This is a genomic window from Lentzea kentuckyensis (assembly GCF_002150765.1).
Classification (GTDB): Bacteria; Actinomycetota; Actinomycetes; order Mycobacteriales; family Pseudonocardiaceae; genus Lentzea; species Lentzea kentuckyensis.
The window spans coordinates 55248-112553 of sequence record NZ_MUYM01000036.1 but is presented as its reverse complement, the minus strand read 5'-3'; the positions used below and the strand labels follow the sequence as shown (position 1 = coordinate 112553).

General features: G+C 67.9%; 49 protein-coding genes and 3 pseudogenes (1 of these 52 cut by a window edge). 26 read left to right on the top strand and 26 right to left on the bottom strand.

Annotated elements, in window-relative coordinates; all coding sequences use genetic code 11:
• Positions 1-408: 408 nt before the first annotated feature.
• Complete coding sequence (locus B0F77_RS50560) at positions 409-954, bottom strand: transposase (protein WP_143466812.1); 546 nt, start codon at positions 952-954, stop codon at positions 409-411.
• On the opposite strand from B0F77_RS50560, the gene B0F77_RS49855 reads away from it, so the two are divergent.
• The 3 genes from B0F77_RS49855 (at position 835) to B0F77_RS18915 (ending at position 9577) form a co-directional block, all read left to right on the top strand.
• A complete protein-coding gene (locus B0F77_RS49855) occupies positions 835-1917 on the top strand; it encodes an integrase core domain-containing protein (RefSeq protein WP_245848389.1) in 1083 nt (360 codons plus the stop codon). The two genes, B0F77_RS50560 and B0F77_RS49855, sit on opposite strands and share 120 nt — an antisense overlap.
• A 104-nt stretch (positions 1918-2021) precedes the next feature.
• Positions 2022-2273, top strand: coding sequence for a hypothetical protein (locus B0F77_RS18920; RefSeq protein ID WP_143466811.1), 252 nt, complete (start codon positions 2022-2024; stop codon positions 2271-2273).
• 1034 nt (positions 2274-3307) lie between these two features.
• A complete protein-coding gene (locus tag B0F77_RS18915; RefSeq protein ID WP_158102751.1) occupies positions 3308-9577 on the top strand; it encodes a PKD domain-containing protein in 6270 nt (2089 codons plus the stop codon).
• 311 nt (positions 9578-9888) lie between these two features.
• Here B0F77_RS18915 and B0F77_RS18910 read toward each other — a convergent pair whose 3' ends face one another.
• From B0F77_RS18910 to B0F77_RS18880, 8 genes are all read right to left on the bottom strand, one after another.
• Positions 9889-11118 carry a wax ester/triacylglycerol synthase domain-containing protein gene (locus B0F77_RS18910; protein WP_086664235.1) on the bottom strand — a complete coding sequence of 410 codons (1230 nt, stop codon included), beginning with the start codon at positions 11116-11118 and terminating at the stop codon, positions 9889-9891.
• Between the two features lie 55 nt (positions 11119-11173).
• The gene (locus tag B0F77_RS18905; RefSeq protein WP_086664234.1) at positions 11174-11779 is read right to left on the bottom strand and encodes a hypothetical protein; all 606 of its coding nucleotides are present in this window, start codon (positions 11777-11779) and stop codon (positions 11174-11176) included.
• A gap of 71 nt (positions 11780-11850) precedes the next feature.
• Positions 11851-12597 (bottom strand): hypothetical protein, encoded by a 747-nt coding sequence (locus B0F77_RS18900; protein WP_143466810.1) that lies wholly within the window; start codon positions 12595-12597, stop codon positions 11851-11853.
• 160 nt (positions 12598-12757) lie between these two features.
• Positions 12758-13654: a universal stress protein gene (locus B0F77_RS18895; protein ID WP_086664232.1), complete on the bottom strand. Its 897-nt coding sequence runs from the start codon at positions 13652-13654 to the stop codon at positions 12758-12760.
• A complete protein-coding gene (locus B0F77_RS18890) occupies positions 13651-14775 on the bottom strand; it encodes an acetate/propionate family kinase (RefSeq protein ID WP_342746806.1) in 1125 nt (374 codons plus the stop codon). The genes B0F77_RS18895 and B0F77_RS18890 overlap by 4 nt, the downstream gene beginning before the upstream one ends.
• The gene (locus B0F77_RS18885; protein WP_086664230.1) at positions 14772-17102 is read right to left on the bottom strand and encodes a phosphoketolase family protein; all 2331 of its coding nucleotides are present in this window, start codon (positions 17100-17102) and stop codon (positions 14772-14774) included. Before B0F77_RS18885 ends, B0F77_RS18890 begins: the two co-directional genes overlap by 4 nt.
• Before the next feature lie 113 nt (positions 17103-17215).
• Positions 17216-17356 carry a hypothetical protein gene (locus B0F77_RS47940; protein ID WP_158102750.1) on the bottom strand — a complete coding sequence of 47 codons (141 nt, stop codon included), beginning with the start codon at positions 17354-17356 and terminating at the stop codon, positions 17216-17218.
• Positions 17353-18390, bottom strand: coding sequence for a zinc-dependent alcohol dehydrogenase family protein (locus tag B0F77_RS18880; protein ID WP_086664229.1), 1038 nt, complete (start codon positions 18388-18390; stop codon positions 17353-17355). The genes B0F77_RS47940 and B0F77_RS18880 overlap by 4 nt, the downstream gene beginning before the upstream one ends.
• Before the next feature lie 135 nt (positions 18391-18525).
• On the opposite strand from B0F77_RS18880, the gene B0F77_RS18875 reads away from it, so the two are divergent.
• Both B0F77_RS18875 and B0F77_RS18870 read left to right on the top strand, forming a co-directional pair.
• Positions 18526-19038, top strand: a complete 513-nt coding sequence (locus B0F77_RS18875) for a flavodoxin family protein (protein ID WP_086664228.1) — start codon at positions 18526-18528, stop codon at positions 19036-19038.
• Positions 19035-20147: a lycopene cyclase family protein gene (locus B0F77_RS18870; RefSeq protein WP_086664227.1), complete on the top strand. Its 1113-nt coding sequence runs from the start codon at positions 19035-19037 to the stop codon at positions 20145-20147. Before B0F77_RS18875 ends, B0F77_RS18870 begins: the two co-directional genes overlap by 4 nt.
• On the opposite strand, the gene B0F77_RS18865 is transcribed toward B0F77_RS18870, so the two are convergent.
• The gene (locus B0F77_RS18865) at positions 20137-20739 is read right to left on the bottom strand and encodes a hypothetical protein (RefSeq protein ID WP_086664226.1); all 603 of its coding nucleotides are present in this window, start codon (positions 20737-20739) and stop codon (positions 20137-20139) included. The genes B0F77_RS18870 and B0F77_RS18865 overlap by 11 nt on opposite strands.
• Positions 20687-21367, bottom strand: a complete 681-nt coding sequence (locus B0F77_RS18860; protein ID WP_158102749.1) for a universal stress protein — start codon at positions 21365-21367, stop codon at positions 20687-20689. The genes B0F77_RS18865 and B0F77_RS18860 overlap by 53 nt, the downstream gene beginning before the upstream one ends.
• A gap of 144 nt (positions 21368-21511) precedes the next feature.
• Here B0F77_RS18860 and B0F77_RS18855 point away from each other — a divergent pair, with 144 nt between their 5' ends.
• Positions 21512-22888: an MBL fold metallo-hydrolase RNA specificity domain-containing protein gene (locus B0F77_RS18855; RefSeq protein ID WP_086664280.1), complete on the top strand. Its 1377-nt coding sequence runs from the start codon at positions 21512-21514 to the stop codon at positions 22886-22888.
• Between the two features lie 32 nt (positions 22889-22920).
• On the opposite strand, the gene B0F77_RS18850 is transcribed toward B0F77_RS18855, so the two are convergent.
• On the bottom strand, positions 22921-23919 hold the full coding sequence (locus tag B0F77_RS18850; RefSeq protein ID WP_086664224.1) for an Acg family FMN-binding oxidoreductase: 999 nt from the start codon (positions 23917-23919) through the stop codon (positions 22921-22923).
• Between the two features lie 137 nt (positions 23920-24056).
• Here B0F77_RS18850 and B0F77_RS18845 point away from each other — a divergent pair, with 137 nt between their 5' ends.
• Complete coding sequence (locus tag B0F77_RS18845; RefSeq protein ID WP_086664223.1) at positions 24057-25730, top strand: sensor histidine kinase; 1674 nt, start codon at positions 24057-24059, stop codon at positions 25728-25730.
• A 6-nt stretch (positions 25731-25736) separates the two neighbouring features.
• Here B0F77_RS18845 and B0F77_RS18840 read toward each other — a convergent pair whose 3' ends face one another.
• Both B0F77_RS18840 and B0F77_RS18835 read right to left on the bottom strand, forming a co-directional pair.
• Positions 25737-26393 carry a response regulator gene (locus B0F77_RS18840; protein WP_086664222.1) on the bottom strand — a complete coding sequence of 219 codons (657 nt, stop codon included), beginning with the start codon at positions 26391-26393 and terminating at the stop codon, positions 25737-25739.
• A 77-nt stretch (positions 26394-26470) separates the two neighbouring features.
• Positions 26471-26692, bottom strand: coding sequence for an SHOCT domain-containing protein (locus tag B0F77_RS18835; protein ID WP_143466809.1), 222 nt, complete (start codon positions 26690-26692; stop codon positions 26471-26473).
• 123 nt (positions 26693-26815) lie between these two features.
• Here B0F77_RS18835 and B0F77_RS18830 point away from each other — a divergent pair, with 123 nt between their 5' ends.
• The 3 genes from B0F77_RS18830 to B0F77_RS18820 are packed head-to-tail and all read left to right on the top strand — an operon-like array spanning position 26816 to position 28973.
• Entirely contained in the window at positions 26816-27508 is a 693-nt protein-coding gene (locus B0F77_RS18830; protein ID WP_143466808.1) for a hypothetical protein, read from the top strand.
• Positions 27509-27534: 26 nt separating this feature from the next.
• The gene (locus B0F77_RS18825) at positions 27535-28101 is read left to right on the top strand and encodes a CBS domain-containing protein (protein WP_086664219.1); all 567 of its coding nucleotides are present in this window, start codon (positions 27535-27537) and stop codon (positions 28099-28101) included.
• The gene (locus B0F77_RS18820) at positions 28098-28973 is read left to right on the top strand and encodes a universal stress protein (protein WP_086664218.1); all 876 of its coding nucleotides are present in this window, start codon (positions 28098-28100) and stop codon (positions 28971-28973) included. Before B0F77_RS18825 ends, B0F77_RS18820 begins: the two co-directional genes overlap by 4 nt.
• On the opposite strand, the gene B0F77_RS18815 is transcribed toward B0F77_RS18820, so the two are convergent.
• Both B0F77_RS18815 and B0F77_RS18810 read right to left on the bottom strand, forming a co-directional pair.
• Positions 28970-30649, bottom strand: a complete 1680-nt coding sequence (locus B0F77_RS18815; protein WP_158102748.1) for a TIGR04141 family sporadically distributed protein — start codon at positions 30647-30649, stop codon at positions 28970-28972. The two genes, B0F77_RS18820 and B0F77_RS18815, sit on opposite strands and share 4 nt — an antisense overlap.
• Positions 30650-31447: 798 nt before the next feature.
• Complete coding sequence (locus B0F77_RS18810; protein ID WP_158102747.1) at positions 31448-31894, bottom strand: universal stress protein; 447 nt, start codon at positions 31892-31894, stop codon at positions 31448-31450.
• Positions 31895-32040: 146 nt separating this feature from the next.
• On the opposite strand from B0F77_RS18810, the gene B0F77_RS18805 reads away from it, so the two are divergent.
• The 8 genes and pseudogenes from B0F77_RS18805 (at position 32041) to ppk2 (ending at position 40779) form a co-directional block, all read left to right on the top strand.
• On the top strand, positions 32041-32238 hold the full coding sequence (locus tag B0F77_RS18805) for a DUF1918 domain-containing protein (RefSeq protein WP_086664279.1): 198 nt from the start codon (positions 32041-32043) through the stop codon (positions 32236-32238).
• A 3-nt stretch (positions 32239-32241) separates the two neighbouring features.
• Complete coding sequence (locus B0F77_RS18800; RefSeq protein WP_086664215.1) at positions 32242-33456, top strand: MgtC/SapB family protein; 1215 nt, start codon at positions 32242-32244, stop codon at positions 33454-33456.
• Positions 33457-33533: 77 nt separating this feature from the next.
• Positions 33534-34037, top strand: coding sequence for a universal stress protein (locus tag B0F77_RS18795; protein ID WP_086664214.1), 504 nt, complete (start codon positions 33534-33536; stop codon positions 34035-34037).
• Between the two features lie 164 nt (positions 34038-34201).
• Positions 34202-36609: pseudogene (locus B0F77_RS18790) on the top strand (bifunctional acetate--CoA ligase family protein/GNAT family N-acetyltransferase).
• 31 nt (positions 36610-36640) lie between these two features.
• Positions 36641-37090 carry a universal stress protein gene (locus tag B0F77_RS18785; protein WP_086664213.1) on the top strand — a complete coding sequence of 150 codons (450 nt, stop codon included), beginning with the start codon at positions 36641-36643 and terminating at the stop codon, positions 37088-37090.
• Positions 37087-37482: a CBS domain-containing protein gene (locus tag B0F77_RS18780; RefSeq protein WP_086664212.1), complete on the top strand. Its 396-nt coding sequence runs from the start codon at positions 37087-37089 to the stop codon at positions 37480-37482. Before B0F77_RS18785 ends, B0F77_RS18780 begins: the two co-directional genes overlap by 4 nt.
• Positions 37463-39988, top strand: a complete 2526-nt coding sequence (locus B0F77_RS18775; RefSeq protein WP_086664211.1) for a cation-translocating P-type ATPase — start codon at positions 37463-37465, stop codon at positions 39986-39988. The genes B0F77_RS18780 and B0F77_RS18775 overlap by 20 nt, the downstream gene beginning before the upstream one ends.
• A complete protein-coding gene (gene ppk2 / locus B0F77_RS18770) occupies positions 39988-40779 on the top strand; it encodes a polyphosphate kinase 2 (protein ID WP_086664278.1) in 792 nt (263 codons plus the stop codon). The genes B0F77_RS18775 and ppk2 overlap by 1 nt, the downstream gene beginning before the upstream one ends.
• On the opposite strand, the gene B0F77_RS18765 is transcribed toward ppk2, so the two are convergent.
• The gene (locus B0F77_RS18765; RefSeq protein ID WP_086664277.1) at positions 40758-41153 is read right to left on the bottom strand and encodes a hypothetical protein; all 396 of its coding nucleotides are present in this window, start codon (positions 41151-41153) and stop codon (positions 40758-40760) included. The two genes, ppk2 and B0F77_RS18765, sit on opposite strands and share 22 nt — an antisense overlap.
• A gap of 166 nt (positions 41154-41319) precedes the next feature.
• Here B0F77_RS18765 and B0F77_RS18760 point away from each other — a divergent pair, with 166 nt between their 5' ends.
• Both B0F77_RS18760 and B0F77_RS18755 read left to right on the top strand, forming a co-directional pair.
• Positions 41320-41913, top strand: coding sequence for an Rv1733c family protein (locus B0F77_RS18760; protein WP_086664210.1), 594 nt, complete (start codon positions 41320-41322; stop codon positions 41911-41913).
• A 219-nt stretch (positions 41914-42132) separates the two neighbouring features.
• Positions 42133-42435, top strand: coding sequence for a universal stress protein (locus tag B0F77_RS18755; protein WP_086664209.1), 303 nt, complete (start codon positions 42133-42135; stop codon positions 42433-42435).
• 176 nt (positions 42436-42611) lie between these two features.
• Here the strand turns inward: B0F77_RS18755 and B0F77_RS18750 are convergent, their stop codons facing one another.
• From B0F77_RS18750 to B0F77_RS49850, 3 genes are all read right to left on the bottom strand, one after another.
• Positions 42612-43163 (bottom strand): DoxX family membrane protein, encoded by a 552-nt coding sequence (locus B0F77_RS18750; RefSeq protein WP_086664208.1) that lies wholly within the window; start codon positions 43161-43163, stop codon positions 42612-42614.
• A gap of 88 nt (positions 43164-43251) precedes the next feature.
• Positions 43252-45867, bottom strand: a complete 2616-nt coding sequence (locus tag B0F77_RS18745; RefSeq protein WP_086664276.1) for a cation-translocating P-type ATPase — start codon at positions 45865-45867, stop codon at positions 43252-43254.
• 203 nt (positions 45868-46070) lie between these two features.
• Positions 46071-46652, bottom strand: coding sequence for a spore germination protein GerW family protein (locus B0F77_RS49850; RefSeq protein WP_245848387.1), 582 nt, complete (start codon positions 46650-46652; stop codon positions 46071-46073).
• Between the two features lie 133 nt (positions 46653-46785).
• Here B0F77_RS49850 and B0F77_RS18730 point away from each other — a divergent pair.
• The 3 genes and pseudogenes from B0F77_RS18730 to B0F77_RS18720 all read left to right on the top strand — a co-directional run bounded on the left by B0F77_RS18730 (position 46786) and on the right by B0F77_RS18720 (position 49552).
• Positions 46786-47672, top strand: a pseudogene (locus tag B0F77_RS18730) (ABC transporter ATP-binding protein).
• The gene (locus tag B0F77_RS18725) at positions 47669-49246 is read left to right on the top strand and encodes an ABC transporter permease (protein ID WP_086664207.1); all 1578 of its coding nucleotides are present in this window, start codon (positions 47669-47671) and stop codon (positions 49244-49246) included. The pseudogene B0F77_RS18730 and the gene B0F77_RS18725 overlap by 4 nt, the downstream one beginning before the upstream one ends.
• Positions 49247-49258: 12 nt before the next feature.
• On the top strand, positions 49259-49552 hold the full coding sequence (locus tag B0F77_RS18720) for an HPF/RaiA family ribosome-associated protein (RefSeq protein WP_086664206.1): 294 nt from the start codon (positions 49259-49261) through the stop codon (positions 49550-49552).
• Positions 49553-49556: 4 nt separating this feature from the next.
• Here B0F77_RS18720 and B0F77_RS18715 read toward each other — a convergent pair whose 3' ends face one another.
• Positions 49557-50051, bottom strand: coding sequence for a flavodoxin domain-containing protein (locus tag B0F77_RS18715; RefSeq protein ID WP_086664205.1), 495 nt, complete (start codon positions 50049-50051; stop codon positions 49557-49559).
• 121 nt (positions 50052-50172) lie between these two features.
• Here B0F77_RS18715 and B0F77_RS18710 point away from each other — a divergent pair.
• Both B0F77_RS18710 and B0F77_RS18705 read left to right on the top strand, forming a co-directional pair.
• Positions 50173-50832 (top strand): annotated as a pseudogene (locus tag B0F77_RS18710) (DUF4389 domain-containing protein); the annotation flags it as partial.
• 23 nt (positions 50833-50855) lie between these two features.
• Positions 50856-51380 (top strand): flavodoxin domain-containing protein, encoded by a 525-nt coding sequence (locus B0F77_RS18705; protein WP_086664203.1) that lies wholly within the window; start codon positions 50856-50858, stop codon positions 51378-51380.
• Positions 51381-51428: 48 nt separating this feature from the next.
• Here the strand turns inward: B0F77_RS18705 and B0F77_RS18700 are convergent, their stop codons facing one another.
• The 5 genes from B0F77_RS18700 to B0F77_RS18680 form a co-directional block, all read right to left on the bottom strand.
• Positions 51429-51878, bottom strand: coding sequence for a Crp/Fnr family transcriptional regulator (locus tag B0F77_RS18700; RefSeq protein ID WP_086664202.1), 450 nt, complete (start codon positions 51876-51878; stop codon positions 51429-51431).
• Positions 51875-52885 (bottom strand): type I glyceraldehyde-3-phosphate dehydrogenase, encoded by a 1011-nt coding sequence (gap, locus tag B0F77_RS18695; protein WP_086664201.1) that lies wholly within the window; start codon positions 52883-52885, stop codon positions 51875-51877. Before gap ends, B0F77_RS18700 begins: the two co-directional genes overlap by 4 nt.
• 166 nt (positions 52886-53051) lie before the next feature.
• Positions 53052-55298: a phosphoenolpyruvate synthase gene (gene ppsA, locus B0F77_RS18690; protein ID WP_086664200.1), complete on the bottom strand. Its 2247-nt coding sequence runs from the start codon at positions 55296-55298 to the stop codon at positions 53052-53054.
• Positions 55295-56290, bottom strand: coding sequence for an Acg family FMN-binding oxidoreductase (locus B0F77_RS18685; protein WP_086664199.1), 996 nt, complete (start codon positions 56288-56290; stop codon positions 55295-55297). The genes ppsA and B0F77_RS18685 overlap by 4 nt, the downstream gene beginning before the upstream one ends.
• A 99-nt stretch (positions 56291-56389) precedes the next feature.
• On the bottom strand, positions 56390-56812 hold the full coding sequence (locus B0F77_RS18680; RefSeq protein WP_086664198.1) for a universal stress protein: 423 nt from the start codon (positions 56810-56812) through the stop codon (positions 56390-56392).
• Between the two features lie 161 nt (positions 56813-56973).
• Between B0F77_RS18680 and B0F77_RS18675 the strand changes: the two genes are divergently transcribed.
• On the top strand, positions 56974-57306 hold the beginning of the coding sequence (locus B0F77_RS18675; RefSeq protein WP_086664197.1) for a CBS domain-containing protein. The gene runs 354 nt beyond the window's last position; the window shows 333 of its 687 coding nt (coding positions 1-333); the start codon lies at positions 56974-56976; the stop codon falls past the right edge of the window.

The window sequence follows — 57306 nt, the reverse complement described above, 5'->3', positions numbered from 1 at the left end:
GCCCGAGGGCGCCGTCCCGTCAGCTTGGCGCGCGTTCCGGGCCGTGGAGATGTGTGCGTGCCGGGATGTACGTCTTGGCCGTGTGGAGCTGGTGGCATGACGTCGCCGGTCGTGGGGGAGTGCCACGACCGGCGCTTCTGGTCCCGGACAACTGCCCGCCAAGCGCAACCACGTGCGTCCACTGTCCTTAAGCCGGCCGTCCGCGACCGGCCGCTGGTCCTGGCTGATCAAATGGTTCCGGAGTCCCGGACGGCAACGTCAGCTCGCTGTACCAGCGTGAGGTCGCCTGACTGTTCCCCGTCCTGATCTCTGACACGCTTGCGAGGTGGTTGCCGCCGCGTCGAGTGGTGTTCGCCCGGAAGAGGTACTTCTTCCACCAACGGCGGCTAGGGCGTGTCCTGCGGATCTTCACCGGAGGTGGAGGACGATGCAGGCGAGGATGATTTCGGCGCGGTGGTAGGCGGCTCGTTTCGGGAATCGGGTGGCCAGGCCGCGGAATTGCTTGAGGCGGTTGAAGCATCGCTCGACGACGTTGCGCAGCTTGTAGAGGTCGGGGTCGAAGTCCGGTGGCCTGCCACCGGCCGAGCCCTTGGCCTTGTCGGCGATCACTCGTCCGACCCGTACCCGCTGCCTGTCGACGTCGATGTCACCGATGTCGTCGAGCAGCGGCAGCAGTTGCGGGTTGTCGCCGGCCTTGCCGGGCGTGAGGATCACCGCCAGCGGCAGCCCGGCCGCGTCGACGGCCAGGTGGAGCTTGGTCGTCAGCCTGTGGGGTGCCAGAACTCTGCACTCGCCCGCTGAGCTGCAGTGATTGGGTTCTGTGGGTCTGACGGCATGATCGTGGGCGTGGCGCTCCGACTGCCGTACCTCGTCTTTGTTCAGCTCGGTGGCTGGTTGGTTCTGCTCGGCCAGTCGTCGGCGGTGAAGGATGTGGAGTTGCTGGTGCTGCGACATGAGGTCGCGGTGCTGCGCCGTACCCATGGCCGTCCGCGTCTGGACTGGGCTGATCGCGCGGTGTTCGCGATGTTGGTGCGGCGGTTGCCTGTCTGGTTGCGGGAGCACCGATTGGTTTCCCCCGGCACGGTGTTGCGGTGGCACCGGCGCTTGGTCGCCAAGAAGTGGACCTACCCGAACCGGACTGGGCGTCCGCGGGTCGATGAGGCCGTGGTGGCGTTGATCGAGCGGATGGCGCGGGAGAACGCCGGCTGGGGTTACCGCCGTATCCAAGGTGAGCTGCTCAAGCTGGGTCATCGGACGGCCGCGTCGACTGTTCGTCGTGTGCTGAAGCGGCTTCGGATTCCGCCGTCGCCGACTCGGGACTCCGACACGTCGTGGCGGCGGTTCCTGCGTGCTCAGGCGGCGAGCATGCTGGCGTGCGACTTCTTCCATGTCGACTGTGCGGTCACGTTGAAGCGGGTGTACGTGTTCTTCGTGATGGAGGTCGGCACTCGCTATGTCCACATCCTCGGCGCCACCACCAACCCTGACGGTTCGTGGACCACGCAGCAGGCTCGCAACTTGCTCATGGAGTTAGGTGACCGGGCCAGCGAGTTTCGTTTCCTGGTTCGTGACAGGGCCGGCCAGTTCACGACGTCGTTCGATTCCGTTCTCGCGGACGTCGGCATCGACGTTGTGAAGATTCCTCCGCGATGTCCGCGAGCCAACTGCTATGCAGAACGGTATGTGGGCACCGTTAGACGCGAGCTCACGGATCGGCTGCTGATCATTAACGAGCGGCACCTGGAGTCAGTGCTGAACCGCTACGTCTCGCACTACAACCAGCGGCGACCACACCGAGCGCGACACCACTCTCCGCCACGACCGGATCAGCTGGCCGGAGACCCCGGATGTAGATCCGTACGTCGTCGGCGAGTGCTTGGCGGCTTGATCAACGAGTACGAACCTGCAGCAGCGTGATCCGCAGGTCAGGCCCGTTGAGCCATGTTTTGGCACCCCACAGGCTGCACTGGGACCCGCGGACCATCCGCTTGCGGGGAAAGGACGCCCTGTTGAACTCCCGCATGGACTTTCTCTTGTTGCTGCCGCATGGCAGGCGGATCGTCGTGGAGGTCGACGGATCACACCACTACGCCACCGATGGTCGTGCTGATCCTGTTCGCTACGCGGAGACCATGCGCGGCAGCCGCGACCTTTCCCTGAGCGGGTACGAGGTCGTCCGCTTCGGCGCCGCCGAACTGCGAGACGAGGGCGAGGCACGTCGGATGCTCGAGCGGTTCTTCCGAGACCTCTCCCGGGGCAACGGGGCGGACTAGGACGTGAGGGCGTCGCGATTTGCGTGCCGCGCGGCCGCGATTCGAGCCCCTGACCACGTCCCAACGCTCGACCGCGTCGAAGGTCTCCAGGTGCTCGGAGTGCCGCTGCTCCCCGGATCGGCGGTCGTGCCGTTGAGGTCGATCGTGTCAAGGACGCCATGGAGTCGATCAGTTACAGAAAGGACGCTTTTCATCAGCCCGCCGGCAGGAAATTTGGCCGTTAGCCAGGGTCGTGACAGAGGTGTGCAACCTTCACTCGGATGGCTGCATCAAATGTCGTAACGCCGTTGATCCTGAGTTTGATATACAGCCGAACCCGGCAAAGCTCGCCGCCGCGGCTTCTTCTGCTGCACCATCGAAGAGGATGTGCCATGAAGAATTCCTCCAGTGAACCCGACGGTGACAGACGGTCGATCAACGGATTGCTGACCCGCTGGAGGAAGCGTCCTTCCCTGCGTTCGCTACTAGTCGTCGGCGGCCTGGCGATGCTGGCGCTCGGAGTGTGGGCTGTCGCGGGCGCTGCCACCCCCTTGGTGCTGATGCGCTCCCCTGATCATTACTTCAGCCCGAACGGCGACGCTCAGGAAGATGTCGCACACGTGGCGTACTGCCTGGTCGCGTCCGCCAACGTCGACATCACGGTGACCGACGCACAGGGTGTCGTCGTTCGGACACTCGAAAGCGGCGCGTCGCACCCCGGAAGTTCCTGGTGTGACGATTTCAACAGCAGCAATAACTATGTTGAATGGGATGGTCGTGCCGACTCGGGCGTGGTGGTAGACGACTCCGTCTACACGATGCGAATCCGGGCAGTCGATTCGTCCGGCAATGCCGGCGAGGTCACGGTACGCATTGGTGTGAATACGCAGCAGCCGGGTTCGTTGACCAAGCCTTCTCCTGGAGATGTGCTTTCCGGAACGGTCGCGTGGAATTTCACCCCGGCGTCCGGGTTTCCGGTGCAGGACGCCTGGCTCACATGTGAACGCGGGTACACCTCGAGCTCTGCGGACAACCTCGCAGGCTCGCTTGACACGATGCAGTGCGACGACGGTCCGAACAGCCTGCGCGCGGCGGTCAGCTGGACCGACCCGTTTGATCACACGCATACCTGGTCGGCGCCGCCGGTTCCCGTGGTGATCGAGAACGCGCCACAGGTGAACGTCTACAACTCTGATCGGTACTTCAGCCCCAACGGCGACGGCGTCGAGGACAGCCAGGGCTTCTCGTACTGTCTCACGTCCGCCGCGAACGTCGACATCACCGTGCAGGATCCAGCGGGTACGGTCGTGCGAACGCTGGAGAGCGCGGCACCTCATCTCGGTACCGCAGGCTGCCCTTACAGCAGTCAGATCCAGTACGCGGAATGGGACGGCCGCAGCGACTCGGGCGCCGTGGTGCCGGATGGTGTTTACACCGTCAAGATCCACGCGACCAACACCCGAGGGCAGACCGGTGACGGATCCGCGAGACTCGGGGTGGACACCAGGGTTCCCGGCGTCCTGACCGCGCCGGCCGCTGGCGCCACGATTTCCGGCACCACTACCTGGTCGTTTCGCCCGACGATCCCCGAGATCAGCTATGTCGCCCTGTACTGCGGCGGGCGGTACGCGAGCAACGCGAGCACGCTGGCGGACGACGGTACGTTCGTCAACACGTTCGAGACAGCTTCGTGTGACACGGGCCAGAACGAACTGCGCGCGGCCGCATCGTGGCAGGATCCGTTCGGTTCGTGGCATTCCTGGTCCTCGCCACCGACCGCGGTCACCGTGGTCAACCCGCCGCAGATCAATGTCTCTGGCTGGGCGCAGCGCTACTTCAGTCCGAATGGCGATCTCCAGGAAGACGTCGGCTCCTTCGCCTACTGCCTCGTGGCGCCCGCGACCGTGGACACCACGGTGGTGGACTTGGCAGGCGCGCTCGTGCGCACTCTGGAATCAGGTGTGCAGCGCCGCGGAACGCTGAACTGCCAGGACTGGAACACCGTCGAGTGGGACGGCAGGTCGGACACTGGATCCGTGGTCCCGGACGGTGAGTACACGGTGCGGATCCACGCCGGGAACGCCGCGGGTTCGGCCGACGCCACGCTTCGGACGGGTGTGCTCACCGCAGCCCCCGGCACGCTCGTGGCTCCCGCCGCCAACGCGACGATCACCGGTTCAGCGGAGTGGGTGTTCGCACCCGAACCGGGTTACGGAGTTCACGAGGTTTACGTGAACTGCGATCTCGGCTACGCGTCCGCCCGCAGCACAGCACCTCGTGCCGACGGAATGTTCGGCGCGCAGATCGACGTCACGACCTGCACCTCTGGAGCGAACGGCCTCCGGGCGACGGCCTACTGGACCGACCCGCTCGGAGCGTTCCACGGGTGGACCACAGCGACGGTGCCGGTCACCGTCTCCAACGCACCCAAGTTGACCTTGGCGCTCTACCAGGAGCGCTACTTCAGCCCCAACGACGACGGCCAGGAGGACACGACCTACTTCTCCTACTGCAACTCCACGGCCGGCAAGGTCGATGTGACGGTCACCGGTTCCGCGGGCGACGTCGTCCGCACGATCCAGTCAGGCGCCGACCATCCGGGCAACGCGACGTGTTACTACTACGACTATCTGACGTGGGACGGCCGATCTGACACCGGTGCCGTAGTACCGGACGGCGTGTACACGGTCCGCTTCCACGTCACGGATTCCGCGGGACGCACCGCCGACGCAACCATTCGGTCCGGTGTCGACAGCAGAGTTCCTGGTCAGGTCATCGCTCCCGTGCCTGGCGCCACGCTCGCGGGGCTGGCGACACTGGCGGTCCAACCGGTCAGCGGGCTGGCGCTGTACCAGGTCGACATGTGTTTCCGGAGTGGTCGATGCGCGACCGTGTACGGCGCTTCACCCGATGGCGTCTGGCGGACCAGTGTGTTCACCGGTACCTTGCCGAGCGGCGTCAACTCGCTGCGTCCGTCGTTCTACTGGATCGACGCGTTCGGCTACGGCCACGGGTGGAGTGCCCCCGAGTTTCCCGTGGTGATCGACAACCTCAGCGTGCCGCTGAGCGTCACCGCCACACCCGCCACAGGAGCGGCGCCGCTCGACACCGCGCTCTCCGTGGAAACCTCCGAGCCGCAAGGCCGAACCTTGCACTACACGGTCAACTTCGGGGACGGCAGCTCGACTTTGTCGGGCGACATCGCGACTCCCTACCAGGTGCTGACACTCCGGCACACCTACGCGAACCCAGGTGTGTACCGAGCCGTCGTGAGCGTGGCCAACTCCTCAGGTGCGTCCGCAGTCAGGAGCGTCGACGTGACGGTGAGCGGGGGCGCGAACACCGCGCCTGTGCCGAACCTGGCCGTCAATGCGGCGTCCGGTGTCGTACCGCATCCGGTCCGTGTGGAGATCGGTGCGACGGACGCGGAGAACGACCGGCTCACCTACCTTCTCGACTACGGCGATGGATCCGCCGCGGCGACCGGCACTCTGCCGGCGAACCCGTTCGACCACACCTACGAGCGGTCGGGCACGTACATCGTCCGGCTTGCCGTGAGCGACGGCAAGCTGACCGCGGCACGGACCGCCAACGTCGTCGTCGGGCTCGCGGAACCGTTGAGCGCCAACGCCGGTGACGACCAGGTCGCCGTCGTGAACACAGTCGTGCACCTCGACGGCGGAGGTTCCCGCCCGAGCCAAGGCATCGAGAACTTCCGATGGGACTTCGGCGACGGCACGTCAGCCACCGGAGCAGCCGTTGACCACGCCTACAACGGAGCAGGAACGTACAACGCCAAACTCTCGGTGACCGCGGGCGGGCAGACGAAAACCGATGAAGCGCTCATCACCGTGACACCGGTTCCGGCCGAGGCCGGGCTCGTTGTCACCGTCGACGACGGCACGACACCGCTGCCGGGAGCGACACTCGTCGTGGTCGATCCGGCCGGCCGCAGGTACACCGCGGTGACCGACTCGTCCGGACACGGAAGGCTGCTCGGCTTGCCGGACGGCGAATACGCGGTCTACGGCTGGCGGGACGGCTTCCTGCCTACCACAGTGACGAGCACCGTCACGGGAGGTAGCGGCACCGCGGCGTTGCACCTCAAGGCCGGCAAGGTCGCCACGACCGAGCTCACGGCGTCGCCGATGACCTACGAGGAGATCGTCGCCGCAGGCATCAACCCGGAAGACCCGGCGAACCAGAACGTCTATGAGTTCACCGTCAACATCGGGGTTGGCCCCTCCACGGCGACCGTAAGCGGGTACACGAGCAGCGGCGGATTCCCGTTGTGCCCCAAGGTGAACGGCAGCAGCGTCGCCTCGTGCTCCGGAAGCGCGTCCATCAGCGTCGGCGACAACCAGGTCCTCGTGTACCCGAACTACGTCGGCTCCGCACCGCAGCTCGTCTGGCTGGTCATCCCAGGGAAAGCCAGCTGGCTCAAGGAGTTCTTCTCGATCCAGCTCGCCGTGACCAACCTGGCCGATCCGGGCTTCACGCTCGACCAGGGCGTCGCGACCCTCGCCCTTCCCACCGGTCTCTCCCTCGCGCCGACCGCCACGGCGCAGCACGACACGACCACGATGCCCGACATCGGCGGCGGCGAGACGAAGTCAACGACCTGGCTCGTACGCGGTGACGTGGAAGGCTTCTACGACCTCTCGGCCTCCTACGCGGCCGTGCTCGAACCGTTCGGTGCCACCGTGCGCATCGACGCCGCGACGGCCAAATCCCTGCACGTCTGGGGCGCGTCCGCCGCGGAGATCGTGGTCGACGTGGAGAACGACTTCTGGGACCGCCACCCGTACCGGATGCGGGTGGGCCTGAAGAACGTCGCGGACGTCCCCATCTACAACGCTTCCGTGGAACTGCTGAGCCAGGGCAAGCAGCACTACCTGTACCAGCCGCGTGAAGCGCTGCGGCAGTCCACCGCGCAGATCACCGCGGGCACCACGTTCTGGACCGACGACTACGTGCTGGCGCCGGATATCTCCGGCACGGTCGACCTGAGCAACGCGTTCGTCGCGACAGCCAGCGGCGCGAACGGGCCCAAGGCGAGCATCGTCACGCACCCGCCGCTGTCGACACCCGCGACAACACCGGCGTTGCAGGCTTTCCGTCTGCCACAAGGGGTTGGGCTCGTGTGGGAGAACGTGCCGGGCGCGACCTCCTACGAGGTCTACAGCACGCCGGACCGCTCGACGGACTTCGGCGGCACACCGCTGGCGGTCGTGCCCGCTCCGGCGACGCAGGTGATGCTGCCGTCGGTCACGGACATGTCAGCCTGGTACGCCGTGAGTGCGCTGATCAACGGCAAACGCACGATGGTGCACGCGCTCACCACCGCCGAAGCGAAGGTCGACGGACCTTCGATCTCGGTCGAGCTGTCCTCGCAGGCGTCCTGCAACACCGACATCGGTGGCAAGGTGACGTTCACCGACATCTTCACCGATCTGCGGTCCTACTCGGTCACGCTGGACGGGCAGACCCCGCCACTGGTCCAGAACGCACTGCTGTCCGGGCGAACCGCGACGGTCAGCCTGCCCGCGCTCCCGGCGTCCAAGATCAAGGAGACTGACTCGGAGCTGACCGTCGAGGTTACCGACGGCGCTCTCACCCGAAGCCGGACGGTGACCGTCAGCAAGCGGTGCAACCCGATCAAGATGCTCGTGCTCGGCGACTCCATCGGCTGGGGCCAGGGCCTCCTCGAGAAGGACAAGTACTGGGCGAAGGTCGAGACCGACGTTGAGCGACTGACCGGGCGCCCGGTCCAACACGAGGTTGTCGCCCACTCCGGCGCGGTCGTGGACGACCCCGAGACGTTCTGCTCGGGCGGACCCGTGACAAGTGCGAAGGACACCGCGGGTGAGATCCCGTCTGCCGTACCCGACGTCCTAGACTGCCAGATCGACCAGGTGAAGAACCTGAATGCCGACCTCATCCTGGTCGACGGCTGCATCAACGACGTGAACGTCGTGTCGATCCTGACGCAACCGTGGTTCATCACCGAACGCGAGGTTCGAGAGAAGTGCGCGGGCAACGTCATGACGATGTTGCAGCGGTTGCACGCGGACCACCGCAACGCGACGATCGTGCTCACGGGTTACTACCCGATCTTCACCGCGGGGAGCGTGGTGAACATCGCGACGTTCGCGAAAACGTTCGGCTTGAGCGCGGGCGTCATCGCCGGGCTGGCGACCGGAGCGGAGGTCATCAACAGCCAGTCCTTCTACGAGATGTCAAATGCAGTGCTCCGCAACAACGTGCTCGCGCTCTCGGGTGACGGCACCCAGCCACCCTGGCTGAAGTTCGTGGATCCGGCGCTCAACGGAATCAGCGACGGACTCTTCGCGCCAGCCACCAAGCAGTGGGCGGGCGTGAACGACAACCGGTTCTCCGACCGATGGAGTGCCTGCCGAGAGTGGAACTCACCGGGATTCGACCGGGCCAAGTGCCGCATCGCGTCGGCGGGACACCCCAACGTTCTCGGCGCCGAGAACTACCGGGAAGCGATCGTCGCCGAGCTCGGCGGCAGCATCGACAGCTGGAAGGGGCCGGGCCCGATCACCAAGATCGGCGTCAGTTTGCCCACGACGACGATCCCGAAGGGGGACAGCCAACCGCTGACGGTGACAGCGACCTACTCAAACGGGGACACCCGTGACGCGGCGTCGCTCGTCAAGGTCTGGAGCACCAACAACGCCGTGGCGTCGGTGGAGCCCCAGACGATGACGGTCAAGGCCGTCAGCACAGGGAACGCCACGATCAACGCGGCCCTTCTGACCAACGAGACGATCAACGCTTCGGTGAATGTCACGGTCACGGCCGCCGTACCCAAGTCGTTGGCCGTGACGCCGGCGGCACCGTTGATCGCGGTGAACAAGACGGTGCCACTCACCGCCACGGTGACCATGACGGACGGGACCGCAACAGTCGTGACTCCGACATGGACGTCCGGAAACACCACCATCGCAACGGTTTCGACGAAGGGCGTCGTCAAGGGCGCCGCTGCCGGTACCGTGACGATCACCGCGACATATCGGGGCCTGACCGGAACCACCGTGGTGACGGTGGGCTCCGGGCCTCCGGAGATCACCGGTTTCACACCGGCTTCGGGACCGCCCGGTACAACGATCACCATTCAGGGCTCGAACCTGCTCGGGGTCAATTCGGTGACGGTCGGCGGAGCGGTGGCCAGCACGTTCACCGTGGACTCGAGCTCGCGCATCACCGCGGTGGTGCCCGCGGCTGCGAGGACCGGCTTCGTGGAGGTGAAATCGCCACTCGGGACCGCCAAGAGCAAGGGCAAGTTCACGGTGAGATGACTTGCTGCCGAGAGCGTCAGTCGGCCGGACGCGCCCGGACAGGTCATTTGTGCAACCCGGCGAGCAGCGCCACGACACAACTTCAGACGAGGGTGTGGGGTGCCAGAACTCCGTACACACGCGTTGAGCTGCGATGATCGGGCACCATTGTTCGGTCGGCATGATCGTGGGTGTGGCGCTGCGACTGCTGTACCTCCAGCTGGGTGGCTGGCTGGTTCTGCTCAGCCGGTCCTCTGCGGCCAACGACGTCGAGTTGCTGGTGCCGAGACAACGGCATTGCTGGGGAACGTGCGACGTCCGACCGATCGCCGCTAGCCCAGCTCAAACAAGTCGAGCTCGGTCTGCAGAGCCGCGGTGAGCACGAGCAGGTCGGGCACGTGATCGGGATCGGCGACCACCGTGACGGTGAGCGCGTCGGCGTAGGACAGGGCCGCGAACGCCACGGTCACGTTGCCGGTGGTGGCCGACAACGGGATGAGACCGACGACTGGTGCGCCGCCTAGGCGCATCGGGTGATCAGGACCGTGCACATTGGTCACGAAGGTGTGTACGAGGCGTTGGTGGTTTGTGAACCAGTCCGCTATCCCGATCGCCTTCAACGTCCGGAAGATCGGCGTGGCCGACCTGACCGACTTCTTGTGTGACCGGGTGATGGCGGCGATCCGTGTCAGACGTGACCAGGGGTCGCCGTCGGTCGGTAACGCGACGGGCATGACGCCGGTGCTGTTGCCGAGCTGAGCGGCCGTGGTCGATCGACGCGTCGACACGGGAATCGAGACGATCAGTTGGTCGAGGTGGTCACCGCGCTTTGTCAGCACTGTGCCCAGTGCGCCCATGACGGCGGTGAGCAGGGCATCGTTGACGGTGCCTCCGCAGCGGTGTGCGGCGGCGTGCAACCGGGAGACGCTGGCCTGTGCCATGGTTTGCTGCCGCCGTGGGCCGGTCGGTTGGTTGAGGGAGCAGCGCGAACTGCGCGACGGCCACTGCAACCCGGCGAGCGAGACGTGGCTGGGGAGCCTCAGCCGGGCTGTCCAGGCGTTCTTCGCGAGTTCAAGGCGGGCGGGCGCGGGAGCGGGGAATGGTGCGATCTGGGTGTGAGGTGCTCCGTCCACCAGGTTCGCCAGCACGGCGAGGCCGCCGATGCCATCGGACAACACGTGGTGGAACACGAGGATCAGCGCCGCCTTGTGCTCCTCCAGGCCGGTGACCAGCGTCGCCGACCAGAGTGGGGACGAGCGGGGCAGCGGACGAGTCACCAGCGAGGAGGCGATGTCCAGCAGTGCTGCCTCGTTGCCAGGAGCTGGGCAGACCACCCGGCTCATGTGCTCGGTGATGTCGAAGCCGGGGTCGTCGACCCAGATGGGGCGGCCACATCCGAACGGTGTCGTGACCAGGCGCCGGCGCAACCGCGGAACGGTCCGGATGCGGTCGGCGAGCAAGGATTCGACGTCGCCAGGGTCCCGCTCGAGCAGGACGACTGCGCCGACCTGCATACCCGAGGCGAGCGACACCAGATCGTCGGCACTTGTCCGGTCGATCACCGGAGGTGCTGTTCGGCTCGCTGGACGTTTCACCTCGCCGAGAGTTTCAACCACGTCATTTCCTCCTCATGAGCCGGGTCAGGGCTGCGCCGGTGATGGCCGCCATCGTGGCCGCCATCAGCAGGCCGCCGAGAGCACCGATGAGTGCGATGAGTCCTGGTGGCTGGCCTGGCTGCCACAGGGGAGTGGTGACGGCGGCGAACACCAGCAGTCCGACGCCCCACGCGAGTGCGTTGGCCCAGACCCACTGGTGAGCACCGGGGAAGTGGTTGCGCAGGACGAACCACTGCGCAGTTCCCAATGACAGAAGCACGCCGATCCCTGCCACCGCAGCGATGAGCAGCACAGCGGGGAGCGGGAATGTGTTCAAGCGGTCTCCGTTGTGCACCGCGAGCATCGCGACCGTCCACGCGAAAGCCGCTGCCAGAGCGGTGGCGCCGATCCAGCCGCGGCTGCTCAGCGTGCGGTCCACACGGCGCAGCACCACGGCTTGAGCCGCTCCGAGTATGGCGCCCTCGACCATTCCCGCGAGGACGAGCAGCTGCGGTGATGAGGTGAGTGCGCCCACGAGTGCCGGCGCGAGGAAACCTGCGAACTCGCCCGCCGTCGTCCAGCGGAACCACGACTGCCAGATGTCGCGTGTGGCCAGATCGGTTGTCATGCTTCAACGTTGCGCGCAGAGCTGTCCGAAGTTGAGAGACCAACGTCCTCATCTCGGCTGAGCCGTTGGGTTCAGTTCCAGAGGGACGGGCGAAGCCACTCAGGAGCTGGTGGTTCGAGTTCTCGGGCGCCGCGCCACAGGACGGTCGCGCACACGGTGATCATCACAGCGAACAGGCCCGCGACCGGCCAATTGGGCTGTTGGCGGTTGATGAGCAAGGCGATCGCCATTGCCCAGATGGCGAGGCCCATGGTCAACACCTTGACCAGAACGATCGCGCCCAGGACGGGTGCGGCCACATGACCGCGGACCAGTGCGACACCTGTGGCGATGACGGCGGGCAGCGCGAAGGCCAGGTCGGCCACGTAGACCGGGTACGGCAGCTCGCCGACGTTGAGCGTGCCGGGCAGGCCGCCGCCGATGGTCGGCACGATGTCGGAAAGCCACAACCCTGCGAACGCAAGGCCGATCACGATCAGGAACCAGCCAACGCCGGCGTGGGCGTGGAGAGGGACCCGGCGCACGTTGATCCGTGCGATGCCGTCGATGAGCGCGGCAATCGAGAGCGTCAGCGCAGCGATGTAGAGCAGGAATGCGGAGTTGTGTGGCACGCCGAAGGCGTAGATCAGGTAGGTGTACGCGATGTAGCCGAGTAGTCCGAGCCACACCAGGTGTCCGCGAAGCGATCCTGCATTGCTGCGACGGCCCGCCAAGATGAGGACCGGCACGATCGCCAGCGTCAGCACGTCTTGCGCCATCGACTCGAGGTGCACCGTGCGGTCCAACCGGTAGGCACGGTCGGAGAACAGGCCGTACAACGTCGCAGTGATGAGAACGGGCGTCAGCAGCCACGTGACCCCGTTCGTCCACCACGCCCGCAACGGGCCGGTGACGTTGGTCTGGGAAGCCTTGAGTGCGCTCATGGCTCAACGTTGGGCTGTCAGCGGTTCAGAATGCAGGGACCAAGGTCCTCGGAAATCAGTGCTGTAGCGACGGGACCACCCCGACCGGGCAGCGAGCGTGGTGAATCAGCGCCTGGCTGGTCGATCCGAGCAGCAGGCCGCGGAAGCCGCCGCGGCCTCGGGTTCCGACGACGACCAACTGGGCTCCCGCGGACTGCTCTACAAGGGTGTGTGCTGGGCGATCGCGGGTGAGCATCTGGCGCACGGGTACGTCGGGATACGCGGTTGCGCAGGTGGTCAGCTGTTCGGCCAGCAATCGTTGTTCCGCGGCCTCGATCGATGCGAGGTTCGTCGCAGTCAGGCCTCGCTGCCACGCTGTCTCGGCGGTGATGTCCCACCACGTGCGCACCGCGTGCAGGGCGGCACCGCGCAGTGCGGCCGCTTCGAACGCGAACGCCAGCGCGGCGTCGCTGGCCGGCGCTCCGTCCAGGCCCACCACTACGGGCCCGTCCTGGTCAGGAACTGTGCCGGCGGCAGGGTCGCGAACGACGATGGTGGGGCAGCGGGCGTGGGTTGTCACCGCGATCGCGACGGAGCGAACGAGCAGTCCGGTGAACCCGCCCAGACCACGCGAACCCAGCGCCACCAGCTGGGCCGACGCGGATCGCCCGACGAGCTGCTCGGCCGCACCGCCGCTGGTCAACTCCGTGTTCACCTCGACATCCGGGGCTGCCTCCTTCGCCACGGCGGTGGCCTCGGCGAGCAATACCCGGCCATGGTCGAACACGGCATCGGCATAGCCCTCGTATGGTCCCGCCACGTGTGGCGCGTGGACTGGGACCAGCATGCAGGAGTGCATGATCACGAGCCCTGTGTTACGCCTGGCCGCCTCCTCAGCGGCCCAACGCACCGCATGCGACGCCGACGTCGATCCGTCCACCCCTACGACCACTGGCCTGGCCACGCCCGTCATCGTTTCCTCCAGTCGGTTGCGTTCAGCAGTCCGAGGGTCTGTGTGGCGATCTCGACGTCTTCTCGTGCCTCGACGACCCAGACCTCGACGGCCGAAGCGTCGCGGCTGATGCGGCTGTCCGCCGCCGTTTCGGTGTTACGTCCGGTGTCGAGTTCGATGCCGAGGAAGGCAAGGCCTGCAGTGGTGTCCGCTCGTAGTGCGGCGTCGTGTTCGCCCACTCCGCCGGTGAACACGAGCAGATCGATTCCGCCGAGGGACGCGGTCATGGCGGCGATGCTCTGGCGCAGCCGGTGTACGTACACCTGCAACGCCAAGAGAGCGCGTTCGTCTCCACTCTCGGCGGCCTTGCGCACGTCGCGCAGGTCGCCGCTGGTGCCGGACAGGCCGGCGAGGCCGGAGTGGTGTTCCAGACCGTCTTCGAGGTCGTCGAGTGTGAGTCCGGCGCGTTGCAGCCACACGAGCAATCCGGGGTCGACATCTCCGCTGCGAGTGGCCATCACCAGGCCCGCCAGCGGAGTGAAGCCCATCGTGGTGTCGACCGAATGTCCATTTGCGACGGCAGCGAGCGAGGCTCCAGAGCCGAGGTGACAACTGACCACGCGACCATCGGGCTTTCCTGCCAGTTCGGCGGCTCGGCGCGAGGCATAGGCGTGTGACAAGCCGTGGAACCCGTACCTGCGCAGGTTCCACTTGTGCCGCCACGCCGCGGGCACGGCGTAGGTCGTGGTGGCCGCGGACATGGTCGTGTGGAACGTGGTGTCGAAGCACGCGATCTGGGGCACGCCGGGCAACAGCTGTCGCACTGCGTCGATGCCGACGAGCGCACGAGGCTGGTGCAGCGGAGCCAGCTCGGTGAGCGACTCGATCCTGGCCCGCACGCTGTCGTCGATCACGGTGGCACTGGTGAACGCGGATCCGCCGTGCACGACGCGGTGCCCGACCGCGTGCACGGGCGGCGCGCTGCGCAGAAAGTCCTCCAGCGGACCGGTTTCGTCGCCGCCGGACCACCGTTCGACGGTGGTCTCGGCGAGCACGGTGTTGTCGTCCTCGCCGAGCACGCGGAGCTTGAGGCTGGAGGAGCCCGCGTTCACCACAAGCACATATGTCCGGGGAACGTTCACTGCCAGGTCCAATCGCGCACTTCGGGCATGTCCTCGCCGTGCTCGCGGATCCAGTTGTAGTGGCGCGTGCGCTGGTCCTGCATGAGCTGCCGCAGCCGTGCCGCCTTGGGGCCGAGCCCCGGCACGCGGTCGACGACGTCGATCACCAGCCGGTAGCGATCCATGTCGTTGAGCACCAGCATGTCGAACGGCGTCGTGGTGGTGCCTTCCTCCTTGTAACCGCGGACGTGCAGGTTGTGGTGGTTGGTGCGGCGATAGGTCAGGCGGTGGATGAGCCACGGGTAGCCGTGGTAGGCGAAGATGACGGGCTTGTCGGCGGTGAACAGCGCGTCGAACTCGCGGTCCGGCATGCCGTGCGGGTGCTCGGTGTCGGGCTGTAGCCGCATCAGGTCGACCACGTTGACCACTCGGACGCGTAGCGATGGCAGGTGCTGGCGCAGCAGGCTCGTTGCGGCCAGCACTTCGACGGTGGGCGCGTCACCCGCGCACGCCAGCACGACGTCCGGTTCCTCGACGCCGTCGTCGTTGCTCGCCCACTCCCAGATGCCCGCGCCGCGCGTGCAGTGCAGGATCGCCTCGTCCACGTCGAGCCAGTCCGGCGTCTCGTTCTTGCCGGCCACGATGACGTTCACGTAGTCCTTGCTGCGCAGGCAGTGGTCCGCCACCGCGAGCAGCGTGTTCGTGTCCGGCGGCAGGTAGACGCGGACCACCTCGGCCTTCTTGTTCATCACGTGGTCGATGAAGCCGGGATCCTGGTGCGAGAAGCCGTTGTGGTCCTGGCGCCACACGTGCGAACTGAGCAGGTAGTTCAGCGATGCGATCGGCCGGCGCCACTCCAGCTTCTTGTGCGTCTTGAGCCACTTGGCGTGCTGGTTGAACATCGAGTCGACGATGTGGATGAACGCCTCGTAGCAGTTGAACAGCCCGTGCCGCCCGGTGAGCAGGTAACCCTCCAACATGCCCTGGCACAGGTGTTCGGACAGCACCTCCACCACGCGACCGTCGTGCACCAGGTGCTCGTCGACCGGCAACGTCTCGGCCTGCCACTGCTTCCCGGTCACCTCGTACACTGCGTCGAGCCGGTTGGACGCCGTCTCATCCGGTCCGAAGATCCGGAAGCTGCGGGCGTCGGCGTTGAGCGTGATGACGTCGCGCAGCATCCGGCCGAGCACCCTGGTCGGCTCGGAGTGCGTAGTGCCGTGCTTGATGACTTCGGCCGCGTGCGCCCGGATGCCCGGCATCTTCAGCTCGCGCAGAAGCAGCCCACCATTGGCGTGCGGAGTCGCGCCCATCCGGCGGGTTCCGTCCGGTACCAGCGCGGCGAGCTCCGGCCGTGGCACTCCGGCGTCGTCGAAGAGCTCGGCCGGCCGGTAGCTGCGCAACCGCGCCTCCAGCTGACGCAGGTGCTCGGGATTATCCCGCACACCCGCCAGCGGCACTTGGTGCGCACGCCAGGTGTTCTCGACCGGAATACCGTCCACTTCGGACGGACCGGTCCAGCCCTTCGGACTGCGCAGCACGATCATCGGCCACCGCGGCCTGTCCTGCGTGCCCTTGATACGGCCGATCTCGTCGACGACCTGGTCGAGGACCTCGGCCATCCGGGCGTGCATCGCCTTCGGCTCGTCACCTTCGACGTAGAACGGTGCGTAGCCGTAGCCGCGCAGCAACGAGTCCAGCTCGTCGTGCGGAATCCGGGACAGCAGACTCGGGTTGGCGATCTTGTAGCCGTTGAGGTGCAGGATCGGCAGCACCGCGCCGTCCCGCGCGGGGTTGAGGAACTTGTTGGCGTGCCAGCTGGCCGCGAGCGGCCCGGTCTCCGCCTCGCCGTCGCCGACCACGCACGCCACGATCAGGCTGGGGTTGTCGAACGCCGCGCCGAACGCGTGTGCCAGCGAGTAGCCTAGTTCGCCACCTTCGTGGATGGAGCCGGGCACCTCTGGTGCCACGTGGCTCGGCACGCCGCCGGGGAAGGAGAACTGCCGGAACAGCCTGTGCATCCCATTGGCGTCGCGCGGCACGTCCGGGTACGTCTCGCTGTAGGTGCCTTCCAGCCACGTGTTGGCCAGCAGCGCGGGGCCACCGTGGCCGGGGCCGGTCACGAACAGCACGTCGAGATTGCGTTCCCGGATGATCCGGTTGAGGTGCGCGTAGATGAAGTTGAGCCCCGGTGTGGCGCCCCAGTGTCCCAGCAGTCGAGGCTTGATGTGCTGCGGTGCCAGGGGTTCGGTCAACAGCGGATTGTCCATCAGGTAGATCTGGCCCGCCGACAGGTAGTTGGCGGCTCGCCAGTACGCGTCGACCAGCGACAGGTCGGCGTTCGACATCTCGCGCTCCTCACTCGGGTCTGTTGCCTTCCACGCTGCGGTCCAGATCGACTGCGGAACAGTGCGCGGGTCCCGGTGAAGGCCGGGACTGAGGGCCCTTCGGTACAGGCTCGTCAGGACAGGAACTCCGCGTCGCCGTTGTAGGGCGTGTAGTTGGCCTGGATGAAGCCGCGCACGTCGATCTCGTCGCACCACCGCTCAGCGCGGAAGTCCCGCCAGGCAGCGGTGGTCGTGCGCTCGGCGGTGGCAGTCACCGGGTCAGCACAACCTTGAGTGCACCGGAGTCGCCGGCGTTCTCGAACACCTCGTAGGCCTGCTCCATCTCGTCGAGAGCGAAGCGGTGCGTGATGAACCGCTCGCCGTCGATCCGGCCCGACGCGACCATCCGGAGCAGGGTGGGCGTCGAGCTGGTGTCGACCAGCCCCGTGGTGATGGTGACGTTGCGGATCCAGAGGCTTTCCAGGTGCAGCGTGGCCGGCTTGCCGTGCACACCGACGTTGGCGACGTGCCCGCCGGGGCGCACGAGCTTCGTGCACAGCTCGAACGTCTGCGGCACGCCGACGGCTTCGATCGCGACGTCCGCACCGAGTCCGCCGGTCAGCTCGCGGATGACCCGTTCGGCCTCTTCGGGGGTGGACGCGGTGACGTCGGCGCCGAACTGCTTCGCTGCGTCGAGCCGGGACGTCGAAAGGTCGACGGCGACGATGTGGCTGGGGCTGTAGAGCTGCGCGGTCTGGATCGCGGCGAGCCCGATCGGCCCGGCGCCCACGATCACCACGGTGTCGGCGGGCTTGATCCGTCCATTCAGGACACCCACCTCGTACGAGGTAGGCAGGATGTCGGCCAGCACGACCGCGGCGGTATCCGTGACGTCGTCGGGCAGCAGGTGCGTGGAGGTGTCGGCGAATGGGACGCGCACGTACTCGGCCTGCACGCCGTCGGTGGTGTGGCCGAGGATCCAGCCACCACCGCCGAGGCACTGGCCGTAGCTGCCGACGCGGCAGTACTGGCAGCGGCCGCAGGAGGTGATGCACGAGATGAGCACCCGATCGCCCGGCTTGACCGAGGTGACTGAGGTGCCGACCTGTTCCACGACGCCGACCGCCTCGTGGCCGAGGATTCGACCCGGCTCGACCTCGGGGACGTCGCCCTTGAGGATGTGCAGATCGGTGCCGCAGATCGTGACCGCGGTGACGCGCACGATCGCGTCAGTCGGGTCCTTGACCTCAGGCTGGGGAACGTCTTCCCACGCGCGCTTGCCGGGACCGTGGTAGACCAGCGCCTTCATCGCAGATTCCTCCTCGTTGGTTCGTCGCTTCCCGGCGTTCTCGGGCTGGAAGGCGCGGCGCAGAGCCCGTGGTCCCCGACGGTGGAGGACCTAAGGACCTCCACGTCCTTGGTATCGCCGACCTACCGTCGAGGCATGAAGCACGCACTTGTGGTGTACGAGTCGATGTTCGGCAACACCAAGGAAATCGCCGAGGCCGTGGCCGAAGGGCTGCGCGCCGCCATGACCGTCGAGGTCGTCGAAGTGGGCTCTGCCCCGGTGGTGCTCAGTGACGAGGTCGGGCTGCTTGTGGTCGGTGGTCCGACGCACGCGTTCAGCATGAGCAGGCCGAGTACCCGCGCCGACGCCGCGACAAAGGGAGCTGACAAGAACGCGGCCGCAGCGGGGGGATTGCGCGAATGGGTCGAGCAGGTCGGCAAGGGTGCGGCGCGTCCGTCGGTGGCCGCGTTCGACACGAAGGTCAAGCGGCCGATGCTGCCTGGCTCTGCTGCACGTGCCGCGATCAAGTTGTTGCGGCGTGCCCAGTTCCCTGTGCTCACGGAAGCGGAGAACTTCTACGTTGACGGCACGGCAGGCCCGCTGATCGAAGGTGAGCCGGACCGTGCCCGGAACTGGGGAGCCAAGTGCGCGGCCGAGTCAGGACCATGACCGCTGTGATCGCCGGCGGCGGCGTGAGCGGTCTCAGTCTCGCCGCACACCTCGCGGTAGCGGATCACCGGCACCCGGTTGTTGTTGTCGACGACGGTTCGCATCCGTTGGACGACAGGACGTGGGCGTCCTGGAGCGATCGGCCGGGCTTGCTGGACGCCGCCGCGTCGCGGTGGTTCGAGCGGATCCGTGTGCACGCTAACGGCCGCACGACTGTCACACCGCTGGGCCGCTACCGATATCGCGTAGTTCGCGGCAGTGACTTGCGAGAGGTAGTGCGTCGGTACACCGATCCTTTGCCGCACTTCACCTTTCAACGCGGTCACGTGGACCGGATCGACCAGGACGGGGTCGTGGTCGACGGCAAGCACATGCGTGCCAGGTGGGTGTTCGACAGCGTGATCGGACCTGAAGTGCAACCGCCTGCGGACGCGCAGCTGAGCTTCCGCGGTTGGTACGTGCGGAGTGAACGGGCGGCGTTCGACGCGGAAACACCGACGTTCTTCGACTTCCGCACGCCGCAGCGGCATGGCGCAAGCTTCGTCTACGTGCTGCCCTTCGACGCGCAGCACGCACTCGTCGAACACACCTCCTTCACCGCACCCGGAGCGTTCGTAATTCCTCGTGTGCAACGTGAAGCGCTCACCGAGTACCTGAACGACGTCGTATGCACGGGCGGTCACGAGGTCGAACGTGAGGAGCATGCGGTGCTGCCCTTGCGTCCCGGACAGGCACCGCGCCGGAGGGGCCATGTGCTGACGATCGGTGCCGAGGGTGGGCTGCTCAAAGCTTCCACCGGCTTCGGGTACCAGCGGATCCAGCACGACAGCGAGGCGATCGCGGAGTCGTTGCGTCGCAACGGGCATCCCTTCGACCTGCCCGCGCCGTCTGGGCGGTTCCGGACGTTCGACGCCGTGCTGCTGGACGTGGTCACCCATGACCCCGCACAGCTGGAGCGGGCCTTCGGTGCCTTGTTCCGGTTCCGCACCGCGGAACCCGCGCTGCGCTTCCTCGACGAGGCCACGACTCCGTCGCAGGAGTTGCGGTTGTTCGCGGGAATGCCCGCGCCGGTCTACCTCGCCGCAGCCGGGCGCCGGCTCAGCTCTTGACGCCTTTGGCCTCGGCGTTGTGCTTGACGGTTCGCAGCACCGCGCGGCTGATGACCGACACGGCCGGTGTGCTGATGCGCCAGTAGCGGCGGAAGTTGAGCCATGCCTGCGGATCCGTGAGCGTCACGCGGATCTCGGAGGTGACCAGCGTGCGGCGTTCGCCGTACGGATGAGTCGTGAACGACCACACCACCTTGCCGTAGCCAGGCTCGGTGAAGTCCAGGAAGTCGCGCGGCTCGCACGGGAACCACTTCACCACCGGGCGCCAGAACTTGCCGACAGCGCCGAGCACGATCTCGTGGCAGGGGTTCTCGCCGAGGATCATCCAGTCGGTGCCGGCGTCGAGGTCATCCCACGTCAGCCTAGTGCGCTCGCGAGCGGGTCCTTCCTTGCGCGTACGCCACCGCTCCGGCACGTCGCGGAACCACACCGCGAATGCAGCGGGACCGCCACGCAGTTCGGTGAGATCCAGCTCGCGCAAGGACTTCCACGTAGCCGCGGGATCCGCGTCCACCAGCAGGTGGTCGGTGCGGCCGAACTCAGGCCTGGGTGCGAACCGGTCGGCGAGGAGCGGGGACGGCGACGGGACCATGGTGTGCCTCCAGAACCGGTTGGTGCACCACGAGAACAGGGCACGGCGCGTGATGGAGTGCCGCCCGTGTGACGGTACCGCTCTCATGCGTGTCCCCGGAACCGACGATGATCAGGTCGGTGTCGGTGCACCGCGCGATCGCCTCATGTGGTTGCGCGCGAACCAGGACCGCGTGGTGCGGATATCCGCCGAGGGCTGCGGCCGCGCGTGCGAGCACGTGGGTATGGTCTGATTCCACGCTGCACCGCACAGGCAGCTCAGGTGCCGCGTGGAGGACGCGCAGCGCCGCGCCTCGTCGCCATGCGAAGTCGGCGGCGCGACGCAGCACCCGGCCATCACCGGGACCACCGCTCACCAACACGGTGACGTGGCGGTGCTTGTTGTCGATGGCCTCAGGTGTTCCGCGCACTACCACCGTGTCGCAGCGCGTCGTGGCCAGTAGCGGCAGGACGTGGCCACCCAAGCCGAGCGCCGAGTTCCCTGGACCCCGATAGCCGACGACGACCAGCCGGGCGCGGAAATCGTCCTGCGGGCGGTGAATCTCGAGGCCGGTGCCGACGAGCTGAGCATGGGCGGCGGCCCACCGCAGCACGTTCTCGTCACGCCTGACGTCGTCTTGGACGATCACGACTGGTTCCATGCATTGACAATGCTTCGTCGCGTCCGTCTGGAGCAGGGCGGGAAGAGTCCACTGCGACGGGACCAAAGTCCCACTGTCGCCAGGCCTGCCGCCTGCTGCCTGGCACCGGCGATGGCGGGGAGCGTGGTCAGCGTGGACACCTCACTGACTTTCCTCGGCGCTGCGGGCACCGTGACGGGAAGCAAGTTCCTGTTCGACACCGGCCGGTCCCAAGTCCTGGTGGACTGCGGACTCTTCCAGGGGCTGGCACTACTGCGCCGGCGGAACTGGCGCCCGCCACCGATGAACCTGGACCGCCTCGACGCTGTCGTTCTGACCCACGCCCACCTGGACCACTGCGGCTATCTGCCGGTGCTGGTGCGGAACGGCTGGCGTGGCCCTGTGTTCGCCACCGAAGGCACTGCGGACCTCGCCTCGATCGTGCTGACCGACAGCGCGCACCTGATGATGGAAGAGGCGCGGCAAGCCAACGAAGGCGGCTGGTCCAAGCACGCTCCAGCCCTGCCGCTCTACGACACCGACGATGCCGAGCGCGCCCTGCGACTGTTCCGGCCTCTCGACTTCGGCGCCGGCCTGCGCATCGCTTCGGGCGTCGATCTGGAGTTCGGACGGGCCGGGCACATCCTCGGCTCGGCATGGGCGCACCTCACCGTCGGTGGGCGCACCGCCGTCGTGAGCGGTGACCTGGGCCGGGACGCGCACCGCGTGCTGTTGCCACCCCAGCCACGTCCAGACTGCGACGCGCTGCTGATCGAGTCCACGTACGGCGATCGGCAGCACGACGACGCCGCAGCCGTCGACACGTTCGCCGCCACGATCCGCCGCACGGCCGCGCGGGGTGGCAGCGTGCTGATCCCGGCGTTCGCGGTCGACCGCACGGAGGTCATCCTCGTCGAGCTCGCCCGGCTCATGCGCTCGGGGGAGATTCCGGATCTGCCGGTGTTCGTGGACAGCCCGATGGCGCTGGCCTCGTTGCGGGTCTACCGCAAGGCGATCGCGAAGAGCTGGCCCGAGGTACGGCCGGAGCTCGGTATCGGCGAGGACGCGTTCGATCCCGGCCGGCTGTCCGAGCTGAACACGGCGTCACAGTCGATGCAGCTCAACGATCCGCGGCAGCCGTCGATCATCATCTCGGCGTCGGGCATGGCCACGGGCGGCCGGGTGCTGCACCACCTCAAGTCGATGTTGCCCAATCGCAAGCACACGGTGCTCGTCGTCGGGTATTCCGCAGCCGGCACGCGCGCCCGTCTGCTCGTGCAAGGTGCGCGGGAGATCAAGATCCACGGCCGGTACGTCCCGGTGAAGGCCGACGTCGAGGTGATCGAGGCGTTCAGCGCCCACGCCGACGCGGACGAGCTGGTCGCATGGGCCACCGCGGGCACAGCCCCCGCTACGACCTACGTGGTCCACGGTGAGGCGGAAAGCGCGGCCACGCTGGCCCAGCGGCTCGAATCCGAACACGACTACACCGCCGTGGTACCCGCCGACCGCGAAAGAGTGCTGGTCTGACGGTCTTGCCCTGCTAGCGGTGCCAGGCACTGCTAGCAGGGCGCGTGCTCGTCGGAGTCGAGCAGCAGCTCGGCGACGGGGCGGCGCGGTGTGGCCGGTACCGGCGTGCTGAATCCCACGCGGAGCACGGTCTGCGGTACGAGCATGCCTCCGAGCGCGCGCCGCAGTTCCTCGCGGACACTCCGCACCTCGACCGGCTGGGACAGGAACGACGCGGACAGCCCGTGCGTGGTCGCGATGAGCAGGACACGCTGCATCGCCTGTCCTGCCTGCAGATCGCCGAGCGGGCCGTCGTAGAACGAGCAGAGGACCGTGATCAGCGGGTCGGACTCGTAGTCCTTGCCGGGGTGACGTTCCGGGCCCTGGAAGTCGCGGAACGTCCACTCGTCCTGCATCTCCGGACGCACGCCCGCCGAAGCAGGCGGCACCCCGTCGGTCGCACCAGGACGGTGGCCGGTGAACGCGGCGATCTCGGCCTGCACGGCCTCGTCGTCGAGCTGGATCTGGTGCGCTTGCTGGACGAAGCGTTTGAGCTGGGCACGCTGCTCAGGGGTCACGATGACGTGCAGCCACGAGCGTTCGAGTTCGGCGGCGCGAACCAGCGCGTGACGCTGGCGAGGGTCGACGGTCGCCTCGAGGAACGGCCGTCGGTTGGTGCGGCGACGGGGGACCGCCTCGAGCAGGGCGCGATGCTCCTCGTCGATCTTGATGGTGCCGCCGCGGCGGACCACGGCGAGGGCACCGGGCGCGTCGTGGCCGGGCAGCATCGACACCAATGGGCGCACGCCCATGCTTTGCAGGGCCAGCCGCAGGTTGAACAGCGCCGCGCCGCACGACAGACGCAGCTCGCGGTCCTCGGGGTCGGTCGCGGCCAGCTTGCGGCTCGGGTCCGGGTGCAGCTCGATGCGGTCGCGCCGGACGCGGAACCGCCACGGCTGCGTGTTGTGCACGGACGGAGCGAGCGAGGCAGCTGTGAGCGCGCTCTCGATCTGTGCGGGCCCGAGCCCCAGAGCTGCTGCCACTTGAGCCATGTCTTTCACCCCATCGTGTTGCCTGGTGGATCGTCTTCTGCCACTTTCCGCGTCGCCAGAGCGCGGACCCACCATCGAAGGTCCCGACCTGGCAGGGACCGCTTGGCGTCGTCGCGACAGCGTGAAAGGCTTGATCGATGGTGGGTCCCGAGGAGAGACCGGTCCGCAGCCTGCTCGGTGGGTTGCGGCTCGACGAGCTGCTGGACGAGATGCGCGACCGGCTCGCCGAGATTGGGTCGACCCGGGACAAGATGCAGAGCCTGCTCGACGCGGTGCTCGCGGTCGGTGCCGGCCTGGAACTGGACTCGACGCTGCAGCGCATCGTTCAGGCCGCTGTGGAGCTCGTGGGCGCCCGTTACGGGGCGCTGGGCGTGCTGGGCTCGCGGCACAACCTCTCGCAGTTCGTCTACGTCGGCATCGCCCCCGAGGTCCGCGCGAACATGGGCCACCTGCCCGAGGGCAAGGGTCTGCTCGGTCTGCTCATCAAGGACCCGCGGGCGATCCGGCTGCACGACATCAGCGAGCACGCCGCGTCGGTCGGCTTCCCGCCGAACCACCCGCCGATGCACAGCTTCCTCGGTGTTCCGGTGCGGGTGCGCGACGAGGCGTACGGCAACCTCTACATGACTGAGAAGCTCGGCGGCGGCGACTTCACCGCCGACGACGAGGTCGTGCTGGAAGCGCTGGCCGCTGCGGCAGGCGTCGCGGTGGAGAACGCCCGCCTGTTCGAACGTTCACGGATGCGCGAGCGCTGGCTGGAAGCGACTGCGGAGATCAACGCCCAGCTTCTCGGCGGCGCGATGGCCGAGGACGCGCTACGGCTGATCGTGCAGCGGGCAGTGGAGCTGGCGGCGGCGTCATGGGCGGCGGTGCTGCTGCGAGACGGGAACGAACTCCGCAAGGCTGCGCACGCCGGAAACGAGACTGTTCCCGATACGTTCGCCGCCGACGCACCGGTGCTCGCGCAGGTGCTGGAAACGGCCGCACCGGCGCTGCTCGAGGAAGTGGACGGCCAGTTCGGCGACCTCCCTGCCCAGACCGGTGCCGCGGTGGTGCTGCCACTGCGCGCCGGCACCACGGTGACCGGCGTGCTGGTCGCCGTCCGGGACAAGGACGCGGCTCCGTTCGGGGCGGACCTGATGCCGCTGCTGGCCTCCTTCGCAGACCAGGCGGTGGTGGCGATCGAGTTCGCCGAGAACCAGAACGCGAAGCGCCTGGTCGACGTGCTGGAGGACCGCGACCGCATCGCCCGCGACCTGCACGACCACGTCATCCAGCGGCTGTTCGCGAGCGGTATGAGTCTGCAGGGTGCGCTGACCTGGGTGACCCATCCCGAAGCGCGCAGGCGGGTGACGAAGGCAGTCAACCAGCTCGACCAGACCGTGCTGGAGATCCGCACCTCGATCTTCGACCTGCAGGCCGACTCCGGCGACACCGGACTGCGGCGCAGGCTGCTCAACATCGTCGCGGAGATCACCGAGGGCGCCGAGCTGAGCCCGGCGATCAGGTTGTCGGGAACCATCGACAGCCTGGTGCCCGACTACATCGGGGAGCACGCCGAGGCGGTCGTACGCGAGACCGTCACCAACGCGCTGCGTCATGCTCACGCGACAGAGCTGACTCTCACCGTCGAGGCAGGCGACGCGCTGATCATCACGATGGTCGACAACGGGCTGGGCATGCCACCTGAAGTCGCCCGCAGCGGCCTGCGCAACCTGGAACAGCGGGCGGCCGAGCTGAACGGCGCACTCACCGTCGGAGAGGAACCAGGTGGCGGCACACGGGTGACGTGGCGGGTTCCGCTGGACTGATCGGTCTCAGCCGGTCTCGTTGTCGTGAGTGGGCTTGCGCAGCTGCGACGCGAGCACGGCGGCCTGGGTGCGGCGTTCGAGGCCGAGCTTGGCGAGCAGATGTGAGACGTAGTTCTTCACGGTCTTCTCCGCGAGGAACATCTTCTCCGCGATCTGCCGGTTCGTCAGGCCGTCGCCGATGTAGTCGAACACCGTTCGCTCCTGCTCGGTGAGCGCGCGGACCGGGTCGCCCTGCTCGCGCTCGCGGCGGATGCGGTTCAGCAGCGCGGCGGTGGAGCGGGCGTCCAAAAGGGACTGTCCAGCCGCGACGGTCTTCACCGCGGTGGTGAGGTCGGTGCCGAGGATGCGTTTGAGGACGAACCCGGACGCACCGGCCATGATCGCGTCGAACAACGCCTCGTCGTCGGTGAACGACGTGAGCATCAGGACGTTCAGCTCGGGCATGCGGGAGCGCAGCTCGCGGCACAGCTCGATGCCGTTGCCGTCGGGCAGCCGCACGTCGAGCACCGCCATGTCGGGATTGGTCGCAGGGACCATCGTGAGCGCCTCGGTCACCGAGGACGCCTCACCGACAACCTCCAGGTCGGGGGAGGCGCTGAGCAGCTCCCTGATTCCGACGCGGACCACCTCGTGGTCGTCCACCAGGAAGACTCGCGACACCACCGCAACCACCTTCTCTCGATCGTTCCGAGATCACGATCTCTCAGCCGCGCAGCGGTACACAGGGACCAAAGACCCTGTCACCGGGAATCCAGGGTCCTGCGAACCCGCTCGAACTCCTCTGTGTCGATGTCGCCCTTGGCCAGCCGTTCCTCCAGTATGCGGGTCGCGGAGCTGGTGTGCGTGGGCCGGCGCAGCAGCACGACGGCCAATGCGATCAGACCGCCCCAGAACACCAGCATGGTCAGCGCCATCATCGAGAATCCGCCCCAGCCCATCGGGGTGCCGTAGTACCAGGTCATCGTCATCGCCTCCGGGTCCCAGAGTCGTCCGGTCGACCTGGCCGTGCGGAGAGTCCAAGTGCCCGTCCGGGGTGAGCAGGTCCGCTCTGTCCGGGAGACGGGGCGCGGCGGAATCGTCAAGGCATGCGATGGAACCCAGCAGAGGCCTCCGAAATCGTCGAGGCGGCCGCTAAGGCGCCTGTGTACAGCGCGGACCGTCCGTGGACGCTGGAGCTGCACGGCCGGTCGGTCTACCTCTTCGAAGCAGGGCAACGGTCCGAGCACGACCCCCTCGGCTTCGACCGGCTGCTCTCCTGCGGTGCCGCGCTGGAACACGTCGTGCTCGCCATCCGACACGCCGGGTGGCACCCGCACGTCGTGTTCCTGACCGACCAAGCCAGTCCCGGCGTGCTCGCCGTGGTCCGTGCGGACCGCCGCCAGCCAGCGGATCCACAGGACCTCGATCTGCACCGGGCGATCCGGCTCGCCGACGCGTCCGGTGCGGGCGACGCTCACAGGTTCGGCTGGGCGAACCATTGGGCGGGAACCGAGCTGCGTGCTCTGAACGACCACGAACTCGTCGTGATCACCACCGATGACCGCCGTCCTGACCACATCCGTGGCGGTGCGGCGCTGCAAGCCGCGGTGCTGGCCGGTCGAAGCACCGGGGTGGCGGTCCGGCCGATGGTGCATCTGGTGCACCGGCGCGAGTGGCGGGCAGGTCTGATCGAACGGCGCGAGCTCGCCGGTTTCCCGCAGGCGCTGGCGATCGTCGGTGCCAAGGGCCCGGTTGGCACGGGACCTACGACTGCGTCCGCCGCCCGTTCCGATTCCTAGCGTCGAACCAGAAAGGGAGTTCCGCCATGCGTGCTCGCGACATCATGACCAGCCCGGTGATCACCGTGACTCCGGCCGTACCGCTCAAGGGCGCGGCCGCGTTGATGGTCTCGCATGGGTTCACCGCGCTTCCTGTCGTTGACGACGACAAGGATCTCGTCGGCATCGTGACCGAGGCCGACCTGGTGCGCGGCGAGTACCTGGAAGAAGGCGCCGCCGTGGTCGCCGACGTGATGACCACCCCCGCGGTGGCGATGGATGCCGCCGCACCTGCCGAGGTCCTGGCCCGCGTGATGATCGACGACCGCAGGCGGTGCGTGCCGATCGTCGACGGCTCGACGGTGATCGGCGTCGTCACCCGCCGCGATCTGGTCCGCGTGCTCGCACGAGCCGACACGACGGTGACCGCGGAAGTCCAGCGCGTGCTCGACATGTACGGCGGCGGTCGCAAGTGGACAGTCACCGTCCACGACGGCGAAGCCGTGATCGGCGCCACGACCACAGATGAGGACACCGAACGGGTCCTGCTCGCACTCGCCGACGCGGTGCCCGGAGTGCTCCGCGCCCGTGTTCTGACTGGAGGACAACGATGAAGGCCCCATCCGCTCCGATCGTGGTCGGTGTCGACGGCTCCGCCTCGGCGCTGTCCGCCGTCACCTGGGCCGCGCAGGAGTGCTCACGTCACAAAGTGCCGTTGCGGCTCGTGCACGCCTACATGCTGCCCGTGCGCGGCTATCCCGAGGTGATCCTCACCGGCAACGAGATCCGCAGGGCGCTCGAGCAGCTCGGCCGCGACAAGCTGCAGGAGGCGACTGCGGCCGCGCGGGCAGCGGCACCGGACGTCGAGGTGGCAACAGAGATCGTGTGCTGCGCTGCGACCGCGCTCCTGATCGAGGAGTCGAAGTCCGCACGGCTCGTCGTGGTCGGTTCGCAGGGTCTCGGCACGGTGACCGGCATGCTGGTCGGTTCGACGGCACTTGCGTTGGCAGCGCACGGGAAGAGTCCGGTCATCGTGGTTCACGGCGCCGCCGTTCCCGATGGCCCGGTGGTCGTCGGCGTCGACGGCTCCCCGACGAGCGAGGCCGCTCTCGCGTTCGCCTTTGAGACCGCGTCGATGCGCGGCGCTCAGCTCACCGTGGTGATGTGCTGGACCGACTTCATGGTGGACAGCGCCTACACCGCCTCGCGGTTCACCGTCGACTGGGGACAGGTCGAGGCCAATGAGCGGCGACTGTTGGCGCAGCGGCTGGCCGGGTGGCAGGAGAAGTACCCGGACGTGTCGGTACATCCCGTGGTGATGCGGGATCGGCCGGTACGCGCGTTGATGCGGTTCGGGGCTGAGGCTCAGCTCGTGGTGGTGGGCAGCCACGGGCACGGCGGGTTCGCCGGAATGTTGCTCGGCTCGACGAGTCAGGCACTCGTCTACAACGCGCCGTGCCCGTTGGCGATCGTGCGACCCGACTAGGCCGCGTTACCCGCTGACTTCCCCTTCGTCTTCGCGATGAAGGGGATGTCGGCGAACTGCAGCTCGATGCCGAGGTTGCGCAACTCGTGGCTCAGCCGCAGCAGACTCACCTGCGACAGCGTGAACAGAGTGTCGACGTCCCACGTCCGGCCGGCGATGGCGAGGACCACCACGGTCGGGCGATCGGTGATGTCCCGCGTGCTGTCGAGCACACGGACCTTGTCCCGCAACTGCTGCATCGCCTGTGGCTCGAAGTACTGCGCCCACGCCGACACCTGCGCCTGCGTGTACAGGTGGCTCGCCGCCGTCGCGCGACCGAGCCACTTGATGTGCACGATCTCGTCGCCAGGACCGAAGACGTCACAGATCTCGAAGCCCCGCAGGTGCATCGGGGTGTAGGCGAGGCCGCGGTCCATGCACAGGTAGCCGGCCTGCTTGGCCACCTTCTCCGCGAAGCGGTGCTCGTCGTCCCGCTTGCCCGTCGGCACCCACACCGGGAACGTCAGTGAGCTCTTGTTCTCCAGCAGCGCGCGGACCTGCTCCTTGACGCGCGCAACCGCACCCTCGCCGATCTCGTACCACTTGCCCTGGTGCAGGGCGTAGGTCTTGCCCTCCACCACGGTCTGGAACGCAACCCACTTGATCATTGAGATCGGCCGGGTGAACGGTTCCACGCCCAGCTCGTCCTCACAGGGCGCGAGGCCTGCCTTCCGCAGCACCTCAAGCCGAAGCACGGGGTCGACGGCTGCGAACGGCTCCACCAGCTCATGGATCTCGAACCCTGGCTCCAGCACCCGCGCGGCGGTCGGGCCGACCCGGCTCGACGCGAAGGACTGGGCCTGGCCGATCTCCCGGATCGCCGAGGAGGGCCAGCAGACGCCCAACGGCCCGAACTGGTCGTCGCCGCCGAGTGCTGCGGCGAACTGGCGCTCCAGGTTCGGCATGACCGGGTCGTTGGGGCTGACAGGACGGATCTCGGCGATGTGGCGCAGCGGCGCGCCCGCGAGGTCTTCGTCGACGATCGCGCAAATCTTGCGCAGGTCGGCGATGAACGTCTCGGGAGTGCGGCCGAGCTGGATGTTCAGCGCGCGCCCAGCCCTGATGTTCCAGGTCCTGCCGTCGGTGGCGGTGTCGTAGGTCAGGCCGGACAGGTCGGCCGGTCCCTCGATGCCGGTGACGAGCTCGCCCGCAGGCTCCAGGGGGAAGCCCGACAGCGAGCTGCCCGACGGGAAGGAGACCTCCATGCCACGTGCGGACACGTCGAGGAGGTTGCTGCGGATCACGCGGACCTTGTCCGGGTCGATCCGCCTGATCCCGAAGTTCAGGCCGAAGTCGTCGTCGAGCAGCATCTCGTCGAGCATGAACCTGCTCGACGCGCCCCAGGTGACCGCGCAGACCCACTCGTCGTCGATCTCGACAACGATCAGCGCGAACGGGGAGCTGCCCGTGAGACCCAGGTTCTCGAGGTCCGAGACCCCGGTGAGGTGCCGGACCCAGTCCGGCTCGCCGCTGCTGCGGACGCCGGCCAGGACGTGCGTGCGGGTTCCGGCGATCAGGAGTTCGCCGTGGTATTTGAGGTCGACTCCCTCGACGCTCTTGAGGTAGTCGCCGAGGTTCTCGTGCGTGACCGGGAGGCGATACACGGTCGCCGCCCCGGTCGGAAGTGCCTTTGCCAACGTAGGGGCTTCTTTCGTCGTTCGATCGACGACGCAGGTGAAGACAGCGGATGCATCGTCTGGCTGATACGGGCGCGCGGGAGAACGCGCGCAGCCGGACAGCCGTGCGGCAGGCCTGTGACGGTCCGATGTGGACACCTTGTGACGCCGCCCATTTGGACGCCGACGTCACACGATCGTGACTGGTCCTGCGCGCCTGTGAAGCCCTAGACTCGGCGCGCGTTCTCCCGACTTGTTCTGGTTCTGAGGCCAGGTTCTTGCCGGTGGAACTTCACGCGGCCTCCTGCTCGAACAGGGGGTCGCGTTCGCACGTCCAGGGCACGTTCGCCTTGGACGTGATCCAAGAATGACACGCCCACACGTATGAACACGGCAACCGACACGCCCAAGACCCTTGAGTGGTCGACGTCGGTCGCCGAACGGTGGGTCGTGTTTGGCGGGACTGAACTCCGCGCCTATCAGTCCATTCCGCAAAACGTTGACGGTAAGAACCGTCCACTTTCTTTCCAGATAAGGCTGACAACCTTGTCGGAGGCCTGATGATTGACAAAAAGTGGTCAATTTGAGGTATAGAATTCGCGGGAAGTTGCGCAGAGTGACTGATCGGACGCATCTCGCTTCATGTCCGCGTCGCTGCAGAACGACCGTTCGTCGCAGATAGGGTCGATTGGCGCCCTGGGACACGTCGTATGGATCAGGCCGCGTGTTACAGGCGGTTAGACGGCGCTGATTAAGCCTCGTGATGTTGGAATCGACGACGTGAAATCGATTTCTTGCGGTTGCTGTTCGGGTCCGCTGTTACCAGGTGGCCGTTGGGGGAATGACCACGACAGGGCACTCGGCATTGCGCAGGCAGGTCGCGGCGACTCCATGCGAGAAGAATTCACGGACGGCTCCGCGTCCTCGTGTGCCGATCACGAGCAGCTCGGCGTGCTTTGAGGCGTCGGCTAGATGGTCGGCTGCGTCTCCGACGACGACGCACTCGGCGACGTCTGGCGCGCGGAGCATCGTGGCGCGTACCTGCTGCACGGTGTCGTGGAGGTCGCGCGCGGGGTGTCGTTGTGGCATCTCTCCGTATGGATTGAGCCCCATCGGCACGGCCGGCACGATCATCGGTTCCTGGTGGTAGGCCAGCATCGCCTCCACCCTGGCGCCCCGGTGCGACGCTTCCTCCATTGCCCACCGCAACGCCACGCGCGACTCCGTCGAACCATCGACTCCGACCAGGATCACAGGTGTCCTCATAGCTGCTCCCATCACTCGGAACCAGCGTGCGGTGTGACCTCGGGCGCCGGCAGGGACCAACGTCACGAGCCCGGCGAGTCCATCCGCACTGCTGACGTTCGTGCGCGAGGCGAACCCTCGATCACACCGATCGAATGGAGGACGTCATGAGGGTGAAGCGGGGCGACTGGTTGGTAGAAGCCGGCGGTCGTCGTGGGCAGATCACGGCGGTCAAGCACGAGGACGGAAGACCTCCGTTCCTCGTGCGGTGGCTGGACACCGGACACGAGACGCTCGTGTTCCCCGGTCCGGACGCGCACATCGTCACGGCTGAAGACGAGGCCGCGCGTCGGCGTGCAGGCTGAACTGTGGATACCGTTGTCGCACTGGGCCACCTTGCGACGGCGCTCGCGATCGGGTTGCTGCTGGGTGTGGAACGCGAGCACGACAACTCCCACGACTCGACAAGGCCAGCGGGTTCACGGACGTTCCCGCTGATCGCACTGGCCGGAGCGGTGAGTGCGGCGCTGTCGCCTGTCGCTCTGGGTGTCGCTCTCGGCGCCGTCGCCGCGCTCGTCATCGCCTGGTACCTGCGCACGTCCGAGCCCGGCGCTACGACCGAGATCGCCGCCATCGTCACGTTCCTGCTGGGCGCGCTCGCATGGCATCGGCCCGAACTCGCGGTGCCGATGGGTGTCGCGGCCGCCGCGCTGCTCGCGGCCAAGCGGCCGTTGCACCGGTTCGCGCGCAAGGTGGTGAGCGACCAGGACGTGCGCGACGCGATGATCCTGTTCGTCGTAGCGTTTGTCGTGTTGCCGCTGCTGCCCAACCGGCCACTTGGCCCATACGGAGTGCTGAATCCCGCCCGCGTGTGGTGGCTGGTCATCGCCGTCACCGTCATCGGCTGGGCCGGGTACGTCGCGGCGCGGGCGTTCGGCGAGCGCTGGGGACTGCTGGTCGCCGGGTTCGCCGGCGGCTTTGTGTCCGGATCGGCGACTACCGCGGTGATGGCGCGCAAGTACCGAACTGTTGGTGCGGCGGCGTTTCCCGGCGCCGTCGCGGTGAACTTGGCCACGCTGGCGCAGATCGTCGCGGTGACCGCCATCGCGAGTCCACTGGTCGCACTGAGACTCCTGCCCGCGATCGGGGCAGGCGCGGTCGTGTTGCTGGCCGAGGTGGCTTGGCTGGTCTGGCGCACCAAGCCCGCTGAAATGGACAACGACGAAGCTGTGGTGAGCAGGCCGATGTCGCTCAAAGCGGCATTGTCGCTGGCCGCGGTCCTGGTGCTGTTCCTCGTGGGCACACGCGCCGCAGCGGACTGGCTGGGCGGTGGGGGAGTGGTGGCCGCCGGAGCGCTGGGTGGGCTGGCTGACGCGCACGCAGCGGCGATTGCGGCGGCTTCCCTTGCACCGCAGTCGATCTCGGTGCACACCGCTGTGCTGGCGTGTGGTGCGGCGCTCGCGACGAACACCGTCGTGAAGCTCGTCTTGGCCACGGTGGCCGGCGGGCCGCGGTTCGCGCTCCAACTTGCGGCATGGCTCGCGCCGGTGGTCGTGGCGGTGGGGCTGGGTATGGCCTGGTAGGGCGGGGACGAAGGTCCCGAACGGTGCGGGACTGCGGGCACTCACCCGCTGCGGCGCGGACCGCGAGGCTGAAGTACATGAGCGAGAACGAGTCCCGGCCCGTGGTGGTCGGAGTTGATGGATCGTCCGCCGCACAGGCGGCGTTGCGGTGGGCCGTCGAGGATGCTCGGCGGCGTGGGTGCCCGGTCGACGTTGTCTCGGCGTGGCATCCGGACTACGGCGTGATGATCGGCCCGGTGCCGGCCGAGGTGCTGATGGCGTTGTCGCCGCAGGCGATGAAGGAAACGGCGCGGAAGAACCTCGACGCCGCGGTGCAGGGGTTCGAGGGCGTGGAGATCCGGCCGATCCTGGTCGAGGGCGATCCCAGGGACGTCCTTGCCAAGGCGTCGAAGGACGCGGAGCTGCTCGTGGTCGGCAACCGCGGTCACAGCACGCTCGCCGGGATCATCCTCGGCTCGGTCAGCTCGTACTGCGTGCACCACGCGTCGTGCCCGGTCGTCGTGATCCGTGAGCCGAAGGTCGAGCAGGAGCACAAGCCCGCTGCTGCGGCTGTGCCGCTGACACCGGGACCGCTGCTGTGAACGCGGCGGCGTTGCTGACGGACGGATCGGTCGTGACGGTGCGCGAACTGGGGCCGGACGACGTGTCGGCCCTGCTCGAACTGCACCGCGGACTGCCGATCGAGGACCAGTATCTCCGGTTCTTCAGCACGTCGCCACGACAGCTGGAGGACTTCGTCGGTCGGATGGTCTCGCCCGACGCGCCCCGGCACGTAGTGCTCGGCGCGTACCGCGAAGGCCGGCTGCTGGGCGCCGCGAGCTACGTGGTGGTGCGCGACACGGACTTCGCGGAGGTCGCGCTGGTCGTGTCGCACGCCGAGCAGGCCCACGGCGTCGGCACCCTGCTGCTGGAGCACCTGGCGTCGCTGGCGCGCAGCCGGGGCGTGCGCCGCTTCACCGCCGAGGTGCTCACCATCAACGGCCGGATGTTGCGGGTGTTCACCGACATGGGACTCGTCACCTCGATCGTGCCCGACGGTGAGGTCATCTACGTCGAGCTCGTCCTCGAGCCCGGCGAGGCCTACCTCGACGCGACGAGCGCCAGGGAGTCGTGCGCCGACGTCGCGAGCCTGACCCACGTGCTGCGGCCCACGTCGATCGCCGTGATCGGCGCCGGACGATCGGCTGGTTCGGTCGGGCACGCGGTGCTGCACAACCTGGTCGACGGCAACTTCACCGGCGACCTGTACGCGGTGAACCCGCACGCGAAGTCCGTGGCCGGTGTCGACTCCTACAGCTCGGTCGGCGAGCTGCCGGAGGCGCCCGAACTGGCGGTGCTGTGCGTACCGGCGAAAGCTGTTCCCGCCGTTGCTGAAGAGTGCGGTCGCCGCGGCGTTCGTGCGCTGGTCGTCATCTCGTCCGGCGTGAACGCGGAGGAACTGCTGAAGCCGGTCCGTGCGCACGGCATGCGCCTCGTCGGACCGAACTGCCTCGGGGTGTCGACGAGTTCGCCCGGTGTGCGGATGAACGCGACGTTCGCCGATCACAGCACGCTCGCCGGACGCATCGGGCTGGTCACCCAGTCCGGCGGCGTCGCGATCGGCGTGCAGGAGGAGCTGCGCCGTCTCGGCCTCGGCCTGTCGAACCTGGTCTCCACCGGCGACAAGCTCGACATCAGCAGCAACGACCTGCTGATGTGGTGGGAACAGGACCGTGAGACGGCGATCATCGCGCTGTACCTGGAGTCTTTCGGCAACCCGCGCAAGTTCGCCCGCATCGCCCGCCGGGTCGCCGCGAGCAAGCCGGTCCTCGCCATCCGCGCCGCCACCAGCGAAGCCGGGCAGCGCGCCGCCGCCTCGCACACCGCGTCCACCGCGACCCCGTCGGTCACCAGGGACGCCTTGTTCCGTCAGGCGGGCGTGATCGCGGTCGACAGTGTGCCGGAACTGACCGACACCGTGATGGCGCTGAGCTGGCAACCGCTCCCGAGTGGACGGTCGGTCGCCGTGCTGAGCAACGCCGGCGGACTCGGTGTGCTCGCCGCGGACGCCTGTGTCCGCCAAGGCCTGCACATGGCCACACTCGGCGACGAGACCCGCAAGTCGTTGGCCCAGCTGGTCCCGCAAACGGCCAGCGTGCACAACCCGGTCGACACCACCGCGGTCGTCGATGAGGAGACCTTCGCCCGATGCCTCGACATCATCGGCGCGGACCCCGCTGTCGACGCCGTGATCACCGTGACGGTGCCGACCGCACTCGGCGATCCCACCGGCGGCGTGCACAACATCGCCGGCAAACCGGTGCTCGCGGCGCGTACCGGCCAGATCGAACGGCTCGCGGGCGAAGTGCCCTGCTACGCCGAGCCCGCTCGCGCCGCCGCGGCACTCGCACGGCTGGTAGAGCGCGCGGACTGGCTGGCCCGGCCGAGGGAGTTCGCCCGCCTGGGCCGGATCGACCTCGACGCGGCGAAGGCGATCGTGGCCCAAGGACAGGGCTGGCTGCCGCCGGACGAGGTCGTGTCACTGCTGACCGCGTTCGGACTGCCGGTGCTCGGCGGAACGCTCGCGACGACCGCGGAGCACGCGGTGGCCGCCCAGCAGGCCTACAACGTCCCGGTCGCGCTCAAGGCCTCGCCGACGACCTGCTGCACAAGAGCAAGGGAGGCGGCGTGGAACTCGGCGTCAACGACGCGGGTGGGGTGGTGGAAGCCTTCCGCGCGTTCCAGGAGCGCTTCGGCGACCGCTTGCGCGGCGTGTTCGTGCAACCGATGGCTTCTGGTGGCCGTGAACTGCTGGTCGGTGTCGTCACCGACGAGAAGTTCGGACCGCTGGTAGTCACCGGGCTCGGCGGCGTGGACACCGATCTGCTTGACGACCGGGCCGCCGCACTCACACCACTGTCCACAGCGGACGCCGACGACCTCCTGCACGGCTTCCGCACCGCGGGCCACGTACTCGCGGGGACAGACGAACAGGCCGTGCGGGACGTGCTGCTGCGAGTGGCCGAACTGGCCGGCGCATTGCCGGAGGTCGTCGAGCTCGACATCAACCCGTTGGTGCTGACGGACACGGGATGCGTGGTCGTGGACGCGCGAGTGCGCGTTGCCCAGGCCGAGCACACCGATCCGTTCCTGCGCCGCTTGCGCACCACCTGACCAGAAGCGCCGAAACCGAGGGAGAACAGCCATGAGCACCAAGCCGATCGTGGTGGGCATCGACGGAACGCCCGCGTCGGACCGAGCACTGGAATGGGCGCTGGACGAGGCCGTCGTGCGCGGATGCCCGGTGCACGTCGTCCACGCCTGGACCTTCGAGGCCCTGTCCGACTGGACCGAGACCACCGAGCAGCGCGTGCGGGCCGAGTCGGAAGCGTTGATCGAGAAGGCGCTGCAGGCGGCCGAGGCGAGGCGGCAGGAGCTGCCCGAGATCGTCCGCAAGAGCCTGCGCGGCGACGCGGCCGAGACGCTCGAGCGGGCATCGGAAGGTGCCGCGATGCTGGTCGTCGCCTCGCACACCGGGCACCGGATCCGGCAGATCGTCCTGGGTTCGACGAGCATGCACGTCGTGCGGCACGCGCACGCGCCGATCGTCGTCATCCCGGTGAACGACCGCGAGCTCGCGGAGAGCACGCGATGAAGGCCGCCGACGCGATGATCCGACCACTAGTCACCGTCGGACCGCGCGACTTCGCCCGCCACGCCGAGGGGCTGATGGACGACTTCGGTCTGACGATGCTGCCCGTCGTCGATGGGGGCGTATTCCTCGGTGTGGTGACCAAAGCCGGTTGCCGCCGCGGCGAGGACGACGCGCCCAAGGTCGAGCGGGTCATGTCGCAGCCGGTGCTGACGGTCGGGCCGGAGTTCGACGTGGCGACGCTCTTCGAGGCGATGACCCGGTACGAGGTTCTCTGCGTGCCGGTGCTCGACAACGGCCAGATCATCGGCATGGTCACCCGGCTCGACGTGCTGCGGGCCATCAGTCACGACGACCCGCACCTGCGAGTGGGCCATGCCGCTGAGCACGGCTGACCGCGAGGACGTCATCCATCACGGACTGCCGGTGGCCGAGGTCGTCCTGATCGCGAAGAGCGACGAGGTCACCGGCCTGTCCAGCGCCCAATGGCGGGACCGGCTGGCCGCGCTCGGGCCGAACGAGCTGCCCGCCCAGCGCGGGCAGAGCTGGGTGGTGCGGCTGCTCGGACAGCTGCACCACCCGCTCATCTACGTTCTGCTGGTGGCCGCGGGCATCACCGCGGCTCTAGGCGAGATCGTGGACGCTTCCGTGGTGTTCGGCGTCGTCGTGGTCAACGCCGTCATCGGGTTCATCCAGGAGGCGCGTGCCGAACGCGCACTGGACGCTTTGACGGCGATGGTACGCACCGAGGTGACCGTCGTGCGCGACGGTCTCACCGCACGGGTGCCGTCCGCGGAGCTCGTTCCGGGCGACCTGGTCGTGCTGGAGGCGGGCGACCAGGTCGGCGCTGATCTCCGGCTGGTCACCACGAAGGAGCTGCGCATCGACGAGTCGGCGCTGACCGGTGAGTCTCTGCCGGTGGCGAAGAGCCCGGTGGCGTTGCCCTCGGACACCGCGCTGGCCGACCGCACCAACATGGCCTACTCCGGCACGCTCGTGACCGCGGGCGGCGGGCGTGGTGTCGTGGTCGCCACCGGCACGGACACCGAGATCGGCCGGGTGCACCGGTTGGTGAGCACGACTGCGACCGTCGAGACGCCGCTCACGCGCAAGCTCGCGCGGTTCAGCCAGATCCTGACTGTGGTGATCCTCGGGCTCGCGGCGGTCAGCGTCGTGGTCGGCGTGCTGCGCGGCGAGCCGCTCGCCGAGATGGTCACCGCGGCTGTGGCTCTCGCGGTCGGCGCGATCCCGGAGGGCCTGCCCGCCGCCGTCACCGTGACGCTGGCGATCGGGGTGGCCCGGATGGCCCGCCGCAACGCGATCATCCGGCGATTGCCCGCTGTCGAGACCCTGGGCAGCACCACGGTCATCTGCACCGACAAGACCGGAACCCTCACCGCCAACGCGATGACCGTCGGCACGGTGATCGCGGGGGACAGGCGGTTCGAGCTATCCGGCATCGGCTACGCCCCGAGCGGAACCGTCACGCCCACGGCGACTCCAGCGTTGCGCGAGTGCCTGCTGGCCGGTCTGGCGTGCAACGACGCGCGCATCGTTCAAGACGGCGAGCGCTGGCTGCCCGTCGGGGATCCGACCGAGGCCGCGCTTGTCGTAGCCGCGCGCAAGGCCGGGCTCTCCCACGACGACGTGCCGGAACGAGTGGACACGCTGCCGTTCAGCTCGGAACGGCTGTTCATGGCGACGCGGCACGCGAACGACGTCGTGTACGTCAAGGGCGCGGTCGAACGCGTGCTCGCCCTCGCCGGGCTCGACCACTGCGCCGAAGCCGAGGAACTGGCCCAGGCCGGACTGCGTGTGCTGGCGATCGGACGTGTGGCCGGTGCGGAGCTGTCCGAGGAAGGCTTGCGGGGCAACGTGGAGTTCCTCGGCGTCGTCGCCATGAGCGACCCCGCCCGCCCCGAGGCCATCGAGGCCGTGCACGCCTGCCAGGCCGCCGGCATCGAGGTCAAGATGATCACCGGAGACCACCCGGCCACCGCCCGCACGATCGCGGCGGAGTTCGGCATCTCCTCCGTCCACGCCCGCGTCGCGCCCGAGGAGAAACTGCGGCTGGTCAAGGAGTTCCAGGCCGGCGGCGAGGTCGTCGCGATGACCGGCGACGGCGTGAACGACGCCCCGGCGTTGCGTCGCGCGGACATCGGTGTGGCGATGGGAAAGGGCGGCACCGAGGTGGCCAAGCAGGCCGCGGACATGGTGCTGACCGACGACAACTTCTCATCGATCCGCGCCGCCGTGGAGGAAGGCCGCGCGGTCTTCGACAACCTGCGCAAGTTCATCATCTGGACGCTGCCCACCAACATGGCTGAGGGCCTGGTGATCCTCACGGCGATCCTGCTCGGTGCGGCGTTGCCGATTCTGCCGGTGCAGATCCTCTGGATCAACATGACCACCGCGGTCGCCCTGGGGCTCACGCTGGGCTTCGAACCGCGCGAAGCGGACGTGATGAACAGACCGCCGTTGCCGCCGTCGTTGCCATTGCTGACTCGGCAGCTCGTTGGCCGCATCGTGTTCGTCTCCGCGATCCTGCTCGCGTGCTCGTTCGGCGCGTTTCGCTGGCAGCTCGCCTCGGGCGCCACGCTGGAGGTCGCGCGCACGGTCGCCGTGAACGTGTTCGTCGGCGCCCAGATCGCGTATCTGGTCAACTGCCGGTCGCTGGAGAAGTGGCGGCCGAGCACCGGACCGAACCGGTGGCTGTGGGTGGGGGTGGCGCTGACGGTGGGGCTGCAGTTGTTGCTGACCTACGTGCCGTTCATGAACACGCTGTTCCACACCGCTCCGCTCGGGTGGCAGCCGTGGCTGGTGGTCTTCATGCTGAGTGCGGCGGCCTATGTCGTCGTGGAGCTGGAGAAGTGGCGGCAGCGCCACGGGAACGGGAGCTGATGGGGAAGCTGGGGCGTGAGGTCTACGAGCAGGAGCTGCTGCGGTTGCAGACCGAATTGGTGAAGCTGCAGGAGTGGGTGAAGGCCACCGGCGCCCGGCTCGTGGTGGCGTTCGAGGGCCGCGACGCGGCGGGCAAGGGCTCGGCGATCAAACGGATCACCGAGCACCTGAACCCCCGCGTCGCCCGGATCGTGGCCCTGCCCGCGCCCAGCGAACGCGAACGCACCCAGTGGTACTTCCAGCGCTACGTGGCACATCTGCCGGCGGCGGGCGAGATCGTCCTGCTGGACCGCAGCTGGTACAACCGCGCGGGCGTCGAACGCGTGATGGGCTACTGCACACCGGAGGAGCACCGGTTGTTCCTCCGGCAGTGCCCGCAGTTCGAGCGGATGCTGGTCGAGGACGGCGTCCTGCTGCGCAAGTACTGGTTCTCGGTCAGCGACGCCGAGCAGGAACGCCGGTTCCGCAAGCGGCTCGACGACCCGCTCAAGCGGTGGAAGCTCTCGCCGATGGATCTCGAGTCGTTGACGCGGTGGGAGGATTACTCGCGCGCCAAGGACGAGATGATGGTGCACACCGACATCGAGGAATCACCCTGGTACGTGGTCGAAGGCGACGACAAGCGACGGGGGCGGATCAACATGATCGCCCACCTGCTCAGCACGATCGACTACCACGAGGTCACCGCACCGAAGATCAAGCTGCCCGCTCGGCCACCGACCAGCGGCTACCAGCGCACGGACCGCGCACTGCAGCGAGAAGTGCCCGATCACGCCGCCAAGCTCGTCTGAACGTCGGAGAAGAAGCCCTGCGCAGCGGCGAGGCTCGCCCGGCACGCACGGACGATCTGCTGAGTCGCTGAGGTGCGGGGCGCCCGATGGCACGACTCGCACCGCACCAGGACGTCACCGGTGAGCTCGTCGACGCCAACGGAGGCCGTTGAGGAGCAGTCGCGGCACCAGCGGTGGCCGGTGACCTTGATGACGTGGTCCGCGGAGTGCACGCAGTGGTGCAGCCACCGGCGGTGCAGCCGGCACGAGACGCGCTCCAGCGGGTTGAGCCCGAGCTCCTCCGCCGCGTCTTCCTCGGCGAGCATCACAGCGAGCCTGCGGTCCTTGACGTCCGCGTAGGGCTGGTGGTCTACGACGAGAAGTGGCGTGGTCATGGCGTTCTCCTGCGGTGCGACGTTGGATCCAGGCTGCTCCGCGGCACATTTCGGGAACACCGCATCCAGGCTTCGTTTCAGCGAGACCAGAGGCTCATCGGTGACGAGACCAAGGTCCCTGGGGACGACTGCGTCCACCCGGAATTCTTCATTCTGGAGGTGGACCATGACCGCGAACCTGATGTCCCGACTCGTCCGGAGGGTGTTTCCCGGACGCAATCCGCTCGCCACGTACGGCGACCGGATCGAGGGCGCGGTGCTCGCGCTCGGGGTCGTGGTGACACTGTTCGCCGTCCCGGTGGCAGGTGCGATCGGATCGGAGATCTACGCGACGCACGAGTCGCGCGTCGAGGTCGAGCAGAGGAGCCGGACTCAGGTGGAGGCGGTGCTTGTGGAGGACGCGCCTTCGATGAGTGGAGCCTCCAGCAGCGAAGCGATGGTGGAGACGACCGAGGCGACCGCGTCCTGGCGAATGCCCGATGGAACTGTTCGGCGGGGTGTCGTTCGAGCGCCATACGGTGCCGAGGCCGGTACCACTGTGCGGATCTGGGTGAACCTCGGCGGTGACGTGACTGAGCCTCCCATGACGAACCAGGGAGCCGCGTTCAACGCGATCTTCGCCGCCCTGCTGCTGTGGGGACTGATCGCGGGTGTGATGGCGCTGTTGTTCGTGCTGGTGCGGTTCGCGTGCATGAGGATCCGCCTGCGCTGGTGGCAGCTCGAATGGGAGCTGACCGCGCCGGACTGGACCGGGCGTTGAGACGTACCACCGTTCCGATTGGTCATCCGAGCGTAGTGGTCGGTGTGAACGGATCCGGAGTGCTCGCAGCTTGCTGTCCGTTGGGCGGCTGGCGCTGCGCTGGACGTTTCCGGCGCGGCACGTGATGCGTTGCACGACATGTCGATGGGGTGGATGCACGACGCAGTCGCAATCGCGAAAGAGACTGCTCCTGGTCTTGAAATCCAGGCATGAGCTGAGGTGAACACGGCCGCCACGCTTCTGGAGCAAGCGCCTGAGACGGCCGCGCCCGTCGTGGTCGGCTCACGCGGGTCCAGCGGTTTCAGCGGCCTGCTGCTCGGCTCTGTCGCCGTCGCGACAGCGGACTGCTCGAAGTACCCGGTCGTCATCGTGGGAGGCGATGTACCTGCTCCTGACGGCCCAGTGGTGGTCGGCGTGCACTATCGGTGCGTTTCCGATGGTTCCGAGCTGGACGCCATCGGCCGATCGTTGGTGGCGCAGAGGCTCTCCGCGTGCGCTGGCCGTCACGCCGATGTCGGTTGAAACCCATGTGGTGCATGGATCTCCTGCGCAGCGGCCCGTGGGGTCCGCGGGCCTGTACGCGCCGTGTCCCGTGCTCCTGGTGCGGCGGGGCTGGCTGCGCAGAAGGGGCCGGCTTGGTACCGGGGCATACCAAAAGGGAGGGCGCCGCGGTCGCGGTGCCCTCCCTCCTTCGGTTCTCACCGCAGCCAAGGGTTCGCCTTCACCACCGGCTGGTCGTTCCACCAGCGCGCCAGGCTCCAGATGGCACTCGAGGCAGTAGCTGCGAGAGCGATCAGCACCAGGGCGTACACGATGTGGTAGTCGATGATCGGGTTGGTCGACATCGTCGCCTCGCCGGACGAGGTGTGCTGCGCTGGCGGCCACTCAGCCGCCCACATCAGCACCATCATCACCGCACCGCTCGCTGCGGCGATCCGCAGGCCGATGCCGAGGACGAGCGCCACGCCGATCGCGAGCAGGCCTGCCATGAAGAGCAAGTCTGCCCACCAGGTGCCTGCGATGTCGTGGAACACCGACTCGAACGGCCCGACGTCGACCCGGCTCAGGAATCCCTTCGTGGGCGAGCCACCCGAGAACCACGCGTTCTTCGGCTGGGTCGCGTAGCCGATACCGAAGGCCTTGTCGACGAACGCCCACAGGAACAACAACCCGGTCGCGATGCGCAGCACCGCGAGGGAAACCACACCCGTTTCGGTTCGGGTGCGAGCAGGAGCGTGAACAGCGGACATCTTTACCTCCCAGGAAGTTCTTCTGCAGCGAGTCTTCTCGCGGACACCGCTTGCGTACGCGGTCCTAGGTCCCGACCCGGTCGGGACGTCACGACCTGCCGCGGCGGTACCAGCGCCACAGCTCGTCCACGCCCCACACGATCACGGGGAAGGCGACGAGCAGCGCGAGGTGCTCCACCGGTGGCACAGCGGTGCCGAAGACGTGTTGCAGAGCGGGGACGGTCACCACAGCGGCCGCGAACACGACCTCGAACAGGACTCCCCACCACAACAACCGGTTGCTGAAGACACCGATCGAGCGCAGAGACGCGTACTGCGTGCGAGACGCGAAAGCCGTGCCGAGCTGGCAGGCGACGATGCCGAGGAACGACATGGTGGTCGCCTGCACCCACACGTGATGCAGGGGAGTGCCTTCTCCGACCGGGTCTCCGAGGTGCCAGCCGCCTGCCAGCAACGTCCAGAAGAACCCGCCGAGCACCAGCAACGCCGACACGCCGCCCAGCAATCCCCAGGCGCGCCAGAGCATCTGGCGGTTGATGACGCCGTCGGTGCGATGTCGCGGTGGCCGGCTCATGATGCCTGGTTCGGCAGGTTCGCGTCCGAGGGCGAGCGCGGGCAGGGTTTCCGTGCCGAGGTCGATCGCCAGGATCTGCAACACCGTGAGCGGCAACGGGATCGCACCGCCGGACAGCGCGAACAGCAGGAACGGGATCACCTCGGGGGTGGCGTGGGCGAAGATGTAGAGGATGAACTTGCGAACGTTGTCGTAGACGCGCCTGCCCGCTTCCACCGCGGTGACGATGGTCGCGAAGTTGTCGTCGGTGAGCACCATCGTGGAGGCCTCACGGGCCACGTCGGTGCCAGCCAGTCCCATCGCGACGCCGATGTCCGCGCGCCGCAGCGCAGGTGCGTCGTTCACGCCATCACCGGTCATCGCCACGACGTTTCCCTGCGCGCGCAAGGCATCGGCTACACGCAGCTTCACCTCGGGGGAGCTGCGCGCGAAGATCAGCTCGTCGTCACCGCGCAACAGTTCATCCAGCTCGGCCTCGGTCATGTTGTCCAGCTCGGCACCGGTGACGACCGTCGTTCCGTTGCGCGCGATGCCGACCTGGCGAGCGATCTCCTTCGCCGTGAGACCGTGGTCGCCGGTGACCACGATGAGCCGGATGCCCGCGGTGTGGCAGCGCGCCACGGCATCGGCGACCTCCGGCCGTGGCGGGTCGAACATCGCCACCAGACCGAGCAGTTCCAGATCGCGCTCGGCATCCTCGCGGTGTTCGGGAATCGCGTCGCACCGGCGTCGCGCCACTGCGAGCACACGGAGACCACGCTGGGCGTACTCGGAGATCGCGCGCTCGGCCTCGGCGGTGTCGAAGTGAGTACACCTGGCCAGCACTTCCTCCGGCGCGCCCTTGACGTTGACCACCAGGCCGCCGTCGCTGTGGTCCACAGTGGACATCATCCGGAGCGCCGGGTCGAAGTGGAACTGGTGCACCCGGTACTCGGCGCGGCGCTCGAGAGAAACCTCGGTGCCGATGTCCGCCGCGGCCTGGAGCAGAGCGAGCTCGGTCGGGTCGCCGCTGCCTGCGTCCAGATCGGCGTTGTTGCACGCGGAGACCGCCGTCGCCAGTGCGGCGCGATCACCACCAGGCGTCCAGACGTCGGTGACCGTCATGCGGTTCTGCGTCAGCGTGCCGGTTTTGTCGGTGCAGATCACCGTGGTCGAACCGAGAGTTTCCACCGCGGAGAGCCGCTTCACCACCGCACCGCGGCGCGCGAGACCGCGTACACCGACGGCCAAGGCGAGCGTGATGATGGGCAGCAAGCCTTCGGGCACGTTCGCGACGAGCAGCCCGATCGCGAAGTTGAACGCGTCCGGCAACGGAAGCCCGGCCCCGAACACCCCGAGCGGTAGAAAGGCGATCCCCGCACCGACCGCCACCGCGGCGATCAGCCACGCCACCCGCTTCACCTGACGCTCCAGCGGACTCTCGTCCCGCCCGACCCGCTGCGACAGCGCCGCGATCCGGCCCAGCTCGGTGCGCATGCCCGTCGCGAAGACGACTGCCTTCGCTTCACCGCCGGTGCAGCTGGTGCCGCTGAACACAAGGTCACGCGCATCGAGCAGCGGCCCGGCGACATCCGTGAGCTCGGCTGAACGGTAGGCCGGCAGTGACTCGCCGTTCAGCGTCGAGAGGTCGACCTCGACACCGCCCTCGATCAACCGCGCGTCCGCCGAGACGCGGTCACCTTCCTCGATGATCAGCACGTCACCCGGCACGAGGTCGCGAGCAGGGACCGGGAGCCGCACACCATCACGCACGACCGCGGCCTTCGCCGGCAGGTACGCGGCCAACGCCTCGACGGCCTTCTCTGCTTGCTGCTCCTGCACGAACGCCAACGCGGCGTTGAGGACGATGACGGCGACGATCGCGATACCGAGCACCGTCGTACCCGCGAGGACGGCGAGCCCGGCCGCGAGCCACAGCAGCAGTGCGAGCGGGTGGGTGAACTGCCGAAGCAGCTGCTTGGGCCAGTCGCGTTGTTTGTGCCGGGTGAGCTCGTTGGGGCCGTGCGCGACCAGTCGCCGGGCTGCCTCGCGCCCGGACAGGCCGGTCCGCTTCGTTCGCAGGTCCCGGAACAGCCGGTCCAGCGGTTCCCGCGGATCGCTGTCGGGCTTGGTCGCAGTCGTGGTCGCCATGACCTCGAGCATCACCAGCGCGTAGCAGCGTCCCCAGGGACCTACGGGCAAGTCAGGTGAGCAATAGGTCTGCGTTCACAGCCGCGGCGTTGGTCCCGACCTAGTCACCGCGTTGGGATCTGCGTCACACCTCAGCAAGAAGAGCAGCCTTGCCTCACCACGAAAACGGCTGAGGGAAGGGAAAGTCAGATGGGTATCGACGGTTACACCGCAAGGCACCGGTCCATGCTGAAGGCAGTCGCCGAAGGCCGCGCCGAGCTGTCCGGTGGCAGCGTCCCCAACCTGGCCGTCGACGGTCTGTGGTGCGACTTCACCGCGACGAACGAGCTGTGCCGAGGAGGTCTTGTCGCGGCGGCACACAGCTCGCAGTCGGGGCAACGGGTCCGCGCGGTTCTCACCTCATCCGGCGAACAGGTTCTGGGCTCGCTGATCGCCGCGTGAACCTCTCGATCACTGCGCGACTTGAAGAACCGAGCGGCCACGAAGATGGCGGCAACAGCGACGGCTCCCATGGTGGCGATCAGCCGGTTCACGTCGACCGCCGGAACCCACCGCACGTCGTTGCCGTTGATCACGAACGCCCCTGTCGGCTTCGCGGAGATCCCGAACCCGCCGCCGCCCTCGCCCTCCTGGCCCTTCTCATCCCGGCCCGAGCCTCCTCCGGTGCCGCCAGAGACGGACGCGGCGGCGATGACAGTGATCCCGTTGCGCTCATACGGCTCGGCGTAGACCTTCTTCGCCTCCACGGAGTTCTTGACGCTGGCGATCAGTTCCTCGATCTTCATCATCACTCCCGGTTCGTCGGTCGTCAGTCCCCAGCATCCGATGAACGGTCCCGGCTGGGCAGGGCCCTTTGGCTCCGCGTGGACGTGCCGCCGGCCCCTCTTCCGGCCTCCTCCAGGTACCTAGCGTCGAACCATGACAGCAGCCATCTCCCTGTCCGGTGTGCGGAAGTCGTACGCCGGACCAGCGCACTCGACGGTCTCGACCTGACCGTCCCGGCAGGGGAAGTGCACGGCCTCCTCGGCCCCAACGGCGCGGGAAAGACGACGACCCTGCGCATCCTGCTCGGCCTGCTGCGCGCGGACGGTGGCACCGTCACCCTCCTCGGCGGCGACCCGTGGCGCGACACGGCCACCCTGCACCGTCGTCTGGCCTACGTGCCGGGCGACGTGACGTTGTGGCCCAACCTGACCGGCGGGGAGGTGATCGACCTGCTGGGCAGGCTCCGCGGCAGACTGAACCCGGCCCGCAAGGCGGAGTTGATCGAGCGGTTCGAGTTCGACCCGACGAAGAAGGGCCGCGCCTACTCCTCCGGCAACCGGCAGAAGGTCGCCCTGATCGCCGCGCTGGCGAGCGACGCCGAGCTGCTGCTGCTCGACGAGCCGACCGCCGGGCTGGATCCGTTGATGCAGGCCGTCTTCGAGGACTACCTCGCCGAGTTGCGAGACGAGGGCCGGACGGTGCTGCTCAGCAGCCACGTGCTCGCGGAGGTCGAGAAGGTGTGCGACCGCGTCAGCATCATCCGCCACGGCAAGCTGGTTGAAAGCGGCTCGCTCACCGACCTGAGGCACCTCACACGCACCACGATCGAAGCCGACCTCGTCAGCCCGCCCAACGGGTTCGTCTCGCTGTCCGGCGTGCACGAGCCCCACGTCGACGGCAGACACCTGCGCTGCCAGGTGGACACCGACCAGCTCGACGCCATCCTGCCCGCCCTCACCAAACTCGGCGTGCGGACGCTCACGTGCCGGCCGCCGACGCTGGAGGAGCTGTTCCTGCGCCACTACGAGGTGAATCGATGAACGGCACGCGTGAGCTCGTGCGCCTCGCGCTGCGACGCGATCGGATCCTGCTGCCTGTGTGGATCACGGCATTCGTGCTGCTGGCCGTGACTTCGGCGGCGGCGACGAAAGACCTGTTCCCGACGGTCGACTCGGTGGTGCAGGCTGCCTCGCTGATGAACGGCACACCCGCGCTGGTCGCGGTCTACGGCCACATCTACGACCTGACGTCGATCGGCGCGCTCGCGATGCTCAAGGCGCTGGGCACCGGATCGGTCGTGATCGCGATCTTCTCCATCGTCCTCGTTGTCCGGCACACCCGCGCCGAGGAAGAGGCAGGCAGGCTCGAGCTCGTCGGATCTGGCGTGGTTGGCCGGCGAGCGCCGCTGACCGCCGCCCTGCTGATCGCAGTGGGCACGAACGTGACACTGGGCCTCATCACGGCGGTATCGGTGGCGGCTGCAGGGCTGCCGGTCGCCGGGTCGGTGACGTTCGCGCTGGCCTGGATGAGCGTCGGGATCGCGTTCGCGTGCGTCGCGGCTGTCGCCGTGCAACTCGTGACGAGCCGCCGCGCGGCGATCGGACTCGCCACGGCGGTGCTGGGCGTGGTGTTCGTGCTCCGCGCGATCGGGGACACCGCCGGCCCGCAGTGGCTGTCGTGGCTCTCGCCGCTGGGCTGGGGACAGCAGTTCCGGCCCTACGCGGGTGACCGCTGGTGGGTGTTCGGAATCGCGGCCGTCTTCGCGATCGCGGTGACCGCGGCGGCGTACCGGCTCGTTGCCCGGCGGGACCACGGCGCCGGCCTGCTGCCCGACCGGGTGGGGCCGGCTGGGGCCTCACGATGGCTGGGCGGGCCGTTCTTACTGGCGTGGCGGCTGCAGCGCGGCTCCCTGGTGGGGTGGACGGTGGGGTTCGTCGCCTACGGCCTGCTGGTCGGCAGTGTTGCGGGCAGCATCGGCGACATGGTCGGCAGTCCAGAGGCCCAGCAGATGTTCCAGCAGCTCGGCGGCCGGGACGTGCTGACTGACGCGGTTCTCTCGGCGATGTTCGCACTGCTCGGCGTGGTGGCTTCGGGCTACGGTGTGCAGGCAGCGTTGCACCTGCACGGCGAGGAGGCGGAACACCGCGCAGATGCTGTGCTCGCGTCGACCGTGAGCCGTGCCAGATGGGCGATGGGCCACGTGAGCGTCGCGCTCGCCGGCACCGCGTTGCTCCTCACCGGAGCCGGGCTGTCAGCGGGAGTCGTGCACGCGGCTCGGACCGGTGACGTGGGCCAGGTCGGCCGGGTACTGGCCGGCGCACTGGTGCAGGTGCCCGCGGCCTGGGTGCTCACCGGGATCGTCGTGCTGCTGGTCGGCACCGTGCCGAGGATCGCCGCGCTGAGCTGGGCGGCGCTGGCGGCCTTCATGCTGCTGGGCGACCTCGGCCCGTTGTTGGGGCTGGACCAGTGGCTGCTCGACTTCTCGCCGTTCGCCCATGTGCCGCACATGCCCGGCGGCGCGATCACGGCAACACCGTTGCTGTGGCTGATCGTCACGACCCTCGTCCTCACCGCGACTGGTCTCACCACGTTGCGGCGCAGGGACATCGGCTGAACAGGAGCACAGGTGAAGAACGCGGGACAGCAGGAGATTGACAACGTCGTGGTCGAGGCCGTCGATCAGACAGCGAAGGAATACGCGCACGACCGGATCGCCCCGCTCGCCAGGTTCGCACCCGAACCGACGACTTACGCACACGTCCGCATCGTGAACGCCGGCCCGCGCACCGTGGAGGTGCACGCGAACCTCGACGTCAACGGCACTCCGGTGGTCGCGCAGGCGGAAGCGCAGACGGCCACGGAGGCGATCGACGCCGTCCGCGACCACCTGCACCGGCAGCTGGTGAAGATGCACAACTGAGGAGTCAGCGCGCCGCGACGAGCCGCTGGGCGATCGTGTAGGCCCAGCGGTCGATCTCGTCCCAGTCCCGGAAGTCGCCTGCCATGGAACCCTGCGCCATCTTCCTGGCGAAGAAGCCGACGGCGGTCTGTGGCGTGAGACTGCCTCCGAAGGTGAAAGGTTCCTCCGCGCCGATGCGCGCGGCGATCTCACGCACTTTGCGCGGCGCTTGCTGCGGCGAGAGATCGCTGCCGAGGGGGCCGCTGTGGAACAGCCACAACGGCCGGGTGTGGAGCAGCTTCTCGTTACGGGTCAACAGTCTCACCGCTTCCTTCCGCCACCGGCCGGCGTAGAGCGCGCTGCCCAGGACGACGGCTTTGTACGGCTCAACGGAGTCGACGTCCGCGGCGTCCAGCACGGTCACTTCGTGCGATGCCTCGCGGATCCGTGCGGCGATCGCTTCGGCAATTTCCTTGGTGGCACCCATCTTGGTCGCGTAGGCGACGAGAATCTCAGTCATACCAACACCATCGTTGTGCTGTTCAGGTGTGGACAGAGCCCTAGTGCTCAGCGCCGATGGGTCGCCGGATACTCGTGCCGGCCCGCTGCGCGCGCGAGGCTGGTTGTCAGAGGAGGTACCCATGACGACATCGACTGGCTATCCGGTGCGGGTGCAAGCGCGCCTCGACTCGCAGCTGAGCCGCTGGCTGTGGCTGGTGAAGTGGTTCCTCGCGATCCCGCATTTCCTGGTGCTCGCGTTCCTGTGGCTCGGGTTCACGATCGCCACCGTGGTGGTGTTCTTCGCGGTCCTGATCACCGGGCGCTATCCCCGTGCCCTGTTCGACTTCAACCTCGGCGTGCTGCGCTGGACGTGGCGCGTCGCCTGCTACACCTACGGCGCGCTGTCAACGGACCGCTATCCGCCGTTCAGCCTCGGGCCGGAACCGGACTACCCGGCGACGCTGGATGTCGCCTACCCCGAGCAGCTCTCCCGCGGGCTGGTGCTCGTGAAGTGGTGGCTGCTGGCCATCCCGCACTACCTGATCGTGGGCTTCTTCCTGGGAGGCAGCTATGTCGCGCACGAGGTCGGCGGGACCGACTACCACTCCGGCGGACTGATCGGGCTGATGGTGTTCTTCGCCGGGGTTGCCCTGCTGTTCACCGGCGCCTACCCCAAGGGGTTGTTCGATCTGGTGCTCGGCATGAACCGCTGGGCGCTGCGGCTCGCCGCCTACGTCGGGTTGATGACCGACGCTTACCCGCCGTTCCGTCTCGACGTAGGCGGGGACGAGCCAGGCGGTGACACCTCGAAGGAGGTGCCGTGATGAAGGTGTTGGTGGCGTACGCGACCGCAGCGGGATCGACCGCCGGCGTGGCGGACTGGATCGCGGGAGCGTTGCTGGCCCACGGGCACGAGGTCGCGGTGCGTGTCGTTGACGAGACCATCGACATCCAGGACTACGACGCCTTCGTCGTTGGTAGCGCGGTCCATGACGAGGCGTGGTTGCCGGTCGGCATGGCATTCCTGGCCAAAGTCCGGGAGGCGCTGTACGGCAAGCCGGTGTGGTTGTTCAGCGTCGGCCTGCCGGGAGCCCTGCGTGGTCCGCTGCGCAAATGGGCCGAGGTCAGGGAAACCGACGTGCTGGCGGCGCTGCTCGACCACGTCGAGCCGGTCGAGCACCGGCTGTTCGCCGGTGTCGTCACACCGGGTGCCTTCGGCTGGTTCGGGGCGTTGGTGTTCCGGTTGATGGGCGGCCGGTTCGGTGATTTCCGGGACTGGGCCGCGATCGAGAAGTGGGCCGCCTCCATCGCCGACGCGCTCGCCGAGATCGAAGCCACCAGCCGCTGACGAGAGCCGGGCACCCCTGAGGTGTCCGGCTCTCGTCATGCCTGGATGTCAGGAGTGGTGCTGCAGGTCGAGCAACCGGATTCGGGTGGTCTGGAGACGCTCGACGAGCGCTCCGACCATCACCAGCGCGACGCGGTACCCGAGCTCGGGATCAGCTTCGGCCAGCTCACGCAGCTTCACCGCGTCGACCACGACCGCTCGCGTGGGAGACACGACGGTGGCGCCGAAGTGCCAGCGGTGGGGCGGCACAACCCAGGACCAGCCGACCAGCTCGCCGTGGCCGAGGCTCTGCAACGCCACTCGGCCACTGGCCGGCGTCGTCGAGTCGATCATGACGCAGCCGGTGAGCACGACCCAGCACCGATCAGCGACGCCACCCTCGTCGAACAGACGGTGCCCAGGCTCGTACGTCTCGATCGTGCTGATACCCGCCACGGCCGCGCGCTGGGTCGACGAAAGGCCCGTGAGCAACGGTAAGCCGTCGAGCACGGTGGTCATGGCATGGTCCGCGCGATGCGGTCCGCGAGGTCCAGCGTCCGGTTCGCGTAACCCCACTCGTTGTCGTACCAGCCCATCACCTTCACGACGTGCCCCTGCGCCTTGGTGAGCGAGGCGTCGAACACGCACGACGACGGATCACCGATGATGTCGCGTGAGACAACGGGATCGGTGGTGTAGCGCAGGATTCCCTTGAGGTGCGTGGCCGCCGCGTCCGCGAACGCGCGGTTGACCTGGCCCACCGTGGCCGGCTCAGCCAGGCGGACGGTGAGGTCGGTGAGCGAGCCGTCCTCGACGGGCACCCGGACGGCGAGGCCGTCGAGTTTGCCGTCCAGCGACGGGATCACCTGGCCGATCGCGCGGGCGGCGCCGGTGGAGGTCGGGATGATGTTCACCGCGGCGGAACGTGCCCGGCGCAGGTCCTTGTGCGGACGGTCGAGCAGCGCCTGGTCGCCGGTGTAGCTGTGGATCGTGGTCATCAGGCCCTCGACGATGCCGAACGCGTCGTTGAGCACGGCCGTCATCGGCGCTGCGCAGTTGGTGGTGCACGAGGCGTTCGAGACGATGTGGTGCTTGCTCGCCTCGTAGACGTCGTCGTTGACGCCCAGGACGATCGTGGCGTCGACGTCCTTGCCGGGAGCGGTGATGATCACCTTGCGCGCGCCGCGCTCGAGGTGGATGCCCGCATCCTCCCGCGTGCGGAACCGGCCGGTCGCCTCGATCACGAGGTCGACACCGAGCTGACTCCAGTTGAGGTCCCGCGGGTTCGCCTGTCCGGTCACGAGAATGCTGTGACCGTCGACGGTGATGGTGTCGTGTTCGACTGAGACGTGCTTGCTCCACGGGCCGTACGTCGAGTCGTAAGCCAGCAGGTGCGCCAGGACTTCCGGGGTGGTGATGTCGTTGACGGCGACGATCTCGATGGCCGTGTCGTGCCGGTCGAAAGCGGCGCGCAGGACATCCCGCCCGATGCGGCCGAAACCGTTGATGGCGACTCGGATGGTCATGGGTGAACTCCTCCAAATTGGAGGACACCGCAGGTGGCGGCGACGCGGGTTCGGTTGATCGTGACAATCTGCGTCCGCGCGCCGCCGCCGTTCTCCAGCGTCCTCAATGGTTTCTCCGCGTGACAGGGCCTTCCGTCCCGTTACGCGATGCCGTCCAGCTCTGGCGCTAACGCTCCTGCCGCAACAACAACCGCCGTTCGGCCGATCCGATCGCCGCCCTGGCCGCCGGCACGGCGTCCGGGTTGACCGAGATGGACGTGATGCCGAACTCGACGAGCTTCTCGGCGAACTCCGGTTTGTTGGACGGTGCCTGCCCGCACAGTGACGAGGTGATGCCCGCGTCCCTTGCAGCGCCGACGATCCGGCCGATCATGTCCAGCACGGCCGGGTCGGACTCGTCGAACAGGTCCGCGCACAGTTCGGAGTCGCGGTCGACACCGAGCATCAGTTGCGTGAGGTCGTTGCTGCCGATGGAAACCCCGTCGATGCCGGACCGCGCGTACTCGGGAATCCAGTACGCCACCGAGGGGACCTCGGCCATCACCCAGCGGTGCAGGCCGCGGTGGTGGCCGAGCGGGCTGCGGCCGATCTGTTCAAGGCAGGCTTCGAGCTCCCACTTGGTGCGCACGAACGGGATCATCAGGTGCAGGTTCGGCGTCTGCTCCCGCACCCGCGCGAGTGCTTCGAGTTCCAGTCCGAAGAGCATCGGGTCGTCGACGTACCGGTAGCAGCCGCGGTAGCCGATCATCGGGTTGTGCTCGTGCTTCTCGAACGCGTCGCCGCCCTTGAGCTCGCGGAACTCGTTGGTGCGGAAGTCCATCGTCCGGTAGACGACCGGACGCGGCGCGAACGCGTGCGCGATCTGCAGCAGCGATGACGTCATGGCGTTGAGGAAGTCCTCGGTGCCGTGCTGCGCGAGGAACCGGCGCGGGTGCTCGGCACCGAGCGCTTCGGTGAGCATGAACTCCGCCCGCAGCAGCCCCACGCCGTCGACGGGCATCGCGGCCACCTCAGCGGCGTGCTCCGGCAGCGCGAGGTTGACGTACACACGCGTACCGAGGGCTTCGGTGGCCTGCACCACCGGGGCGACGATGCGTGGTGCCGTGGTGATCGGAGCAGCACCTGTGCGCACCTCTCCAGCGCTGCCGTCGACCGTGACCAGCTGGCCCTCCTTCAGCATCGAGGTGGCTGATCCGGTACCGACCACGCACGGTACGCGCAGCTCGCGGGCCACGATGGCGGCGTGACAGGTGATTCCGCCACCGTTGGTCACGACCGCGGAAGCGCGACGCATCGTCGGCACCCAGTCGGGGTTGGTCATCTCGGCGACCAGCACCTCGCCGTCGCGCAACCGGTTCCCTTCGTCCGGGGAGCTCAGCACGCGGACCCGGCCCGATGCGATTCCCGGTGAGGCAGCCAGGCCAGCGACCAGTGGACCGGAGGAAGGCGCGACCTCCTCCGGCAGCGTCGTGATCGGCCGGGACTGCACGAGCCACGTCTTGCCGCCGTCGATCGCCCACTCGGTGTCCTGCGGTTCGCCGTAGTGCCGTTGTACGCGCTGGCCGAGCTGACCGATAGCGACGGCCTCGGCTTCGGTCAGCACCTGCGCGTGCGACTCCTCGGCGCTGAGGTCGACCCGTTCGTCGTTGCCGTTCGCGCCACGCACGATCTTGTGCGTCTTGCGGCCGACACGGGTGTCTACAAGAGACACCGTGTCGCCGTTGCGACGCAGGACGTATGTGTCCGGTTCGACGGAGCCGCTGACCACGACCTCGCCTAGTCCGAACGCGGCCTCGACGAGCATCTTATCGCGATCACCAGTCGAGGGGTCGGCGGTGAACATGACCCCGGATCGCTCGGAGTTCACCATCTTCTGCACCACCACGGCGATCGCGGGCTCGTCGGTGATGCCCTGCTCGGCGCGGTAGGCGATCGAACGTGTGCCGAACAGCGACACCCAGCAGTCCAGCAGCCGGTCCAGCACGCCGTCCGCGCCTCGGGTGTTCGTGAACGTGCTGTTCATCCCGGCGAACGACGAGCCGGCGGTGTCCTCCGAGGTGGCCGAGGACCGGACCGCCACGGACTCGTCCTGGCCGAGGCCTCGGTAGGCCTCCAGCACCGCGTGCCGCACGTCGTCGGAGACGCCGGCCTTGCGCACCAGATCCCGCATTCGCTCAGCGCTCTCTTCCAGTCGCTGAGGCGAGGTGCTGCGGTCGAGCGCGATGACGAGTTCGGCGGTGAGGTCGTCGCGGACCTGGCTCATGGATGTCAGGAAGGCCTCGGCGGTGACCACGAAACCAGGCGGCACCGGTAGCCCTGCTTTTGTGAGTTCGCCGAGGTTGGCGCCCTTGCCGCCGGCGATCGAGGTGTCGTTCTTGCCGAGGGTTGTGAAGTCGCGGATGTAGGTGGTCACTTCTGCTCCTGGTCGCGGAGAAGGTCGATGACGGGGCGGCGGGGAGTGGCGGGCAGCGGGTCGGCGTTGAACCCGGCCCAGCCGACGCGGATCACGAGTTGCGGGCAGGTGGCGCCGCCGAGAACTTCGTCGCGCACCAGGTCTCTCGTCTCGACGACCTCGAGCGGCTGGCTCAGCGGGCAGGTGGCGAGCCCTGCGGCGGTCGCCTCCAGCAGAACCGCGCTGGTCGCCTCACCTGCCCGCAGCCGCGACAGGTCGTCGTCGGACGACGTGCTCAGGACGAGCAGCGTTCCAGCGTCGTCGCCGAGCACGCTGCGGCAGCCTTGCATCAGCGATCCCAGGGAGAACTCGCGCATGCGGAGGTTGCCGTACTGCCGTGACCCGACAGGGATGTTCGCGGCGGGAACTCCGGCCGATGCGCCGGGATAGACCCCGCTCCACTGCCGGATCTCTGCCTGGTACGCCGGGTTGGCTTCCTGGATGTCGGCGGCCTTGCCGATCGCGATGAGGAGCTCGTCACGCGCCTGTCCGGTGACGACATGGGCGTCGACGCCCTCAGCGCGAGCGACCTCGACGAGCTGCTGCAGCAGTTCATCCGGCGCGGGCCAGGAGGAGAAGGCACGGCGATCGGTGCGCCTGCGGGGAATCGCGGCGGCCAGTGCCACGTGCGACTCCCTCGGCTCGATCGGCTCGAACTCGATCGCGGCCAGGTGGTCGGGCTGGGCGGGGTTGGGCAGGCGGTGGACCTTCGCGCGCCAGCCGAGTGCGCCGAGGCCGACCCGCAGGTGGTGCAGCGCGGCCCCGCAGCTGACGACCAGGTCAGCGCCAAGGGGGTCGGTCGCGGGTAGGGCACGGGTGCGGTCGGCGTACAGGTGCAGGCTGTGCGCGCCGACTTCCCAGCGCCAGGGCTGGGAGTTGTGCACCGACGGCGCGCGTCCGGCGAGTGCCACCGCCGCTCGCACCGTTGTCTCGTCAGGCTGACCGCGGTCCATCCCGCTCACCTCCGTCGTCGAAGTCCTGTCTTGAAGCTCGCAGCACGAACGGCTGTGGGTGAGGGGCCTACGTCCCGGCCCGGCCGGGACCCGAGGCACTCAGCGCAGCATCAACGGACCCGCGTGCGGCGGCTCCTCGTCGACCGGCACGACCACGACCGGACACAGTGCATGACGCAGGCAGAAGGTTGTGATGGAGCTGAACACCAGCAGGTCCCGCTTCAGGTAGCCGGTTCCGCCGACGACAAGGCATGGCGCGTGCTTCGAGAGCTCCACCAGCACCGGACCTGCGGCGCCATGTGGTGTCTGCAGCTCCACCTCGATGCCGTCGGCCTCCGGTCCCACTGATTCGAGAGCAGCTCGCAGGTCCTCCTTGTGCGGCACCTCCATCCCCAGCTGGCAGACGCTGACAGCGAGTACAGAAGCGTTGGTGCGCTTCGCTTCCCGTACTGCCCAGACCAGCGCGGCGCGTGCCGCTGGCGACTTGTCGATCCCGACGACGATGCGTGACGTTTCGCTCATGACTTCAGCGTGCTGAGCGTGCAGGCTCAGCCGCAGGGCCCTTTGGTCCTCTTGCCATGGGTCGGAACGCCCGGCTCACCCACACCCTTGGCAGGTGGGCGGCGGCTGGTACGCCGATAAGGCTTGAGGCAGACAGGAACCGAAGATCGCCGGAGGGTGTCATGCGTGAACCGACAGTCGCCTCGCTGATGACACGTGAGGTGATCACCGCAGACGTCGAGTGCTCGTTCAAGGAACTCGTACAGCTGCTGGAAGACAACAAGATCAGTGCCGTGCCCGTGCTCGACGGCGGCTACCCCGTCGGCGTCGTGTCGGAAGCCGACCTGATGCCCAAGGAGGAGTTCCGCGGCGGCACCGAGGACGCACCCGGTGTGTTCGCGGGCCGCGCGACGAAGCACCGCTGGGAGCAGGCGAGCGGCGTGACCGCCGGCGACGTGATGACGTCACCGGTGAAGAGCATCTCGCCGGACCTCGCGGCCAGCGCGGCAGCGCGC

Excerpts from the sequence above, each read along its gene's own strand:
- B0F77_RS18765 (WP_086664277.1), bottom strand. The coding sequence starts at position 41,153 with ATGACCACGCCACTTCTCGTCGTAGACCACCAGCCCTACGCGGACGTC.
- B0F77_RS49855 (WP_245848389.1), top strand. The coding sequence starts at position 835 with ATGATCGTGGGCGTGGCGCTCCGACTGCCGTACCTCGTCTTTGTTCAG.
- B0F77_RS18715 (WP_086664205.1), bottom strand. The coding sequence starts at position 50,051 with ATGACTGAGATTCTCGTCGCCTACGCGACCAAGATGGGTGCCACCAAG.
- gap (WP_086664201.1), bottom strand. The coding sequence starts at position 52,885 with ATGACCATCCGAGTCGCCATCAACGGTTTCGGCCGCATCGGGCGGGAT.
- B0F77_RS18825 (WP_086664219.1), top strand. The coding sequence starts at position 27,535 with ATGCGTGCTCGCGACATCATGACCAGCCCGGTGATCACCGTGACTCCG.
- B0F77_RS18760 (WP_086664210.1), top strand. The coding sequence starts at position 41,320 with ATGACCGCGAACCTGATGTCCCGACTCGTCCGGAGGGTGTTTCCCGGA.
- B0F77_RS18920 (WP_143466811.1), top strand. The coding sequence starts at position 2,022 with ATGGACTTTCTCTTGTTGCTGCCGCATGGCAGGCGGATCGTCGTGGAG.
- B0F77_RS18915 (WP_158102751.1), top strand. The coding sequence starts at position 3,308 with ATGCAGTGCGACGACGGTCCGAACAGCCTGCGCGCGGCGGTCAGCTGG.
- B0F77_RS18810 (WP_158102747.1), bottom strand. The coding sequence starts at position 31,894 with ATGAGGACACCTGTGATCCTGGTCGGAGTCGATGGTTCGACGGAGTCG.
- B0F77_RS18875 (WP_086664228.1), top strand. The coding sequence starts at position 18,526 with ATGAAGCACGCACTTGTGGTGTACGAGTCGATGTTCGGCAACACCAAG.
- B0F77_RS18785 (WP_086664213.1), top strand. The coding sequence starts at position 36,641 with ATGAGCACCAAGCCGATCGTGGTGGGCATCGACGGAACGCCCGCGTCG.
- ppk2 (WP_086664278.1), top strand. The coding sequence starts at position 39,988 with ATGGGGAAGCTGGGGCGTGAGGTCTACGAGCAGGAGCTGCTGCGGTTG.
- B0F77_RS18870 (WP_086664227.1), top strand. The coding sequence starts at position 19,035 with ATGACCGCTGTGATCGCCGGCGGCGGCGTGAGCGGTCTCAGTCTCGCC.
- B0F77_RS18850 (WP_086664224.1), bottom strand. The coding sequence starts at position 23,919 with ATGGCTCAAGTGGCAGCAGCTCTGGGGCTCGGGCCCGCACAGATCGAG.
- B0F77_RS18750 (WP_086664208.1), bottom strand. The coding sequence starts at position 43,163 with ATGTCCGCTGTTCACGCTCCTGCTCGCACCCGAACCGAAACGGGTGTG.
- B0F77_RS18685 (WP_086664199.1), bottom strand. The coding sequence starts at position 56,290 with ATGGACCGCGGTCAGCCTGACGAGACAACGGTGCGAGCGGCGGTGGCA.
- B0F77_RS18905 (WP_086664234.1), bottom strand. The coding sequence starts at position 11,779 with ATGACAACCGATCTGGCCACACGCGACATCTGGCAGTCGTGGTTCCGC.
- B0F77_RS18895 (WP_086664232.1), bottom strand. The coding sequence starts at position 13,654 with ATGACGGGCGTGGCCAGGCCAGTGGTCGTAGGGGTGGACGGATCGACG.
- B0F77_RS18830 (WP_143466808.1), top strand. The coding sequence starts at position 26,816 with ATGCGATGGAACCCAGCAGAGGCCTCCGAAATCGTCGAGGCGGCCGCT.
- B0F77_RS18705 (WP_086664203.1), top strand. The coding sequence starts at position 50,856 with ATGAAGGTGTTGGTGGCGTACGCGACCGCAGCGGGATCGACCGCCGGC.
- B0F77_RS18780 (WP_086664212.1), top strand. The coding sequence starts at position 37,087 with ATGAAGGCCGCCGACGCGATGATCCGACCACTAGTCACCGTCGGACCG.
- B0F77_RS18885 (WP_086664230.1), bottom strand. The coding sequence starts at position 17,102 with ATGTCGAACGCCGACCTGTCGCTGGTCGACGCGTACTGGCGAGCCGCC.
- B0F77_RS18845 (WP_086664223.1), top strand. The coding sequence starts at position 24,057 with ATGGTGGGTCCCGAGGAGAGACCGGTCCGCAGCCTGCTCGGTGGGTTG.
- B0F77_RS49850 (WP_245848387.1), bottom strand. The coding sequence starts at position 46,652 with ATGAAGATCGAGGAACTGATCGCCAGCGTCAAGAACTCCGTGGAGGCG.
- B0F77_RS18775 (WP_086664211.1), top strand. The coding sequence starts at position 37,463 with ATGCCGCTGAGCACGGCTGACCGCGAGGACGTCATCCATCACGGACTG.
- B0F77_RS18745 (WP_086664276.1), bottom strand. The coding sequence starts at position 45,867 with ATGGCGACCACGACTGCGACCAAGCCCGACAGCGATCCGCGGGAACCG.
- B0F77_RS18805 (WP_086664279.1), top strand. The coding sequence starts at position 32,041 with ATGAGGGTGAAGCGGGGCGACTGGTTGGTAGAAGCCGGCGGTCGTCGT.
- B0F77_RS18700 (WP_086664202.1), bottom strand. The coding sequence starts at position 51,878 with ATGACCACCGTGCTCGACGGCTTACCGTTGCTCACGGGCCTTTCGTCG.
- B0F77_RS18880 (WP_086664229.1), bottom strand. The coding sequence starts at position 18,390 with ATGAAGGCGCTGGTCTACCACGGTCCCGGCAAGCGCGCGTGGGAAGAC.
- B0F77_RS18795 (WP_086664214.1), top strand. The coding sequence starts at position 33,534 with ATGAGCGAGAACGAGTCCCGGCCCGTGGTGGTCGGAGTTGATGGATCG.
- B0F77_RS18865 (WP_086664226.1), bottom strand. The coding sequence starts at position 20,739 with ATGGTCCCGTCGCCGTCCCCGCTCCTCGCCGACCGGTTCGCACCCAGG.
- B0F77_RS18820 (WP_086664218.1), top strand. The coding sequence starts at position 28,098 with ATGAAGGCCCCATCCGCTCCGATCGTGGTCGGTGTCGACGGCTCCGCC.
- B0F77_RS18725 (WP_086664207.1), top strand. The coding sequence starts at position 47,669 with ATGAACGGCACGCGTGAGCTCGTGCGCCTCGCGCTGCGACGCGATCGG.
- B0F77_RS18835 (WP_143466809.1), bottom strand. The coding sequence starts at position 26,692 with ATGACCTGGTACTACGGCACCCCGATGGGCTGGGGCGGATTCTCGATG.
- B0F77_RS50560 (WP_143466812.1), bottom strand. The coding sequence starts at position 954 with ATGTCGCAGCACCAGCAACTCCACATCCTTCACCGCCGACGACTGGCC.
- B0F77_RS18680 (WP_086664198.1), bottom strand. The coding sequence starts at position 56,812 with ATGAGCGAAACGTCACGCATCGTCGTCGGGATCGACAAGTCGCCAGCG.